The following is a 54354-nucleotide window of genomic DNA, read 5'->3' as shown; positions in this document are numbered from 1 at the left end:
CAACGCCATCGTCGGCCGCGTGCGGCCTGGCGATCTCGGCGTCGATGCCATGCACATAAACCTGCACAAGACCTTCTCCACCCCGCACGGCGGCGGGGGGCCGGGGTCGGGGCCGGTGGTGTTCTCCGAAGCGCTCGCTCCCTATGCGCCTCTGCCCTTCGTCGAGGAGCATGACGGACGCTTCGTCCTCGTCGAGGAGGAGACGATCGTCGAGGAGGGGCATAGCGACGCGTTCGGCCGCATGGTCGCCTTCCACGGCCAGATGGGGATGTTCGTGCGCGCGGCCGCCTACATGCTCAGCCACGGGGCCGACGGCCTCAGGCAGGTGGCGGAGGACGCGGTGTTGTCGGCCAACTATGTGCTGCGCGGCCTGGAGGACGTTCTCGACGCGCCGTTCGCGGCTTCGGGCCCATGCATGCACGAGGCGATCTTCTCCGACGAGGGCTTCGCGGGCGGCCTCTCGACGCTCGACCTGGCGAAGGGGCTGATCGACGAGGGTTTCCACCCGATGACGATGTACTTCCCGCTGGTCGTCCACGGCGCGATGCTGATCGAGCCGACCGAGACGGAGAGCAAGGCCGCGCTCGACCAGTTCGTCGGCGCGCTGCGTTCGGTCGCGGAGCGGGCGAAGGCCGGCGACCAGGCGCTCCGGCAGGCCCCCATCCACGCTCCCCGACGACGGCTGGACGAGACCGCGGCGGCACGGCGGCCGGTGCTCGTCTGGCGAGATCCGGACGTGGCGGCGCAGGCCGCCGAGTGACCGACGGCCGGCCGCGGCATCCCGCGACCGGCCGCATCGGGTCAGCGGCGCGTGAGGCGCCGACGCTTACTTGTGCCGGTGATGGCGCGCCGCGTGGTGACGCACCGCATGGTGATGACCGCCGGACCTGCCGCTGCCCGCGCCCTGCTTGCAGTTGTCGGTGACGGTCCTGGAGCAGGTCGGCAGGTCGGTCGCGCCCTGCGTCGGCGACATGGAGACGGGACCGCTCGGCCCGGTCGCGCTGCCCGGGGCCGCGGTCGCGCCGCCGCTCATGCCGCCCTGCATGCCGCCGCTCATGTCACCGCCGGCGGGCGGGGGCGCCTGCATGCCGCCGCTGGCATCGGGCGTCCCGCCGGGAGCGGACGGCTGCGCGCCCATGTCCGGTGTGCCGCCGGCGGGAGGCTGCGTGCCCATGTCGGGAGTGCCGGCCGGCTGCGAGGCGGCATCGGGATTGGTGGTGCCGGTGGCGGGCGCCGTCGAGGCGTCCTGCGCGTAGGCGACGCCGCCGAACGTCAGCGCGGCGGACGCCAAAAGGATCAGCTTCTTCATTATCGTTCCTCCAACCGGGTTCGGCGAGCGAACAGGTCTCGCGCAAGCCCCAACCCGGTGCTCCGCGAGGGGTTCCATGCCGGGGGACTCGGCCCGTAGTCAGCGAATATGTTGCGACGGCGCAACGTGCTTTGGACTGCCGACGTAACAAATTCCGCGGGCACGCTCAGGTCGCTGGGTTATACCGGGCGGTCGCTGATCGGGGTTAGCTCGCGTATTTGCCAGGACGGCTCGACCTGGGCGGGGTTCGCGTGGCCTACGTCGGGCGGCCTTCGGAGCCGATCGCGCCCAGCACCAGGCGGCGCATCATCGCGCGCGCGTCCACGCCGGCGCACCATCCGATCGTGGCGGCGGCGAGCGACGGTCGCGCATGGTGGCTGCGCGCGTCGCCGGGGCGGGGCGGCACCGCGTCGATCGCGACATGATCCCGCCAGTCACGCCCGATGGCGGCGAAGGCTTCCTCGACGAGATCGGCGAGCCGCACGCTGGTGCCGGTCGCGACGATCAGGTCGCGGGGCTCGTCGGCGGTGAGCATGGCGTGCATCGCCGCGACATGCTCGGGCGCCCAGCCCCAATCGCGCACCACGCTCACGTCGCCGAGCCCCAGCGTCTCGGTCGAGCCGGCGGCGATCCGGCGCGCGGCGGCGGCGATCTTCGCCACGACGAAGCGTTCGGGGCGGAGCGGCGACTCGTGCGTGAAAAGGTAGGCCGAACAGGCGAACTGGCCGTGCGCCTCGCGTGCCTGCCTGATCGCCAGCGCACCGGCGCACTTGCCCACCGCGTAGGGGCTGAGCGGCGCGAAGGCCGTGTCCTCGCGCGCGGGCCGCTCTTGCGTCGTCTCGCCGAAGCACTCCCCGGACGCCGCGAACAGGAAGCGCGCGGCGGGTGCGTGAGCGCGCGCCGCGGCGAGCGCGGAGGCAAGATCGGCCGCCGCCGCGAGCCCCGCCGCCGGTTCGTCGAACGAGGCGGCGACCGACGTCTGTGCGGCGAGCCAATAGATCTCGTCGGGCACCGTTTCGGCGATCAAGGCGGCGACGGACGCTCGATCGCCGGGATCGACCGTCCGCAGCATGACTATGCCCGCGATCCCGAGCATGTCGAGATTGCCCGGCACCGCTGACTGGCGGCTCGTGCCCGTCACATGATAGCCGGACGCGAGCAGCCGCTGCGCGAGATAGGCGCCGTCCTGCCCGCCGACGCCGACGATCAGGGAGCGCGTCACGCGCGCCGGGCGAGCGCGAGGTCGGCCTCGACCATCTCCGTGACCAGCGCGTCGAGCGGAGTACGCGACGTCCAGCCCAGTGCGTCCCGCGCCTTCGTCGGGTCGCCGAGCAGCAGCTCGACCTCGGCGGGCCGGAAGTAGCGCGGATCGATCTCGACGAGCGTGCGGCCGCTCTCCGCATCGCGGCCGACCTCCGCCTCGCCCGCGCCTTCCCAGGCGATCTCCAGCCCGGCGACCGCGAACGCCTTCTCGATGAAGCTCCGCACGCTGTGCGTCTCGCCGGTGGCGAGCACGTAGTCGTCGCCTTGGGGCTGCTGCACCATCAGCCACATGCCCTCGACATAGTCGCGCGCATGTCCCCAATCTCGCCTGGCATCGAGATTGCCCATGAACAGCGTCTCCTGCGCCCCGCAGGCGATCCTCGCCACCGCCATGCTGATCTTGCGCGTGACGAAGGTCTCGCCGCGCCTGGGCGACTCGTGATTGAACAGGATGCCGTTGGAGGCGTGGAAGCCGTATGCCTCGCGATAGTTCACGGTCGCCCAGTAGGCGTACAGCTTCGCGACGCCGTACGGGCTGCGCGGGTGGAAGGGGGTGGTCTCCCTCTGCGGCGTCTCCCGCACCTGCCCGTAGAGTTCGGACGTCGACGCCTGGTAGAAGCGCGTGCCCTCGCCAAGGCCGAGCAGCCGCATCGATTCGAGCAGCCGCATGGTGCCCACCGCGTCGGCGTTGGCGGTGTATTCGGGCGTCTCGAAGCTGACCGCGACGTGGCTTTGCGCGGCGAGGTTGTAGACCTCGGTCGGCCGCACCTCGGCGAGCACGCGGGCGATCGCGGCGGTGTCGGTCATGTCGCCATAGTGCAGCGTCAGCCTCGCGCCCTCGGCGTGGGGATCGTGGTAGAGATGGTCGATGCGGCTCGTATTGAACGACGAGGCCCGCCTCCGGAAACCGTGCACGTCGTAACCCTTGGCGAGCAGCAGTTCCGTCAGATACGATCCGTCCTGCCCCGTGATGCCGGTGATGAGCGCGATCTTGTCTGGCATAAGCAGGCTCCGGTTAGCGTCAGGATCCGCGTAGGCGGTTGATGTTGCGATCAGGTTTGCAGACGGTGCACCGCTCGAAACAGGCCGCACCGCCGCCGCCGATCGGGCACGCCACGGCGCAACGGAGCGACTGGTGGGTCCGGTGGGGTTCGAACCCACGACCTCTCGATTAAAAGTCGACTGCTCTACCGACTGAGCTACGGACCCGGACGCCGTTCGCGCCCTAGGGCACGCGCCGCCGGGCGGTCAACGGGTCGGGGCCGAAGCCGGCGCACCTCCAGCGCTGCAAGCATCACCGATCCGATCCGCCATCGCGGCGCGATCGCGGCGGCGGGGCCGAGCGCGAAGCCGCGATGCGGCAGGCCGGGATGGGGGAGGAGGAGGGCGCGCGTGCGCCACCGGCCTCCTTCCCAGGCGAGGATGTCGAGGTCGAGCACGCGTGCACCCCAGCGTCGTCCGCGCCGCCGCCCGAACTCGCGCTCGATGCGTTTGAGCAGTCGCAGCAGCGCTGGCGGAGCGCAGTCCGTCGAGACGAGCGCCGCCGTATTGGCATAGTCGCGCCCTCCGGGTCCGAGCGGACGCGATCGGATGGTGGCGCTCACCCGGTCGATCGCGAGCCCCTCCACCGCCAGCGCATCGAGCGCCGCGCGCAGCACCGCCGCAGGCTGTCCGTAGCGGCCGTGCGCGCGGTTCGATCCGAGCCCGATCAGGTAGCTTGTCGCCGCCACGCGCGAGCGCCTATCGCAGGCCCATGGCGCCGCCAATCCCCGTAGCTTTCGTCGAGCCCGGCCGCGACTGCCCGCTCTGCCCGCGCCTCGCCGCGTTCCGCGACGTGCAGCGGACGGCTCATCCCGCTTGGTTCAACGCGCCGGTGCCCGTGTGGGGTGACCCAGCAGCCCGCATCGCCATCGTTGGGCTGGCGCCGGGTCTTCAGGGCGCCAACCGCACGGGCCGACCGTTCACAGGGGATTTCGCGGGCGAACTCCTCTACGCGACGCTGCTCGCCAACGGCTTGGCGACCGGAACCTATGCCGCGCGGCCCGACGACGGGCTCGTGCTCACCGGCGCGGTGATCGTCAATGCGGTGCGCTGCGTGCCTCCGCAGAACAAGCCGTTGCCGGCGGAGATCGCGACCTGTCGTCAGTTCCTCGCACCTGTGCTGGCCGCGCTGCCTACGCTCCGCGTGGTGGTGGCCCTCGGGCAGATCGCCCATCAGTCCGCGGTGAAGGCGCTGGGAGGCACGCTCTCGCGTTTGAAGTTCGGTCACGGCGCCGAGCACGAGACGCCGGCGGGACCGCTGCTGATCGATAGCTACCATTGCTCGCGCTACAACCAGAACACGCGCGTCCTCACGCCCGCCATGTTCGAGGCGGTGTTCGCGCGGGCGGCGGCGTTGGCCGCCTAGCGCGCGATGGTCCACCTCACGCTCGCGATCGCGGACTTCATGGCCATCCTGATCGCGGCCGCGCTATGGGCGGGCGCGTCGATCGCCGGCACGGTGATGCTCGCCGCCGGCGGCGTCGTCATGACGCTATGGCTGGGCCGCACGCTCGTGCGGCGGATGCTGGCCCGGCGGGGCTGAACCTGGCGCCTGGGGGCTCAGACGTCCTCCACCAGGCGGCCGTAGAGTTCGGGGCGGCGATCGCGGAAGAAGCCGAACGCGGCGCGGTGGCGCTTCACGCGCGCGAGGTCCAGCGTCGTGACGATCACGCCCTCCTCCTCGCGATCGAGTTCGGCCAGCATGTCGCCGCGCTCGTCGCAGATGAAGCTGGTGCCGTAGAAGCTCTGGCCATGTTCGGTCCCCACCCGGTTTGCGGCGACGATCGGCACGACGTTCGAGACGGCGTGTCCCACCATCGCGCGCCGCCATAGCCGCGCGGTGTCGAGGGAGGTGTCGTGCGGCTCGCTGCCTATCGCGGTCGGGTAGAACAGCACTTCCGCGCCCATCAGCATCATCGCGCGCGCCGCCTCGGGATACCACTGATCCCAGCAGACGCCGACGCCGATCGTCGCGGGCGCGGCCTCCGGCCACACCTTGAACCCGGTGTTGCCGGGCCGGAAGTAGAACTTCTCCTCGTAGCCGGGGCCGTCGGGGATGTGGCTCTTGCGATAGACGCCGCGGACGTCGCCGTCGGGTCCGATCATCGCCAGGCTGTTATAGTGGTGCGGCCCGTCCGCCTCGAAGAAGCTGGTCGGGATCGCGACGCGCAGGTCTGCGGCCAGCGCGCGCATCGCGGCGACGGCGGGATGCGCATCGAGCGGGCGGGCTTTGGCGAACAGCTCCTCGTCCTCGACGCGGCAGAAGTACGGACCCTCGAACAGTTCGGGCGGCAGGATCACCTGCGCGCCCCTGGCCGCCGCTTCGCGGACGCGATCGGAGACGCGCGCGATGTTCTCGGCCATGTCCTCGCCGAACGCGAGCTGGAGGGCGGCGACGCTGATCTCGGTCATGGGCGTGCAGATAGGCGCGTGCGGTGACGGATCAAAGGCGCGGGATCTGCTGCGAGATGCAGTGCAGGCTGCCGCCGCCGGTGAGCAGGCGGTCGGCACGGATGCCGATCGCCTTGCGGCCGGGGAAGAGCGCGCCGATCGCCGTTACCGCCGGGTCATCGTTGACGGCGCCGTAGACCGGCACCACGACAGCGGCGTTGCCGATGTAGAAGTTCATGTAGGAGGCGGGAACCACCTCGCCGTCGCGTGTCACGCGGCCGGGCGAGGGGAGGAGAGCCACCTCCACGCCCGCCGCCTCGGCGCGAATGCGGGCATCGGCGTAGACGGCGGCATTGGGATCGTCGTCGCCCGCCGGTTCGGGAATTGCCAGCCGGTTCTCGCCGACGAAGCGCGCGAGATTGTCGACGTGGCCGTCGGTATGGTCGTGCGCGAGCCCGTCGCCCAGCCACAGCAGCCTGCGAATGCCGAGATCCTGCGCCAGCCGCGCCTCGATCTCCGCGCGCGACAGCGAGGGATTCCGGTTCGGGTTGAGCAGGCACTGTTCGGTGGTCACGCCGAGACCGGTGCCGTCGACGTCGATCGCGCCGCCTTCCAGCACCCAATCGCATCGCATCGCCGGCATCCCGCGATGCTCGGCCAGCAACGCCGCCAGTTCCTCGTCACCCGGCAGGTCGTACTTGCCGCCCCACCAGTTGAACAGGAAATCGCGCGCGGTGCCATCGCCCAGCAGGATCGGCCCGGTGTCGCGCAGCCAGACATCGCCGAACGGGAGCAGGATCGCCTCCGCCGCGTCACCCGCCAGGCCCCGTGCCGCGTCCGCGGAAGCCTCGTCGGCGCAGACCAACAGCACCCGTTCGCCGCGCCCGCCGGCGTGGACGGCACGCGCGAAGGCGGCGACCTCGGCGCGGGCAGGGGCGAGATCGTCCTCCCAGAGGTCCGGGTGACTTGGGAAGCCGATCCACACGGCGTCGTGAGGTGCCCATTCGGGGGGCTGGCGGGGAGTCATGCGCGCCGCATGACACTGCCCGAGGCCCGAGGCAAACCGGCTCGCGCGCCTAACCGATCGGCTGCGCACGACGCTTTGCGTCTGCTCGCTGCACATGCGGGGGTCTTAATGCGAGAAGGGGCGGCACCGTCGCCGGCACCGCCCCTTCTGAACTGCTCCGACTTGGCTGTATCAGCGCGAGTAGAACTCGACGACCAAGTTCGGCTCCATCTTCACCGGATAGGGCACCTCGTCGAGCTTCGGCACGCGCACGAAGCTGACCTTGGCGTTGCCGTCCTGCGCCAGATAATCCGGCACCTCGCGCTCGGACAGGCTCTGCGCCTCAATCACCAGCGCCATTTCCTGGGCCTTCGCGCCGAGTTCGATCACGTCCCCGACCTTCACCGGCCGCGACGCGATATTGCACTTCACGCCGTTGACGCGGATGTGGCCGTGGCTGACGAGCTGGCGAGCCGACCAGATCGTCGGCGTGAACTTCGCGCGATACACCACCGCGTCGAGGCGACGCTCGAGCAGACCGATCAGGTTCTGCGAGGTGTCGCCCTTCAGTCGATCCGCCTCGGCATATGCCTTGCGGAACTGCTTCTCGGTGACGTCGCCGTAATAGCCCTTCAGCTTCTGCTTGGCGCGGAGCTGGATGCCGTAGTCGGTCGCCTTGCCCTTGCGGCGCTGGCCGTGCTGGCCGGGACCATATTCGCGCTTGTTGACCGGCGACTTGGGGCGACCCCAGATATTCTCGCCCATGCGGCGATCGAGCTTGTACTTGGCGCTGCTGCGCTTCGACATCGTGACGTCCTCAACTGCGTGGACGGGCGGAATGCCCGTCATGTGCCGGAACCGCGCTGTCCGCGTGCAGAACGCGCGGCAGGGCACCCGCTTCACCGGACGTGCGGGGCCAATTGCGAAGTGCGCCGTCTGGCGCCCGGGATCGTGGAAGTCAAGCTCGCGGACGCGATGCGACCTGTCTGGATCAGTGCGGCGGCAAGCCCTGCGAGAAGGCCCGGCGCTGCGTGTCGCCGACCGTGTCACCATCGTTGTTGGCGCGTTCGCGCCACTGATCGCCGGTCATGCAGACGCGGTGTCCGCCCAGCCGGGAGCCGATCGGCACCTCCTCGCGGCACAGCAACCTGGCGCTGCGCGACTGCGCGACCGCGCTCTTCGAGAGACCGCCCGACGCCTGAGCGGGTGCGGGCGGCTGCGGAGGAGATGCGTCCTGGCCAGTGGCCATGAGCAGCGAGGCCAATCCCAATGCGACGATCATGACACCCCTCCCTGTCGTGCGCTCCAATCACGCATCTCGCGACGATGATCGGCAAGCGCTTCCCCCGACACGTGATCTCGGGCTACCGGGGCCGCCATGGACGAAATGATTGCACCCGACGCGTGCGGCACGATGGCGGAGGTGCGCGCCGGCGTCGACGCGGTCGACCGAGCGATCGGTACGCTGCTCGCGACCCGCTTCGGGTACATGCGCGCCGCCGCCCGGATCAAGCCGGAGCGCGGCATGGTGCGCGACGAGGAGCGCAAGCGGCAGGTGATCGACGCGGCGGCGGCCGACGCCCGCGCCGCCGGCTGGCCCGAGAACGCGGCGCGCGCGCTCTGGGAGGTGCTGGTCGAGGCGTCGATCGCCTACGAGATGGAGCTCTTCGATAAAGCGCGAGGCTAGCGCGGCCGCGGCTGGGCGAGGGCGGAGAGCACGCCCCGGAAGGTGCGTACCTCCTGCGCGGTCCAGCCGGGCTTGGTCAGCATAGTGCGCAGCGTCCGCCGCGTCGATGGCGCGCGGTCGGGCGGGTGGAAGTAGCCGGCCGCCTCCAGCATCCCGTCGAGCTGCGTGATCATGCCGTCCAGCTCGGCCTGCGGCGCGGGGGGATCGAGAGCGACCGCGGGCGGCTGCGCCAGCCCGCGCCCGCGCGACCATTCGTAGGCGACGAGGATCACCGCCTGCGCGAGATTGAGCGAGCCGAACTCCGGATTGATCGGCACCGTCAGGATAGCGCGCGACAGCGCGACGTCGTCGGCCTCCAGCCCCGATCGCTCCGGTCCGAACAAGATGGCCGCCTGCCCCGTGGCGGCGTGGATGTCGGCGGCGACCTGTGCCGGCGTCAGCACCGGCTTGCTGACGCCGCGTTTGCGCACCGTGGTGGCGTAGACCGTCGCGCAATCGGCGACGGCCTCGGCGACGTTCTCATAAACACGCGCGCCGCCCAGCACGGCGTCGGCACCGGAGGCGGCCGGGCCGGCCTCCGGGTTGGGCCAGCCATCGCGGGGCGCCACCAGCCGCATATCGGTCAGCCCGAAATTGAGCATGGCGCGGGCCGCCTTGCCGATATTCTGTCCGAGCTGCGGACGGACGAGGACGATGGCGGGGACAGCCGTCATGCAGCGGGCCCCGTCCCGCGCGACAACGGCTGCGCGCGGCTGCTGCTCGGAGTGGTCGTCTCGCAGGCCTTCACTTATCGGCTACGTCCGCGACCGAGCCGGCGAACTCCTCGAAGTCGCGCGCCTCCGCGAAATCCTTGTAGACGCTGGCGAAGCGGATGTACGCGACGGGATCGAGCCCGCGCAGCCCCTCCATCACCAGGCCGCCGATCGCGCCGCTCCCGATCTCGGCCTCACCGCCGGTCTCGACCTGGCGCTGGATGCCCGAGACCAGGCGCTCGATCCGCTCCGACTCCAACGGCCGTTTGCGGCAGGCGATCGCGATCGAGCGTTCCAACTTGGCGCGATCGAACGGCTCGCGACGGCCGCCGGACTTCACCACCATCACCTCGCGCAGCTGCACGCGCTCGAAGGTGGTGAAGCGTCCGCCGCAGCCCTCGCACTGGCGGCGCCTGCGGATCGCGGCATTGTCCTCGCTCGGCCGGCTGTCCTTCACCTGGCTCGCATCGTGGGCGCAGAAGGGGCAGCGCAATCAGCCCTCCGGGTAGATCGGGAAACGCTCGCACAGCTGCCGCACGCGGGCGCGCACGTCCGCCTCAACCGCGGCGTCCCCCTCCTCGCCCTTGGCGGCGAGGCCGTCGAGCACGTCCGCGACCATGTCGCCGATGTCGCGGAACTCGGCGATGCCGAAGCCGCGGGTAGTGCCTGCCGGTGAGCCCACCCGGATGCCGCTGGTCTTCACCGGCGGCAGCGGATCGAAGGGCACGCCGTTCTTGTTGCAGGTGATGCCGGCACGTTCCAGCGCTTCGTCGGCATCCCTGCCGGTGATGCCGAGCGGTCGCAAGTCGACCAGCGCCAGATGCGTATCGGTGCCGCCCGCGACGAGATCGGCACCGCGCTCCTTGAGCTTGGCGGCGAGCGCCTTGGCGTTCTCGACGACCGCGCGGCTGTAAACGCGGAACTCCGGCGTCAGCGCCTCGCCGAACGCCACGGCCTTGGCGGCGATGACGTGCATCAGCGGCCCACCCTGCAGGCCCGGAAACACCGCCGAGTTGATCTTCTTGGCGATGGCATCGTCGTCGGTCAGGATCATGCCGCCGCGCGGCCCCCGCAGCGTCTTGTGGGTGGTCGTCGTGACGACGTGCGCGTGGCCGAAGGGCGAGGGGTGAACGCCCGCCGCGACGAGTCCCGCGAAGTGCGCCATGTCGACCATGAAGCGGGCGCCGACCTCGTCCGCGATGGCGCGGAAGCGCGCGAAGTCGATGTGGCGAGGGTAGGCCGATCCTCCGGCGATGAGGAGCGTCGGTCGATGCTCCTTCGCCAGCCGTTCGACTTCGTCATAGTCGATCAGGTGATCGTCCGGCCGGACGCCGTACTGGACGGCGTTGTACCACTTGCCGCTCATCGCCGCCTTGGCGCCGTGCGTCAGGTGTCCGCCCGCGTCGAGACTGAGCCCCATGATCGTATCGCCCGGCTTCGTCAGCGCCAGCATCACCGCGCCATTGGCCTGCGCGCCTGAGTGCGGCTGGACGTTGGCGAAGCCGCAGCCGAACAGCTGCTTGGCGCGATCGATCGCGAGACTCTCCACCTCGTCCGACGGCTTGCAGCCCTGGTAGTAGCGCTTGCCCGGATAGCCCTCGGCATATTTGTTGGTGAAGATCGAGCCCTGTGCCTCCAGCACCGCGCGCGAGACGATGTTCTCGGATGCGATCAGCTCGATCTGGTAGCGCTCGCGGTCGAGCTCGTGCGCGACGCCCGCGAATATGGCGGGATCGGCCTCCGCGAGACCGCGCGAGAAGAAGCCCTCGGCGCGGATCTCAGGCCTGTCGGCGGGCTGGGCGCTCATGCGGGCTCCTTGACGGAAAAGGGGAGGGAAAGCTTGGCCACGCGTGCGGCGTGGCGGCCGCCCTCGAAGTCGGTTGCAAGAAATGCGTCGAGGCAGGCCTTGGCCATATCCTCGCCGATCAGTCGCGCGCCCATCGCGATCGCGTTCGCGTCGTTGTGCGCACGCGCCAGCGCGGCCGAGACCGGATCGGAGACGAGCGCGCAGCGGAGCGCGGGGTGGCGGTTGACCGCGATCGAGATGCCGATCCCCGATCCGCACAGCGCGACCCCGAAATCCGCCTGGCCGTTCGCCACTGCATCGGCGAGCAACCGACCGTAATCGGGATAGTCGACCGGGCCGACCCGATGCGGGCCAAGATCGATCACCACGTGCTCGCTCGCCCGCGCATGCGCGATCAGCGCAGAGCGGAGCGCCGTGGCGGCATGGTCGGAGGCGAGGGCGATGCGGGCGCTCATGAGCGGGGGCGGTCTCCGTTCGGCGGGCACCGTAGCGCAAGCCGATTCGATGTGCCGCCATCTAGGCGCTCGCACCGTCGTGCGCCACCTCGGTGGCGGCACCCCGCCGCGAACGGCTTGGCAAGCCGCATGAACGCCGGTAAGGCGCCGCCCGCACGACCATGACGACGCCTGCACGGCGCCGCCAGCCATCTCGCGGAGAGGTGCCAGAGTGGTCGATTGGGACGGTCTCGAAAACCGTTGTGGGTGCAAGCTCACCGTGGGTTCGAATCCCACCCTCTCCGCCACCTACAGTGTCCCACGAAGTCCAAAAATGTCCCTTAAGTGCCTGTAACAACAGGTCTTTCGGCCACTTGATGGATTTCACGTGTTCCTGCTATGTTCCGGGTCATCCCCACACAAGTGTGGGGCAAAACTCGGACCCAGATCGAGGCAGAATCATGGGGAAGCTGACGGTCGCGCAGATCCGCGACGTGCTGGCACCGATCTGGCTCAGCAAGCCGGAGACGGCGCGGCGCGTGCGGCAGCGCATCGGCGTCGTGCTCGACTGGTCCTATGCCAAGGGGTTCCGGACCACCGAGGCGCCGCTTCGCTCGATCTCACGCGGCCTTCCTCGCCAGCCCAAGCGGGACCGGCACCTGGCGGCGCTGCCGTTCGAGGACGTGCCTGCTTTCCTGGTCCGGGTGCGCGACAAAAGCACGATTGCGAGGCTAGCGCTGGAGTTCCTGATCCTGGCCGCGGCGCGATCGGGCGAGGTTCGCGGCATGCGCTGGCCGGAGATTGATCTGGCGAAGCGGGTCTGGACCGTGCCTGCCGATCGCATGAAGGCCGGCAAGGTCCACCTCGGCCATGGTGCGGACTCGCCGTTCGTGCAGCTGACGCTCTGCACGGCTGCGGCGCTCCTTGATCCGACCTATCTCCCGGACGGCTTCCCCAGGGAAACCGTTCTACTTTCTGCAATGAAGGTCGCGCAGGAACTCGGCGCGATCACCGACACGATCGCCGAACTCCGGCGGCACGAAGCCAACACGAGACATAAGCTCGGACGGGGCGAGATCGACCGCGGGCACCTCCCGAATACGCCAAACCTGCGAGGCCGCGTCGAGCAGGCGGTAAACCAGCTGCGCAAGGTGCAGGTGGAGACGGTGGCGATCGCCCACCTGCGGGCCAAGGTCGGGGACATCGTCTTCTACAACAACCGCAAGCACTGGAAGGCGGCGGCTGTCGCGATCGAGGCTTATTGCGAGATCGCTCAGGGGCGCCTCGACGACTCGATCCGTCCTCGCGCGTCCAGACCCGCCGACTCAATCATGGATGTCGTCGAGCCCCTGGCCCGAGCGACGGCGCTGACAAGGTTGACCAAAAAGCGCGGCGAGATCCCCGATGTGGTGCGACAGTCTCTGCTCGCTTGCTACGACGCGGCCCTCGCCGGAAACCACTATGTCGTCTTCGTGAAGACGGCCGAGCTGGGCATCTGGTATGGCATCCTCGAAGTTGGCCGGGTGGCGAAGGACGCAGAGGCGCTCGCCCGAAGCGCGCCAGCGGGGACCTACCCGGAAGCTGTGAGGCGCGTGTGGATCATTGCCGCTGGTTGTCACGACAGACTGAACGATAAGGACCACGCGAATCGCTGCCGCATGGAGGCGGCCGAACAGACGCTGAAGATGCGGGACGAGTCGGACCAGTCCGCGGTGAAGGCTCACTGGACCAAGGCGGCTCTGGGCGAGATGCGCCACCTGTCTGGCTCACGTGATCGCGTTCAGCAATTGCGAGACGAACTCCGCGTGCTGCAGCTCTCAGCTCAGGATGATTTCGGCACCTTCACGACACCCATGAACCTGGCTGAGACGCGGGACGAGATCGAAGCGCTATTCGACGGCATCTCGTTCGCGGACGCCTGCCAACACTTCTACCACATGCGGGCGAGTTCTCCCCCGCACTCGGCGTGCCGCTCCGCAAGTTCAACGGCTATCTGTTCAAGGATCGCACCGCCATCCCGCTCGTTACCGAGGAGTTGGAGGTGCTGATCCAGGCCGCTGAGCACACCTGGACCGAGGTCGAGCCCGCCATCTTCGGCACGCTGCTGGAGCGCGCGCTCAACCCCAAGGAGCGCGCCAAGCTGGGTGCCCACTACACCCCGCGCGCCTATGTCGAGCTGCTCGTCGGGCCGACCATCATAGAGCCGCTGCGCTCCGACTGGGCGGGCGTGCGCGTCGCCGCGACCGAGCTGATCGAGCAGGGCAAGGTCGACGAAGCGCGCCGCACGGTGGAGACCTTCCACACCCGGCTCGCGCAGACCCGCGTGCTCGATCCAGCCTGCGGCACCGGCAACTTCCTCTACGTGGCGATGGCGCGGTTGAAGGAGCTGGAGGGCGAGGTGCTCGACCTGCTCGTCGACCTCGGCGACGACCAGTATCTCGCCGAGCTGACCGGTCATACGATCACGCCGGAGAACTTCCTCGGGGTCGAGATCAACCCGCGCGCCGCCGCCATCGCCCAGCTGGTGCTGTGGATCGGCTACCTCCAGTGGCACTTCCGCGTGAACGGCGCCGACCGCCCGCCGCCCGAGCCGATCCTGCGCGACATCCGCACCATCGAGAACCGCGACGCGCTGATCGAATGGGACGAGCGCGTGCTTGAGCGCGACGCGTCCGGCGCACCCGTCACCCGCTGGGATGGCGAGACGATGAAGCCGCATCCGGTCACCGGCAAAGCGGTGCCGGACGAGGCGGCGCGGGTGGAAGTGTACCGCTACGTCAACCCGCGCGCGGCCAAGTGGCCGAAGGCGAACTTCATTTTGGGTAATCCTCCCTTCCACGGTGCGCGTACGGTGCGCTCAAACAACGACGGCGCCTACATTGAGGCGGTCCGTCTCAGTTATCCCAGCATTCCCGACCACGCAGACTTTGTCATGTTCTGGTGGCATAAAGCTGCCGTGCTCCTTGAGCGCGATAGCGTTCGCAGATTTGGTTTCATTACCACCAAGAGCATTACGCAGACCTTTTCCCGTACAGTTATGTCTTACCACATGGATGGTCCAACGCCCATTTCTCTGGTCTACGCGATCCCTAATCATCCGTGGATTGATGAATCAAATGGGGCATCGGTGCGGGTCGCGTTCACGATTGCGGGCGAGGGGAAAAGCGTAGGCAGACTTGTGACTGTGGGCCATGAAAAGCCTGCTCAAAATGGGGAATTTGAGGTTCAATATGCTGAGGAGATTGGCGTAATCAGCGCAGGGTTCCGGACGAAGGTCAATCTACAGAAGGCAATGAGTCTGCAGTCAAACGCCAGGCTATGCTCGGTTGGCTTTCAGCTGACCGGAAGCGGATTTGTTGTTGATGACGAGTTCGTCGATACTCTTACGCATGCTGAGAAAGAGGAATTCATACGCGGGCTAATTGGCGCACGCGAGATCGTTCAGAAGGCCCAGCATCGCAGGGTCATTGATGCTTGCCGTTTTCGCACCACGGGAGATCTGAAGAACGCCAGTAGCGCGATCTTTCAGCATCTGTTCACGCGTGTGAAACCTGAGCGCGACACGAACGCGCGTTCGTTCGTACGTGATAACTGGTGGATATACGGCGAGGCAAGAAACACCTTTCGCCCTGCGCTTAAGGGCATCAGTCAGCAGATAGTAACGCCGCTAACTGCTAAGCATAGGATCTTTGTCAGATTACCCGTGACGACCCGCCCGGACAGTACGTGCGTCATGATTGGGATGGGTGACAGCTATTATCTTGGAATTTTGTCGAGCTCGATCCATTTAGCATGGGCATTGGCTAATGGAGGGCGACTAGGGGTCGGAGACGACCCTCGCTACCTTAAAGCGGCCTGCTTCGATCCTTTCCCCTTTCCGGCAGACGTTCTGGGTTCGCAGCAGGATCGCATAAGTAGGGAGGCTGAGGCGCTGGATGCCCTCCGCAAGCGTGTAGTCGCCGAGCATGCCGACCTGACGCTCACCAAACTCTACAACGTCCTCGAAGCCCTGCGCGAAGGCCGCGCGCTCACGGCTGCCGAGCGCGACATTCACGATCGCGGGCTGGTCACACTAATCCGCCAGCATCACGATGCGATCGATGAGGGCGTGGCGGACGCCTATGGCTGGGGCGACGAGCATCGCGCCGGCACGCTGGACGAGGAGATGATCCTCACCCGCCTCGTCGCGCTCAACAAGCAGAGGGCGACAGAGGAGGCGCGCGGACTGGTGCGCTATCTGCGCCCCGAGTTTCAGGATCCCGGCTATCGCGCGCCGGTTGCGGGTACGTTCGATCTGGGCGAGACCGCAGTGGCGCCGATCAGCAACATTATCCCTTGGCCGGCGACCTTGCCCGAGCAGGTCGGCGCGGTGCAGTCGATCCTCGCCGCCGCGCCCGCGCCGCTTGGCGCAGCGGACATCGCCCGCAGCTTCAAGGGAAAGCGCGCCGCTACCGTCCGTCCGGTGCTCGATGCGCTCGCCGGACTAGGCATGGCCCGCCGCCTCAATGACGGGCGTTACGCAGCCTGATCGCTCCCGCCTTGCTGCGCGTCCCGCTCCGGCTCGGGCGCGAGGGACAGGCAGGCAGCATCGAAGTCGCGCATGGTCTGCTCCTCGATCGCGCCGCCCTGGCGAAGGCCTTCCATCATCTCGTGGACGGCCGCCATCGGCTCGCTCTTATACGTCTTAGTCGCCATAGCTCACCTCGGTCAGCCTCCCGCACGCCGCGGTCGCCTGGTAGCATATCTACGAGCGCCATGGTGGTTGAAGTTCGGCGCCGTCGCAAGTAGATATGTTTCTACATCATCGGAGGGTCGGACTGTGGGATCGACGACGCTGTCCAGTCGCGAGTTCAATCAGGATGCCAGCCGGGCGAAGAAGGCGACCGCGGGCGGTCCGGTCTTCATCACCGATCGCGGCAGACCTGCGCACGTCCTCATGAGCATCGAGGACTATCAGAAGCTGATCGGGAAGGGCGCGAGCATCGTCGACCTGCTCTCGGCGGATGAGCACGACGCGATCGACTTTGAGGTGCCGCGCCTGTCCGGCGAGCTCTTCCGACCTGCCGACTTGTACTGATGTACCTACTCGATACGAACGTCGTATCAGAGCTGCGCAAGGCGAAGAGCGGCAAAGCGGACCCGAACGTCGTCGCCTGGGCGCAGCCGATCGCCGTCGGCAGCCTGTTCCTATCGGCAATCACCGTGCTGGAGGTTGAGCTAGGCGTCCTGCTGATCGAACGGCGCGACCCGGCTCAGGGCAAGGTTCTGCGCGCCTGGCTCGACCAAAGCGTCTTGCCCGCATTCGAAGGCCGCATCCTCCCGGTCGACGTAGAAGTCGCTCGGCGGTGCGCGCGGATGCACGTTCCGGACCCACGCTCGGAGCGCGATGCGCTCATCGCGGCGACGGCGTTCGTCCATGGAATGACCGTGGTGACCCGCAACGTCCCGGACTTTTCAGGCCTCGATTTGGCGCTGCTCGATCCGTGGCAAACGGGCACGGAAATGTAGCCCGAAAAGCACAAGTGTGGGGTAAATGTGGGAGAGACTTTCGGCCGATAAGCTAAAAAGCCGAACAATCTAAGTAGGTTATACTTTCCCCTTGCGGACACCCTCTCCGCCAGATGTTGCGAATTTGCAGAGAGTTAGGGTAGTTGGAACCTGTGCTGCCCACCGTAATGCCCAATAGCATTGCAGTTGCGTTTTGATCCTGTTTTGAATCAACTCGTCGCGCGACCGTTGGAGAAAGCTCTTCTCCTGCGCGCCGGGCATGCATTCCAGCAGGTCACCGAATGGCATCTCCGCCATCCGCCGACCTGACCGGCGTCAACGCGCAGGCTGGTGAGAGCCGGGATTGGCTCATGCGTCGTTGTGGCGGTCGCCGGCATGAAGCGCGGCGCTGAACGCGAGCACGTCCTGTGCGAAGATTGCGGGCTGCTCCAGAGCCGCAAAGTGACCGCCACGATCGGCCTCGAACCAATGGATCAGATGATGATCGTGCTCGATCCACGCCTTCGGCGCGCGAAACATCTCGGCGGGGTAGATCGCAACGCCGAGCGGCTGGACCGCTCCGGGCCGGGGAAACTCGCCGCGCGCGAAGCTGTCATAAGCCTCTCGGTACAGCCGCATCGAGGAGGCGATGCTGTTGGTGAACCAGTAGATTGAGACGTTGCCGAGAAGATCGTCCCAGCTGATCGCATCGCGCAGGTCGCCATTGTGATCGGACCAGGCGTGGAACTTCTCGGTGATCCAGGCGCACAGGCCGACCGGCGAGTCCGACAGCCCGTAGCCAACCGTCTGCGGGCGGGTCCCCTGGACATGCGCGTAGCCCAGCTTGTCGAACTTAGCCGCCTCCTGCCGCGCGAGCAGCGCACGCTCCTCCCGCGTGCAAAGAGCCTCAGCATCATCAAGGCCCGCGGGAGCATCGGGCGTGACCAGGTTGAGGTGCAGGCCGAGCAGCCGGTCGCCAGCCAATTCAGGCAGGAAGCGCGCGATGATCGCTCCCCAGTCGCCGCCCTGCGCGAAGAAGCGTTCGTAGCCGATGTTCCGCATCAGCTTAAGGTGGCGCTCGGCCACCTGCTTCGGTCCCATGCCACGGTGCTGCGGAGCTTGCGAGAAGCCGTAGCCGGGCAGGGACGGGCAGACCACATGGCAGGCGTCCTTCGCGCTGCCGCCAAAGCGTTCCGGCTCGGTAAGCCGGGGAATGACCTCGAGGAACTCGACGATCGAGCCCGGCCAGCCGTGCATCAGCAGCAACGGAGTGGCGTGCGCATGCGGCGACCGTGCATGGATCATGTGCGTCGCCAGTCCGTCGAAATGCGCGATGAACTGAGGGTGCGTGTTGATCCGAGCCTCGTACCGGCGCCAGTCGAACCCGTTGCGCCAGTAACCGATCAAGTCCCGCAGATAGCCGAGTTCGGTGCCATGCTCCCAGGCGACGTCTTCCAGTCGGTCGGGCCAGCGTGTCGCGTCGATCCGTCGGTGGAGATCGTCGATCGCGTCGTCGGGGATCGCGACTTGAAACGGTTCGAGATGCACGTCGACCGCCCTTCTCATCCTCTACGTGCCGCACTCCGGGCCCGTGCCGACCGTCGTTCCCCGAAGCCGTCCGATCACGCGCGCGTTCAAGCGACCGGCGCGGGCGACCAGACCGCATCGGATCAGCCGTGCGGCGGCGTCAGTGCGCCGCCTCGGCGAGCTGGCGGGCAATTTCCGGGCTGGTCGGCTGCTTGAGTTCGCTTACTTCGATGAAGCCCGTACCGAGCCGGCCGCCCAGCTCGTAGTTGGTGCAGGCATTGCACATCATGTAGCCGTCCCGTTGGGTCTGCACGCTGGATCCGTCGCACCGGCCGCGCAGGCGATAGCCGGTGCCGTCGTCAAGCCATACCGTGGCGATCGAGCCCAGCGGGCTGACGCCGTCGCTTGCCATCTCGATCGCGAAGTCGACCGACCGGACCTGGTGCCAAGTGCCGCGGTCAAAGACATGACCCATGGCCTGCGTGCCGTCGCGGCCCACGACGCGGTAGATCGAGAAGATCAGATCGTCGCCAAACGTCGCCCAGTTCCAGCGATAGGTCAGGATGCTGCCCCAGTCGCGCGTTCCCCAGCTGCGATCCTGAAAGGCGGCGGCGTCGATCGCGTAATCGGTGCCGTCGATCGTCACGGTGCCGGCGACGCGCCCGAAATTCTCCCAATGACCGCGCCCCATCGAGGAACCGCCGACATCATAGGACAGGCCCACCGTCTCGCCCCTCGCGGCGTAGCGCAGATCGGCGCGCACGCGCCCGTGCTCGACCATCAACCGCCGGTGGGTGAGCGGTTGCTCCGAGCGCAACTGGATTGGCCCGATCGTGATGTCGCTGTAATCGGCCTCGGGCAGCGGAAGCTTGTTGTTGTGGTACTTCTCCACCGCTCGGCCTTCGTGGGTGATCCAGCACCATGCATCGGCTATGCCGCGCACGCGCTGCATCCCGGTATGCTGAAAGCCGCCGATCCGCTGCACGGGATCATACCAAGCGAGGCAGAAGGATTCCTGCCAATCGACCGAAGCGCCGTCTTCGGGCTCATGATTGTGGTCGTCGATATCGGTGATGCTCGTCATGCATGCTCTCCGTTCATCAGTCGCGGGCGAAATCGTCGGCACGTTTCATGAAGGCCGGGCGTACGGATACCGCGAGCGTCGCGACGGGCAGGCTGTTCCAGGTGCCCGCATCGAAACGGCCCGAGGAGACGGTGCTGAACGCCGCGTTGCGCAGCCAGCGCGCGGCACGGTGGAAAGCGAGGCTCTCTTCGGTCGCTGGCTGCCCGCCGGCCTCGCGATAGGCGGCCAGGAACGGCTCCCACAGCGAGCGGGTCTCCAGAGGGGCGCGCAGGTAGGCGAGCTCATAAGCCGGGTCGCCGAGCTGGCAGGTCTCCCAGTCGAGTACCGCGCTTACCCGGCCCTTGTCGAAGAGGATGTTGTTGAGCCCATAATCGCCATGGATCACGCGCACCGGCCCGTCGTTCGTAGGCAGATGGCGCCGCAGCCAACCGAAGGCGCGCGCGACGAGCGGCGAAGGCACCAAGCGGTTTTTCCGCCAATACCGCTCGTGATGGTCGAGCATGGCGTGGTTGGCCTGCGCGATCGTCTCGACCGTTTCGCCGGCCTGTAGAACCGAAATCTCCGGCTCGAGATCGGTAAGCCTTAGGCGATGCAGGTGGGCGAGAACCGAGGCGAGATCGCGGAGCATCTCGTCCGACAGGTCCGGTGCGGCCGACAGCACGTCGCCATAGAGCCGGCCCGGCGCATGATCCATGATCGTCACCTCGCCACCGAAACGGCCCCCCGCCGGCTCGAAGTGCCAGGGGCGGGGCAGCCGTACACCGGCGCGGTGCAGCGCCCTGGTGATCGTGAACTCGACATCTTGAAGGAAGCAGCCGGTCGGGTCGATCGGCTCTCCCTGGTTGCGGCGCATGACCAGCGCCATCGGCCCGAGTTCGCTGTTCTCGACGGCGAAACGGAAGATCCCCTTGGAATAGCCGCCCGCCACCGTTTCGACTGATTTCACGGTCGACGAGCCGGGAAGAAAATCCGTCTCGGCGAGATAAGCCTGGAAGGCACTCGCCGTCACGGGCGGCAGAGGAGCCACCTCGGCCTTCATCTCGTCCGGCGGGGCGGTCTGCTGATCGAGGAAGGACCGCTCCCAGGCGGCTGCGGCATCCTCGAACGCGCGCGCCGATCCGCTCGCGAGCAGGCTGCTGCGTTCGATCAGCGCCTCAAGCGCGGCGGCGATCCTGCCCCGCCGATCCGAGAGGATCGCGAAGCTCTGCTCGGTCGAGCTCTCGCCGGCGTCCGCCTGGATGGGCGCCTGCTCGCCCACGACCATGCGGCCCTGGCGCACGAGCGCCTCACCCGTCTTGATCTGCTCGACGAGGAGCGCGGGCGTGCGCTCTTCCCGCACGATCAGGTCTGCGAGCACCATGTCGATGCGCTTGGCCACGTCGCGCGCGCCGTCCGATTGAAGCTCGGGGAGCAGACTCTCCGCCACGCTCTCGCGAACGATACGCAGCAGCCGGAACGAACGCGGGATCGTTCCGGGTTGGTCGGCGCGATGCTCGCCCGCACCGAACTCCGTGTCTTGCACCTGTCGTCTCTCCCCCTCGACTACGGCTTCGCCGCCCGGACGCTCGGATCGCGCCTCCACTAGATTGAAAACCCACCGTCGACGGCGAGGCTCGTACCGGTGATGAACCCCGCCGCAGACGAGGCGAGGAACACCGCCGCGTCCGCTGCCTCGCGAGCCGAGCCGAAGCGCTGCAGCGCAGCGTTGCGCTTCATAGCCTCAACGAAGCGGGCGTCGACGCGTGCCTCCAGGCGGTGGAAGAGGCCCGTATCGATGACGCCGAGCGCGATCGAATTGGCGCGGATGCCGAAGCGGCCCTCTTCGCGGGCGACCGCGCGCACCAGCGCTTCGATGCCCGCCTTCGGCGCGATCGAGAGGATGTCCTTGGGTGCATGCCGGGCGACCGCGGCCGAGGTCATCGCCACGAAAGATCCGCCGCCGCGGCGCAGATGCGGCAGCCCCGCCTGAACCACGTGGAAGAAGCCGTTCAGATCGCGGTCAATGGTGCGCTTCCACTCGGCGCCATCGACCTGGCTGACATATACCATCGAGATATCCGCGCCGCTCGCACAGACGATGGTGTGGATACGGCCAAAACGCTCGCCAGCCGCTTCCAGGAAGGCGGCGACGTTGTCGGCGTCCTCGAGCCGCAACGCCTGTGCGGTCGCTTGGCGCCCGGCTTCCTCGATGGCGCGTACCACTTCGGCGGCGGCCGCCTGATTGGCGCCGTAGCTGAGCGCCACGTCGGTGCCGTTCTGCGCGAGCCGGAGGCAGATCTCCCGCCCTATGCCGCCGCTCCCGCCGATGACAACGGCGGCGCCGTTCGGAAAGAGAGGAGCTTCGGAGTGAATCACGGGAGACATCATCTGACGGCGGACTCACTCGGCTAGTAAGCATGCAATGCCCCGCCGGATAGGCGAGGCAGACCTTGAACTCAAGCTACTCGGCAGTATGCAGCACTTCGACTTGCGTCTGCCGATCCTCCGACCTGAGGGTGGAGGATCGTGAGGATGTCAGAGAAAACAGAGTGCCGGCCGGCGTTCGTGAGGGATGCTCGCCGTCTCGGTGGAAGCCGGCTTCGGGCGATCTACGGTTCGGCTTGCACCGGAGCCCGTGATCAACGGGCGGGTGCGTCCGTCGGCGATCGTGTTGGCCTTTTCACGTGCACCCCCAGGTTCCTGGGGCGGTCGTGGGGGTGCCCCGTGCCGCTGGCGGAGGGCTGAGCCTTCAGCGTGGGGAAGAGGCGCCCGCTTGCCGCCCGAGAAGCGCGCTCAAGGCAATGCTGCGGTAATCGGATCCACCTGCTCTTGTGGAAGGTTAAACCTGCTTCAGTCCAGGAGCTTGTCGAGCGTGATCGGCGCCTCGCGGATGCGTTTCCCCGTCGCGTTGTAGATCGCGTTGGCCACCGCCGCGCTGACGCCGGTGATGCCGATCTCGCCGATGCCCCGCGCACCCATCGGCGCGTGCGGATCGGGGATGTCGGTCCAGATCACGTCGATCTCCGGCACGTCGAGGTGCACGGGGACGTGATATTCGGCAAGGCTGGGGTTCATGATCCGACCCGAACGCTCGTCGAACATCGTCTCTTCGGTGAGCGCCAGGCCAAGGCCCATGATCATGCCGCCCCGAAACTGGCTCATCGCCGTCTTCGGATTGAGGATGCGCCCGCAGTCGAACGATCCGAGCAGCCGCCGCACGCGTGGCTCGCCGGTGACGGCGTTGACGGCGACTTCGCAGAAGATGGCGCCGTGCGAGTGCATCGACCAGTGCTGCACCTCGAGCGGCGGCGGTGCTTCCCCTTCGGCGACGATCTCGTCGCGCCCGGCGCGCGTGAGGATCGAGGCGTAGCTCTCATGCCGTTCGGGCTCGTCGAGCTTGGCGAGGCCGCCGTCCAGGCCCACGACCTCGTGGGGCTTGAGGCCGGCGATGGGGGAGTCGTTGCCGGCGAGCTTGATGAGCTCGGCGACCAGCGCGCGCTCCGCCGCCATCACCGAGATCCCGATCGACGCGGTCTGCTGCGAGCCGCCGGCGAGGATGACGCCGGGCAGGAACGAATCGCCGTACGCGAACGTCACCTGGTCCGGCCGGAGCCCGAGCCGGGCGGCGCTCACCATCGTTTGGGTGGTGCTGGTGCCCATGCCCATCTCGTGCGCTGCTACCTCGACCAGTGCGCGGCCATCCTTGCCGAGCGTGATCCGCGCCGCGCCGCCGGGCATGCGATGGTAGGGGTAGGTGGCCTTCGCGCAACCCATGCCGACCAGCCACTCGCCGTCGCGCGTCGCGCGCGGAGTGGAGTTACGCTCCGCCCAGCCGAAGCGCTCGGCACCCTCGCGCCAGGCCTCGACGATGTTCCGCGACGAGAAATCGATGCCGCTCAGCGGATCCTTCTCGGGCTCGTTGAGGATGCGCAGCTCGATCGGATCCATTGCGAGCGCCGCCGCCAGCTCGTCGACCGCGCTCTCGATGGCGAAGGTGCCGACAGATTCGCCCGGCGCGCGCATGAAGGTGTTGGCGAGCATGTCGAGCTTGGTCGTCTGAATATCGAGCGTGATGCTCTCGGACGCATAGGCGCTCATCGTCGGCAGGATGAACGGTTCCGGCATGTTGTTGTGCCGCGCCATCGCGACGGTGCCGGTGTGGATGATCGCCTTGAAGTGGCCGTCCGCGTCGGCGCCGAGCGCGACGCGCTGCTCGGTCAGCGTGCGGCCGCCGACGAGCCGGTAGACCGCCTCGCGAGAGAGCGCGATCCGCACCGGGCGGCCTGCCATCTTGGCAGCGGCGGCGCCGAGCACATGATGCTGCCACATGCACTTGCCGCCGAACCCGCCGCCGACGTACGGGGAGGTGACGTGGACCTGCGTCTCCTCGACGCCGAACACCTGCGCGAGCGTCCAGGCGGTGTGCGCGACGAGCTGCGACGCGTCGTGCACGATGAGCTCGTCGCCTTGCCACGCCATGGTCGCCGCGTGCGGCTCGATCGCGTTGTGGTTGTGCCGCGGCGTCCGGTACGTCGCGTCGACGGAAACCGCGGCACCCGCGAGCGCCGCTTCCGCGTCGCCGATCTCCGCGTGCATCGGCTCGCCCATGAACAGGGCGGGCTCGGTATGCGCCGCCTTGGTCCTGCCGAAATCGACCTCGGCGGTTTCGGCCTCGTAGGTGACGCGGACAAGCGTCGCGGCGTGATCGGCCTGTTCCTGCGTCTCGGCGAGCACCAACGCGATCGGCTGGCCGTTCCAGTGGATGCGGTTGTCCTGCATCACCGGCAGGTCGTCGGACCCGCCAGCCTTCGAGGCCGTCATCAGCAGCGGCGTGGCCGCCATACGCGGCGCGTTGCGGTAGGTCATCACGAGCACCACGCCGGGCGCCGTCTCCGCAGCCGCCGTGTCGAGCGACGCGATCCGCCCCTTGGCGATCGAGCTGAAAGCGAGGCCTGTATAGACCATGCCGTCCATCGCGAACTCGGCGGCGAACCTCGCCTGACCTGCCACTTTCACCGGTCCGTCGAGCCGCGAGACGGGCGTGCCGATCAGGCCGTGCTTCTCGCGAATGAGGTGATCGGGCCTGCCGCCCGGCATCCAGCTGTCCGGCGCGATCTCGACGGCCTTCTTGGTGACCGCCTGCACGACACCCTGCACGGCGTTCTTGATCTCGGGAACCATGCTCATGCGTCTGCTCCCGCCAACGTACCCAGGACGGCCGCGATCGTGCGCTTCGCAAGCTCCACCTTGAAGGCGTTGCCGCCGAGCGGAGCCGCGTCCCTCAGCTCCGCCTCGGCGGCGTCGCGGAACAGCTCGGGCGTGACCGGCTGGCCCTTCAACACCGCTTCGGCCGCATGCGCGCGCCAAGGCTTGTGCGCGACGCCGCCGAGCGCGAGCCGCGCGTCGCGGATCGTACCACCGTCAACGTCGAGCGCGGCCGCCACCGAGACCAGCGCGAAGGCGTAGGAGGCGCGATCACGAACCTTGCGATATTCGGAGCGCGCCGCGAACGGCAGCGGTGGCAGCTCGACCGCCGTGATGAGCTCGCCCGGCGCGAGTTCGGTCTCGATGTCGGGCGTGCCGCCAGGCAGCCGGTGCAGCTCGGCGAGCGGCAGCGAGCGCGCCCCGTCCGGCCCATCCAGGTGGACGACGGCGTCGAGCGCGACCAGCGCCACGCACATGTCGGACGGGTGCGTGGCGACGCAGTCGGGCGACGCGCCGAGGATGGCGTGGATGCGGTTGAAGCCGTCGATCGCGTCGCAACCGGCCCCGCGCGCCCGCTTGTTGCAGCGCGCCGTGTCGTCGTAGAAATAGTAGCAGCGGGTGCGCTGGAGGATGTTGCCGGCGACGCTCGCCATGTTGCGGATCTGACCGGACGCGCCGGTCAGGATCGCGCGGCTGAGCATCGGGTAACGGGCACGTACCAGGGGATGCTCGGCGAGCGCGGTGTTCTTGACCGCCGCGCCGATGCGCAGCCCGCCGCCGTCCGTCTCCTCGATGCCGCCGGGCAGCGCGGCGACGTCGACCAGCGCGGTGGGCGCCTCGATCGTCTCGCGCATCAGGTCGACGAGATTGGTGCCGCCACCGAGATATTTCGCACCGGGCGAGAAGAGGCCGAGCGCGGAGGGGGCGTCATCGGCGCGGGCATAGCTGAACTCGATCATGCCGCCGACTCCACGATCAGCGTTTCCCGAATGGCGTCGACGATGCCGTTATAAGCGCCGCAGCGGCAGAGATTCCCGCTCATTCGCTCGCGCAACTCGTCATGGTCGATGCGGATGCGATCCTCGCGTAGGTCGGCCGTGACCGCACTCGGTACGCCGCGCTGCCACTCCGCCGCCGCACCGAGTGCGGAGCAGATCTGCCCGGGCGTGCAGTAACCGCATTGGAAACCGTCATGCTCGATGAACGCGGCCTGGAGGGGATGAGGCGCTTCGGGCGTCCCGACCCCCTCGATCGTGGTGATCTCCCGGCCTTCATACTGCACCGCCAGCGCGAGGCACGAGTTGATCCGCACGCCGTCGACCAGCACCGTGCACGCCCCGCAAGCACCCTGGTTGCAGCCCTTCTTGGTGCCCGTGAGGTGGAGATGTTCGCGAAGCAGGTCGAGAAGGGAGGTTCGGATATCTGCCGACGCCTCGACCGAAGCGCCATTGACGGTGAATTGCATGCCGGATCCTTAGCGCCGCGCGTCCGCTACGCAGAGTGGGAAGGCTGCTGCAGCTCGGCAAGCCCGGCGCGGTCGACTGGCGGAGCAAAGGCGACGAGCGGTGCTTGTCGAACGCCCGGTTCTGGAGAGCCGTCGGCGTGCGCTGAACGATACACGACCGATCAGGCATCCGTCTGTCGGCCTTCGACCCCGCCGCCGACATGACCGTCGAGCACCTGAGGGGCGCGAGGTTGAACGGTCTCGTTCCCCCGGGGAGCAGCAAACCAGTCTTTGATCCGACGCCCTTGCCGATCTCTGAAGCATCCGAGACCACGCTAGGCGGCCTAATCCGCCGCGCTGCAAGCGGGCCTCCCGGCACCGCGCCGTGCCTGGGATGCCTAACAAGAAAACACAACATCCACCGACGGGCTAGGCCACGTGGATAAAGATTGATGGTGCAGCTCTACGCTGGTTCAAGGCTGGCCTTTGGAGGCGCTTTGGGCGAGCTGATCGGGTTGGCACTCGCGCGGGTGTGTGCGCCCTGCCTGCCGCCGTGAGCCGAAGCTTCAGCCGTGGAGGTGCCGCTGCCCGCGCGCGATGAGCTGCTTGGCGTCGATCGGCATATCGAAGGCGATGCCGAAGCGCATCTCGTCGATCCACGCGACATGTCCTGCGACGCGCAGGCCTCCGCAGATCAGCGTCACCGCCTCGCCGTGCGACGGCGCCGCCTCGCAGTCGAGCTTGGCGCCGGTCGCCGAGATGTTGAGCAGGTGGACGTCGCGCGTCCCGTCCTCGAAATCCATCTGCGCCGTCAGCAGCAGGCGCTGCCGCCGGCTGTCGCGCTTGTCCTCCGGCATTTCGAAAGCCGACGCCATCGTTCCCCTCCAGGAGCCTAGACGACCATCCTGCCCCGCGGGATGCTAAGGGGAAGTTAAGCGAGTTCCGCAAGGCCCAGCGCGTCGAGCAGCGCGCGCCGCGCTGTCACCGCCCGGGGCCACGCGCCGAGCGTCGCGATCTCTTCAGGCGAGACGCGCTCGGGCCACCTATCCACGATCACCTCCGAGATGCGATCGAGCCGATTTCCGTCGACGAGGAAGCGAGGATCCACCGTCGCCGGGTCGCACACGACGCGCAGCCGCAGGCAGGCTGGGCCGCCACCATTGGCCATCGACTGGCGGACATTGACCGGTACCAGCCGCCGGATCGGCCCGTTACCCGCCACCAGCGCCTCCAGCCACCGCCACACGCCGTCATGCGCCCGCGCCTCGTCGGGCAGCACCAGCGCCATGCCTCCCGCGGGTAGCGTGACGAGCTGGGCGTTGAACAGGTAGCTCGCGATCGCGTCGCCCAGGGTGACGGCGGCGGCGGGCACCTCGACGATCTCCACCGCCGGAAGCCGCTCGCGAAGCTCGGCGTAGAAGCGGTTCTTGTCGGCGAAGGCCTGTTCGTGCGCGAACAGCACGCGCTCGTTGGCGACCGCAACGACGTCGTTGTGGAAGGCGCCCGCCGCGATCGCCTGCTCGGACTGGCGGACGAAAATCGCGTCGGCGAGGCCGTGGCGTCGCGCCACCGCCCGGCTCGCCTGCTCGTGCTGGCGGGCGGGGAAGGGGCCGCCCGCCTCGCCATAGACGAACACCTCAACGCCGGGCGCGCCATGACCCTCGGCGAGACGCATGTGGTTGGCGGCGCCCTCGTCCCCGAACGGCGGGGGCACCGGGCCGTGGACCGCGAACGCCGCCTCGTCGGCGAAGGCCAGGCGGAGCTGCACGAGCGTCGCCGGCCATTCGTGGCTGCGGTGCGGCATGGTGACGAGGTTGGCGACGCTCAGGTGGCAGCGGCCGTCGGCGGTGTCGGGTGCGGGCGAGACGGTGGCGGCGTTGGCGGCCCACATCGCCGACGCCGAGCATGCCGCCGGCCACAGCGCGCCGGCGGTCGCGGCATCGGTGCCGAGCGAGGCGAGCCACGCCTCATCGGGGCGCGGATGGGGGAGGAAAATGCCTTGCACCAGCCCCAGCGCGAGGTTGGCGCGCATCTTGGCGACGCCCTGCAACGCCGCCGCGCGCGGGAAGGAGGGCTGGCCGGCGTTGCGGCCGGACGCGAGATTGCCGAGGCTGAGTCCGGCATAGTTATGCGTGGGCCCGACGATGCCGTCGAAGTTGATCTCGACCAGCGACGTATCAACGTGCGGCAAACAGCACCTCCTCGCCTGGTTCGAGCCCGAGCAGCGCCGCTCCCTCCGCGTCTACCGCGATGCCGCCGTCGCGCGCCGCCACGCGCGCGCGGGCGCAGCGGAAGTTGGAGAGCGTGCCGGCGGCGATCAGCCCCGGTGCGCCGTCGGTCGCGTCCGCCGCCGTTACCGTCGCGGCGCGCGCCTCGCGCACGGTGCGGATCGCGTCGGTGGCGGCGCCCATCGTCGGCCCGCCGTCGAAGATGTCGATATAGCCCTCGTGCGCGAAGCCTTCCGCCTCCAGCATCCGCATCGCCGCGCGCCCCGTCGGGTGAGGCAGCGCCATCACCGCGCGCGCCGTCTCAGGCAACATCGCTATGTAGATGGGATGTTTGGGCATCATGTCGGCGATGAACTGGTTGCCGTGGACGGCGTTGAACTGGTCCGCCTCCTGGAAGCCCATGCCGAAGAACTTGCCGGCGAGCCCGTCCCAGAATGGCGAGCCACCCGCCTCGTCGATGACGCCGCGCAGCTCGGCGATGACGCGGGCGGCGAAGCGGGAACGGTGCTGGCGGATGAACAGGTAGCGCGAGCGTGCGAGGAGCTGGCCCAGCCCACCCGCTCTCTCGCGGGGATGGAGAAACAGTCCGCCGACCTCGGACGATCCTTCGAGATCGGTGGTAAGGCTCAGCATCTCCGCGCGAAACGTGCGTCCGAGCTCGCGGCTAGACTGGCTGAGCACGCCGAGGCGGTAGCTGTAGAAGGGCCAGCGCTGTCCGACCCGGGAGAAGACCTGCGCGGTGCCGCGCACCTGGCCCGTCTCGGCATCCTCCAGCATCAGCACGTACAGGTCGTCGCCCGGCGCGTCCTCGGCCTTGGCGAAGGCGGCGGCGGAGAGGCCGAGCCGCGCGGCCAGCGCGTCGCGATCGGGCGGCAGGTTGGTGAAGCCGCCGCCGGTCAGCTTCGCCATCTCGTAGAGCGCGTCGAGATCCTCGGGGCGGCTGGCGCGGATGCGGAAGCTCATGCGCCTTCCGCCAGCCTGAGCATGACGAGGGTGGCTAAGCGCGCGCGCTCGGGCAGGCTCTCGGGTATCAGATATTCCTCCGCGGAGTGTATGGCGCCGCCGCGTGCGCCCATGGTGTCGATCACGGGCACGCCGCACGCCGCGATGTTGTTGCCGTCGCAGACGCCGCCAGAGGGCGCCCAGTCGATCGCGAGATCGAGCTCGCGGCCACAATCCCGCACCAGGGCGAAAAGGCGATCGGCCTGTTCCTCCAGCGGCTTGGGCGGCCTTGCGAAACCTCCGTGACAGGTGATCGCAACCTCGTGCTCGGCCGCCACCATCGCCACTGCCGCGTCGATGAGCGCCCGCGCGCGGGCCTCGTCCGCGGGTGTGTGGGGGCGCAGGTTGACGCGCAGCACGGCGTGGGCGGGCACCACGTTGTTAGGCCCGCCGCCATCGATCCGCGCCGGGTTGACCGAGAGGCGTGGGCCGGCGGCGCGCGCGAGGCGAAGCGCAAGGTCGGACGCGGCGACGATGGCGTTGCGGCCATCCTCCGGGTTGCGGCCGGCGTGCGCGCTTCGCCCCTCCACCACGATCGAGAGGTTGCCGCTGCCCGGGCGAGCGCCGGCCAGCCGGCCTTCGGGCGTGGTCGCGGGCTCGAAGGTGAGCGCCGCACGCTTGCCCTGCGCGGCGCGCGCGATCAGCGCGGCCGACCCGTGCGAGCCGGTCTCCTCGTCCGAGTTGACGATCAGTTCGTAGCCGATGCGCTCGCGGAGCGGGCTTGCCTCCACGCCGTCCAGCGCGCCGAGCATGATCGCCAGCCCGCCCTTCATGTCGGCGAGCCCCGGCCCGTTGATGCGGCCATCGGGCAGCACGCGATGCGACTGGAAGGGATGATCGGCGGGGTAGACGGTATCCATGTGGCCGGTGAGCAGGATCTGCACCGGCGCCTGCGTTCGCACGGCGACGTGCAGGTGCTGCCCGCGCCGGATCGAGCCCACGCGGCCGTCGCCGTCGACGATCTCCTCGGGCGCCGCCTCCACCAGCGCCACCTCGCCGGGCAGCGCGGCGGCCGCATCGGCGAGCAGCCCCGCCATCGTCGTGAGCCCCGCGAGGTTGCCCGTGCCGCTGTTCACCGCCCCCCAGGCCAGCGTCCGCTCCAGCATGGGCGCGGCGGCGGCGCGTTCGAGCGCGTGCGTGTGGATCGTGGGGTCCATCGCGGATGCCTAGCGTTTGTTTCGCCGCCGATCAAAGCGGCACCCTCAGAAAGCGAACACGATCGAGGCGGTGGTGATCGTGTCGAAGCTGCGCGCTACGGTCGGCGTGTCCTGCTCGTAGGAGAGATTGTAGGAGAGCCGGATGCGCAGCGGCCCGAACAGCCGCGTGTCGAGCGCCGTCGTCGAGGTGATGTTGCTGTTGTTCGGCAGGAAGAAGACCGCCGCCTTCTCCGTGAACTGGACGGCGGCATTGGGCTTCCACAGGAAGTTGAGCGAGGCGCGGCCGCCGACTGCCGTGTCGTTGAAGCGTGCGGTGCCGGCGTAACGCGTCTGGCGCACGGCCGGCCCGGCCTCCAGATCGAGGTGGAGGTCGGCCCCCGGCAGCACGGTGTAGCCGGCGCCGACGCTCTCGGTGAAGCGCCGGCTGAAGCCGAGGATCTCGTCGCGATCGAACTGGCCAAGGCCATAGGCGTAGAAGCGCTCGTCGAACTTATACTGCGGCTGGTACGCGGCGGTGTCCTTGTCGGTGGACAGCGTGCCCGCGCTCTTGGCGTAGTCGGCGCGCGCCGAGACGGCGTGGCGCCAGTGCAGCCCTTCCTTGTTGAGCTTCACCGCGCCGTAGATCGAGATCGCGTCGGTGTTGCCGCGCGTGTAGGAGCCGCCGAGGTCAATCTCCCCGCGCCAATTGTCGAGGAAGCTCGCGGCTGCGAGCGCGTCGGCCTTGGCGCGCGCCTCGCTGGCGGCGCGCTCGGCGCGCTTGGCGTCGTTCTCGGCGGCCAGCGCATCGATCTGCGCGACGCCCTGCGGATAGCGCTCGCGCGCCAGCGCCGCGATCGCGGCGAAGCTCTCCGCCGATCCTCGGTCGATCGCCTCCTCGAGCAGCGCTCGCGCGGGCGGCGGCAGCGCCACGGCGCTGGCGCTGGGGGGCGGCGGCAGGATCAGCGTCGCGAGCGCCAGCCGCTGGTCCTCGGGCGGCGCCTCGGGCGCGGGCGGCGGCGCCAGGTAGAGGATCGGCACATCGGGTTCGGGCCGGGCGAGCGCGCTCGTCTCCTGCGCGTGGGCGACGCCGGCCGCCGCCAGCGTGACGAACGCGAGGAGGAGGCGGAAGAGCCTAGCCGGCATATCCCGGGATGGACGGCGCCAGCGCGGCCACCACCTGCTCGTACAGCGTGCGCTTGAACGGCACGATCATGTCGCGAAGCTCGGACGGCTCCGCCCACTTCCACGCGCGGAACTCAGGATGCTTCGTCTGGAGGTTCACGTCGGCGTCGGTGCCGGTGAAGCGCATCAGGAACCAGCTCTGCCGCTGGCCGCGATAGCGCCCCTTCCACAGCTTGCCGACGAGATCGGGCGGCAGGTCGTAGTCGAGTTCACGCGGCGCCCGCGCGACGATCTCGACGAGATGCGGCGCGATGCCGGTCTCCTCCTCCAGTTCGCGCAGCGCGGCCGCTTCCGGCGTCTCGCCTTCGTCGATCCCACCCTGCGGCATCTGCCACGCCTCCAGCGTCGAATCGAGGCGCTGGCCGACGAACACCTTGCCCTCGGTGTTGAACAGCATGACACCGGCGGCGGGGCGGTAGGGAAGGTCGCTCATGCCAGAAGCTCCGTGAGGATCGTCTTCAAAGCTGCGCAATCGGCGAGGAAATCGGACGCGGCGGACGGGATCGCACGGCGCAGGTTGAGCGATCCGTGGATCATGCCCGCCGCCTCACGAAAGGTGACGGCGACGCCGGCGTGCGCGAGCTTGGCGGCATAGGCGCGGCCTTGATCGCGGATCGGATCGAGCCCGGCGGTCGTCACCAGCGCGGGCGGCATCCCGGCAAGGTCGGCACCGAGCGGCGAGGCGCGGGGATGCGCGCGATCGGGCCGATAGGCTGCGTCGAACCAGCGCATCATGTCGGTGGTGAGGAAGTGGCCCTCGCCGAACTGTGCGAACGAGGGGTAGGGTGTGGCGAGGTCGGTCGCGGGATAGATCGCCCAGTGCGCGATCACGGGCAGCGGCGCGGGCGCGTCGCGCAGCGCGAGCGCGGTGACGATCGCCAGGTTGCCGCCCGCGCTGTCCCCCGCCAGCACGAGGCCGGTCGGCTGGAGGCCGAGCTCGGCCGGGGCATCCGCCACCCAGCGCGCCGCCGCCTCGCAATCGTCGGGCGCGGCGGGGAAGGGGTGCTCGGGCGCGAGGCGGTAATCCACTGCCATCACCGGTAGATCGAGCGCGCGCGCGAGTTCCGCGCACACAGATTCGTAGCTATGGAGATCCCCGAACACCCAGCCGCCGCCGTGCAGGAACAAGATTACCGGCCCCGCGCCCCGCTGCTCGCGCGCGTCGAACAGCCTCAGCGCGATCGGCCCGGCGGGTCCGGGCAGCGTCAGCTCGCGGTTCACCGCCAGCTCGCCCACCGGCAGATCGGCGACGTCCCGCATCGCGCGGGTGAGCGCGCGCGCCTCGGGTGCCGAGACCTCGTGGACGCGAGGACCCGGCAGCGCATTCAAGTAGCCGAGGAAGCTGGCGACGTCGGGCCGGACGAGGTGCATCTGATCGTGGGTCGCGGTCATCGGGGCTCCGGCTGCGGTTCGCGCCGCCTCTACGGGCAGGCCCCGCGCGCGTCGAGCGGCGGAACGATGACGCGCCCCGCGCGCTCGACGGCGTGCCTGTGCTGCACGTCGTCCACCATCCCGACTATGTCGCGCCGCCCGCGCCCGACGGCCGCTTCACCTTCGACAAGTACGCGCGCGTGATGGGGGCGCTGGACGAGGCGCTCGTCGCCTACGAGATTCACACGCCCGCGCGGATGCCGAGACACTGGATCGAAGCGGTGCACGATCCCGCCTACGTCGCCGAGGTTCTCGCCTGCGCGGTGCCGCGCGAGAAGGAGCGGAGGATCGGCTTCCCGGTGACGCCGCACAATGTCGGCCGCGCGCAGCTCGCGCCCGGCGGCACCTGGCTCGCCGCGCATCTCGCGCTCCGCCACGGCTATGCCGCCAATGCGGCCGGAGGTAGCCACCACGCGCTCCACGACACGGGTGCGGGCTATTGCGTGTTCAACGATCTCGCCATTGCCGCCAATCGGTTGGTGGCGGAGGGCAGCGTGCGCCGCATCCTCGTCGTCGATTGCGACGTGCATCAGGGCGACGGCACCGCCGCGCTGATGGCGGGACGCGCCGACGTCGTTACCTTCTCGATCCACGCCGAGAAGAACTTTCCTGTTCGCAAGGCCGCTTCCGATTGCGACGTGGCGCTGGCGGACGGGACGGTAGACGACGCCTATCTCTCAGCACTCGCCGCACACCTGCCGTCGCTGATCGATAGCGTGACGCCGGACCTGATCCTGTACCAGGCGGGCGTCGATCCGCACCGCGACGATCGCCTCGGCCGGCTGGCGCTGAGCGACGCCGGGCTGGAGGCGCGCGACCGCTTCGTCGTCCGCCAGAGCCTGTCGCGCGGTGTCGCGGTGGCGAGCGCGCTCGGCGGCGGCTACGGCGCGGACGGCTGGGCGGTGGCGCGCCGCCATGCCGCCTCGATCCTCGCCTGCGCCGACGAGGCGGCGCGCTGCGGGAACGGACGCGCTTTCTCCGCGTAGGTCGGCGATGTCCGATCCCGTCCTCCTCTGGTTCCGCCAGGATCTCCGCCTCGCCGATCAGCCCGCGCTCGCCGCCGCCGTGCGCGAGGGGCCGACGATCCCGGTCTACGTCCTAGACGACGAGACGCCGGGCGAGCGGCGGATGGGCGGCGCCTCGCGCTGGTGGCTGCATCACAGCCTCGCGGCGCTGGACGCGGACCTGCGCGGGATCGGCTCGCGCCTGATCCTGCGGCGCGGCCGCGCCGCCGACGTGCTGCGCGCGCTGGCGGAGGAGACCGGCGCCGCGCGCGTCCACGCTATCCGCCACTACGAGCCGTGGTGGATCGAAGCCGAGAAGGGGTTGGCGAAGAGCGTGGAGGTCGTCCTCCACGACGGCAACCAGCTTGCCCCGCTCGACGAGATCGTCACCGGATCGGGCAAGCCGTTCCGCATCTTCACGCCTTTCTGGCGCGCGCTCTCCCAGCGGATGCCGCCCGACGATCCGCTGCCGCGCCCGGAGGCGATCCCCGCGCCGGCGACGTGGCCCGGCTCGGAGCCGCTCTCGTCATGGGCGCTGTTGCCGACCAAGCCCGACTGGGCGACCGGCTTCGGCGAGTGGCAGCCGGGCGAGGCGGGCGCGGAAGTGCGGCTCGACGCTTTCCGCGATCACGCCGAGGATTATGCCGAACAGCACAACCTGCCGGCGACGGAGGGCACCTCGCGCCTCTCGCCCCACCTTCACTTCGGCGAGATCTCGGCGCGCCGCGTCTGGCACGGGGTGGCGGACGCGGGCGGCTCTGTCAGCGCCTTCCTGCGCGAGGTGGCGTGGCGCGACTTCACCCGCAACATCGTCGCGCAGTTCCCCGACTACGCGACGCGAAACGCGCGCGCCGCGTTCGATCGGATGCCGTGGCGCAGTGGAGCGGAAGCGGACGCGGACCTGCGCGCCTGGCAGCGCGGCCGCACCGGCTACCCGATCGTCGATGCCGGGATGCGCCAGCTCTGGACGTCGGGCTGGATGCACAACCGGCTGCGGCTCATCACCGCGAGCTTCCTCATCAAGCACCTGCTCATCGACTGGCGCGAGGGCGAGCGCTGGTTCTGGGACTGCCTCGTCTGCGCGGATCAGGCCAACAACTCGGTCAACTGGCAATGGTCGGCGGGCAGCGGGGTAGACAGCAACCTGTTCCCGCGCATCATGGCGCCGCTCTCGCAGTCCGAGAAGTTCGATGCCGCCGCCTACATCCGCGAATGGGTGCCCGAGCTGAGCGACCTGCCCGACGCCGCGATCCACGATCCCGACGAGGCGGGACGGCGGCCTGGGGCGTACCCGGCAAAGATCATCGGCCACAGGGAGGCGCGGGAGCGGGCGCTGGCGGCGTATGGGCGGACGAAGGAGTAGCGTGAAGGCGGGGGCGGAACGGCTCAAGGTGGTGCTCAGGCGACCAGCGGCTTTCGGGAGGACGCCGACGGTAGCTGCCGTCCCGAAGGGGATCGAGTCTGAGAACGCGCGCAGCTCACTCTTCAAGGCTGGTTGAGTGATCGGATCACGATCTCTCCGATATTGACGTCTTCAGGTTGTTCGATCGCATAGCCAATTGCCTCGGCCACGGCCTTGGGGGCCATCGCGAACTCGTCAGCTGCCTCCCGCATCTGCGCCCGCAACTTGTCATCACTAATGTGGTTGGGGAAGTTGGTCTCGGTGAAGCCGGGAGAGATAACCGTGACACGAAGCTTGCCGGCAAGCTCCTGACGCAGTCCATCGGATAGCGCCAACACGGCGGCCTTTGTCGCCGAGTAGACCGTTTGATTGGGCGTGGTTTTACGGGCGGCGGTAGAGGCGATGTTGATAAAATGCCCGCTACCCTGCTTTCTGAACACAGGCAGGGCGGCGGCAATGCCGTACAGAACTCCTTTGAAATTCACGTCGACCATCTGATCCCAGTCATCCACTGCCAAGTCATTCAGCGGCCCGATCGGCATGACACCGGCACAGCTCACGAGTACGTCGAGGCGGCCGTGGTGCTGACGCGCAGCGTCAACGGCTTTCGCCAGATCGTCGCGGCGGGACACGTCCACCGGTACGGCAACGGCGCTCCCTTCGGCAGCGGTGATCCGATCTACCAGCGCGTTCAGCTTGTCTTCGCCTCGGGCCGCCAGAACGACCTTTGCGCCCTGCGCTGCCAAGTGCAACGCGACGGCTTCGCCGATGCCGCTGCTCGCTCCCGTGATCGCCACCACCTTGGTCATCATGCTCCGTCCTTCTCCACGCGAGGGAGCCTAACGCGCGGGGTGAGGCTTTCAGTTGCGATGCCGTTTCACATCTGTCTCTGCCTCCATCAGGAAGCCTTCCCCTTTAAGAAGTCCAGCGAGACAGCCGAGGCGGACTGGATGCATCTGGCCGAGCGGCGTTCTTAGACCTGCTTCCGATTGTATCTTCCTAAGAGCGCGTGTGAGAAGGCCGTTCGGTCCTGTCCATCGGCGTAGCAGGGTCGCGGAAGCGGCGATGGTGATGAGGGTCTCGGCGACGTCGGTGAGCTGCTCATAGTCGCGGACGAGGCGCCGGTTCTTGAAGATCCAGGCCGCCCGCAGGAAGTAGAGGACGGCGTTGACCAGCTCGCGCGAAGTCGCCTTCCGTGGTCGCCCGCCGGCCCGAGCACCCGGGATCATAGGCGCGATCAGCTCCCGCTGTCCGTCGGTCAGATCAGTGTCGTACCGTCGCCTCGTTGGCGGCTTCCTCTTTGGCATCGGGCGTCGGCTCGCATCGTAGGTCCGACCCCTTATGAATCACGCCAAAGCCGCCTTGGGAATCCTTCTCAAACGCTCTCTAAGACCTCCGTTTAACATGGAGAACCGGCAAGGCTGCGAGTTGCCCGAGTGTCCGGTTGCGGCCTGCCATGCCGATTTACCGGACGACCGGGTCTGGGCAATTTCTTAGAAAACGCGATCTTGAAGTGGCCGCGGCCTGCTGATTCAATCTTTGCGGGCGAGTGGAGATTGGCCATGATTTGCGAGCGGGCCGTGGCGCAGGAGGCGCTGTTCTACGAGTCAGCCTTGAGCGGCATGGGGCGGGTCATCTGCTGCGCTCGACTGACCGGTTCGTGGACCTGTCGGATATCCGCGAGCAGCTACGGCCCTTCTACCGCGAGACGGGCGGCCTCGATCGACCCCGAGCTGATGATCCGGATGCTGGTCATCGGTTACTGCATGGGCATCCGGTCCGAGCGGCGGCTGTGGGGAGGAGGTGCATGTCATCCTTGCCTATCGCTGGTTCTGCGGGCTGGGGCCCGAAGGCGATTTGCCCGACCAATCCATCTTCTTGAAGAACCGTCACGGCCGCTTCCGGGATAGCGACTTGCTGCGCCGGCTGTTCGAGAGGACGGTCTCGCGCTGCATGGCCGAGGAGCTCGTCGACGGCGAGTGCTTTGCGGTCGACGCCAGCCTGATCCACGCGAACGCCAGTCGTCAGAGCGGCGGACCGGGAAGCGACGGCATGCCGCCTGACGCCGACAACCGCGCCGTTCGCGAGTATCTGGCCGCCCGACGATGCGGCGTTCGGCGCGGCGACGCCGGTGGTGTCGAAATATCTGGCACCCGCCGATCCCGCCTCGCGCTGGACCAGCGTGCATCGCCGCACGGCTTTCTACGCCTATTCGACCAACTAGCCGATCGATCTCGACCACGCCGTCATCAAGGACGTGGAGGCGAGCGCGGCATCCATCCGCACATCCGCGTGTTCGACAAGTCCGCCCGTCGCGACGGCCCGTTCGAGCGCGATCCCTTCACCTACGACCAGCGGAACGAAAGCTATGCCTGTCCCGACGGCAAGCGCCTGCGCGCGAGGAACCGTAACTTCGCAACAGCTCGAGGCGACGTCGGCCAGGACGGCTTCATCCGCTATTGTGCCCGTCAGCAGGACTGCACCGGCTGTGTTTTACGGCAGCGGTGCACGCCGAATATGCCGGCGCGCAAGGTCACCCGCTCCATCCATGAGGGCACCCGGTGACCTGGCCCGCGACATCGCCACCACGGATGGCTACGTCACCTCACGCCGCGAGCGAAAGAAGGTCGAGATGCTGTCCGCGCACCTCAAGCGCATCCTGAAGCTCGAATGCGGGCGCCTGCGGGGCCCCAACGGCGCCAGAGACGAGTTCCTCCCCGCCGCCACCGCCCAGAACCTGCGCAAGCTCGCCAAGCTGATCCCGATGTCGGGGCAACCCTCGCTCGCCTCAGGAGTATCAGCACCCGTCCCGCATCAAGCCGATGCCTCGCTCTCCGCCAGCCGCGACTTCTTCAACAGTATCGGGCGGAGACCCGCTCGCCTCAGCGTGCCATCCGCACCCGGTGCCTGCTTTCGAAGCCGTCGACGCACAGCGCCGCGATCGCGTCGCCCACTGTTTTGGGCAGCTTCAACGTTGCCGCATCCTCGCCTGGGAAGGCATTGGCGCGCATCCGGGTAGCGGTGGCGCCGGGATCTACGATCGCAACCTTCACCGGCGCCAGCCCCGCCACCTCGTCGGCATAGGCAAGGACGAGCGCCTCCAGCGCGGCCTTCGATGCGCCATAGGCGCCCCAGTAAGCACGCGGCTTCGCGCCGACGCTGGAGGTGAGGGCGACCACCCGCGCGCCGGGCGACGCCTTCAGCAGGCCATCGAAATTGGCGATCAGCGCCTGGTTGGCCAGCAGGTTGAGCGTTAGGATGCGGTTGAACTCCTTGCCGTCGATCATCGCCACCGGGGTCAGCGAACCCAACATCGCGGCATTGAGCACGAGGATGTCGAGCGCGCGCCAGCGATCCGTCACCGCCGCCGCCAGCCGCGCGATCGAGTCGCTCTCGGTCAGGTCCATCGGCGCGATCGTGGCGGAGCCGCCGGCGGCATGAATACGTTCCTCCACCTCCTCCAGCCCTCCGCTCGTGCGCGCGGTGAGCAGGACGTGCGCGCCGGCCGCCGCCAGCGCCTCGGCGGTGGCGGCGCCGATGCCGCGCGATGCGCCCGTGACGAGCGCGAGTTGGCCGGTGAGCGGCTTGGTCATGCGGGCGTGGTGGCCTTCACGCCGCGCGCTCGCCGAGCAGCGAGAGCTGGTCGCCGGGCGCCACGTCCTCCTGATCGGTCAGGTGCGTGGGATAGTCGCCGGTGAAGCAGGCGTCGCAATGCTGCGGGCCTTCCGCGTCGCGGCCCTCCTCGCCCAGCGCACGGTAGAGACCGTCGATGGAGAGGAACGCCAAGCTGTCGACCTTGATGTAATCCGCCATCTCGGCGACAGACATCTGCGCGGCCAGCAGCTTCGCACGCTCGGGCGTGTCGACGCCGTAGAAGCAGGAGTGCCGCGTCGGCGGAGAAGCGATGCGCATATGCACCTCGCGCGCGCCGGCGTCCTTCATCATCTCGACGATCTTGAGCGAAGTGGTGCCGCGCACGATCGAGTCGTCGATCAGCACCAGCCGCTTGCCCTCGATCAGCGAGCGGTTGGCGTTGTGCTTGAGCTTGACGCCTAGGTGGCGGATGCCGTCGCCGGGCTGGATGAAGGTGCGCCCGACATAGTGCGAGCGGATGATGCCGAGCTCGAAGGGCAGTCTGCTCTCCTGTGCGTAGCCGATTGCCGCCGGCACGCCCGAATCGGGCACCGGCACCACCATGTCGGCGTCGACCGGGTTCTCGCGCGCGAGTTCGGCACCGATCCGCTTCCTGACCGAATAGACGCTGGTGCCGTCGACGATCGAATCCGGCCGCGAGAAATAGACATGCTCGAAGATGCACGGGCGCGGGCGCACGGCTGCGAACGGGCGGTGCGATCGCACGCCGCGATCCGACACGATGACGATCTCGCCGGGCTCCACCTGCCGGATGAAGCTCGCGCCGACCATGTCGAGCGCCACCGTCTCCGACGCGAAGATGTAGGCGTCGCCGACGCGACCCATCACCAGCGGCCGGATGCCGAGGGGATCGCGGCAGGCGATCATGCCCTCGGGCGTCAGGCAGACGAGACTGTAGGCGCCCTCGATCTGCTTCAAGGCATCGATGAAGCGATCGAGCAGCGTGCGGTACGACGACAAGGCGACAAGATGGATGATGACCTCGGTGTCGCTGGTCGACTGGAAGATGGCGCCGCGTCGCACGAGCTGGCGGCGCAGGTGCATCGCGTTGGAAAGATTGCCGTTGTGGCTGACCGCGAAGCCGCCCGAGAACAGCTCGGCGTAGAGTGGCTGGACGTTCCTGAGCGCGGTGTCGCCGGTGGTGGCGTAGCGGACGTGGCCGCACGCGACCTGCCCCGGCAGCCGGCGGATGACGTCGTCGCGATCGAAGTTACCCGCGACGTGGCCCGACGCGCGGTGGGTATGGAACTGGTGCCCATCCCAGCTCGTGATGCCCGCCGCCTCCTGGCCGCGATGCTGGAGCGCGTGGAGGCCCAGCGCCACCACCGCAGCCGCCGTATCCGCGCCGTAGATGCCGACCACGCCGCACTCCTCGCGCAGGTGATCGCCGTCCTCGGAGCCACCATCCTCGTAATGGAAAGGGTGCGTCGTCAGCATCGCGACTCCGTGTATCCGGGGTGCGCGCGCATATAGGTTAGGGCCCGATGCTTGTCGCCCCCTCCCACCGCGCGTAACCGGAGCGCCATGGCACAGGATCGCGAGACCGGCACGACGCTGGACCCGAAGTGGGATGCCGCCGGCCTCGTCACCGCCGTCGTCACCGACGGCGAGCGGGGCGGAGTGCTGATGGTCGCGCACATGAACGCCGACGCGCTGGCGCGGACGGTGGCGGAGGGCGTCGCCTGGTTCTGGTCGCGCTCGCGCGGGAGATTGTGGAAGAAGGGCGAGACCTCAGGCCACGTGCTGACCGTCCGCGAGATGAGGATCGACTGCGACCAGGACGCGCTGTGGCTGATCACGGAGCCGGCGGGGCCGGCATGCCACACGGGTGCTGTGAGCTGCTTCTATCGGCACGTGGAGGAGGGAGGGCTTGTGCGGGTGGAATAGTGGTGGGTTTGCTCAGCATTCGAGGTCCGGCGTACTTGCAATAATGATCTCTGTGTCGAACGCTCTCACCGGACGCTTAGGAGGATGTTTGTTTCATTTCGAGCAATCGAAGCAACGGCGCTGTTCGTGAAGACGCTCGAGAGAAGCGGCGATCTCGTCGGTTGTGCTTCTTCCTATGTCTTCAGCACAGATCAGCCTAGCGGCTCCGCTTTGCTGGTGTGTCTTATATAGGCCGACCCTCTAGAGGCTCACTGCCGCCGCCAACGTGCAGCACCATCGCCGGATCCGCCATCCTGCCGCGCCACTGGGCATGAACAGAGGCGCTGAGCCTTTGAGACCGGCATGCGGCAATGAGGCGGCGACATCCGCGGACAGGCGCGTTCTCGTCTCGTGATCGTCAGTTCTCTTTTGCCGGGTGAGGCATGTAGATGACGAACGACAGGTCGGGTTGGCCGTCGGGCGTCAGCGCGACATAGGAAAGGTCGACAAAGCCGCGCGTCGGATGACGCAGCCGTTTCATGCCGTCCTTGACGCTCTGCACCTCGCTCATGTTCGTCGCAGCGTTGCGCGGCAGGTCCTGGTCTGATTGCGAGTAATAGAGCAGCACCTCGCCTTCCCGCTCGACCGTGGACGCGACGAACGTGATGTTAGTCGCCTACTTGCCTGACTTGTTTTGCGGCGATCAGCGCCCCCTTGCAACGAGTGACCACCCGGCTGAACTTGCGGTCGAACAACGCCAGCCAATCCGCCACGCCGCAGCCTGCGTCGCGTCATCATAGAACATGACGGGCGCGTTGCTGTCCTCGCCGACGATCGGGCCGGGACTGAGGTGCCAGCGATCTCACGCGTTGAGCCGTGTGGCGTCTGGTGCTCCCATGCTGCAGCCCGCTGAGATGGTCCGCGCTCGCCCGACGAGCGCTCTGTCGCAAACGCGAACACGGACTGTTTGAAAATCGAACAAGACGTGCTATATGACTCGAACAGGCAGACGTTCGAGGTGCGTCGATGGACGATGGCAGCTACTCGGAAAAGGCGCTCACCGCAGACCTCCGCACGTGGTGGGACGGCGAGGTTGGCGGCGAAGATGATCCGTTCGCCGATCCGAAGCTGGCAGCGAGCGGCACGATCTTCGACGTGCTCCCAGCCATCGACTCGCTGGGCTGCGTCAATGGCCTGCTGACGATCGAGAAGCACGTCGGCTTCGACGTGCCGTCGCGCATCCTGAGGCGCGGCGGCTACAGCAGTTTCGAAGACATGGCATCAGACCTCCTGCCGAAGGTACGCGCCATGGTCGAACGTCGGCAAACCCCGCGCAGAAAGGAAGCAGCATGACAGAGCCGAGGCGCATCGCGCGCGCTGCACCAGCGACAAGCGCGACGGACGATGCCGACCGCCAAGGTCTCAGCGCCCGCTTGCGGGAAGCGCGCGAGTATCTCCGGCTCTCTCAAGACGAGGTCGCGCGCGCGCTCGACCTTCCTCGTTCGGCCGTTTCGCTCATGGAGACGGGCCAGCGCAAGGTCGACGCGATCGAGCTGAAGCGCCTCGCCGACATCTACCAGCGACCGATCGCCTTCTTCACAGGCGAGGCTGGCGAACCGGGTCCGATGCCCGAGACGGTCCAGCACCTTGCTCGCGCCGCCGCGAAGCTTACTGATCGCGACCGCGAGGAGTTGCTTCGCTTCGCTCAGTTTCTTCAGGTGCGCGACCGGTAATGGCGCGGCGCGAGGCCTTCCTCGAAGGCGCCCAGAGCGCGGCTCGCCTCCACGAGCGGCTCGACGTGCGCGCTGAGGTCGAGGCGCGAGCTGGCTCGATCGACGTTTTCGGCGCGATCATCGCGCTCGGCACCCCTCTTATTTTCCGCCCTCTTGAAGGACTGCTCGGTGCCTGCATTCCCGGGCCCGGAGTCATCATCTCGACCGAGCGCCCTCTGCCAATCCAGCGCTTCACCGGCGCGCACGAGCTGGGACACATCGCGCTGGGGCACACCTTCAGCCTCGATGGAGAGGAAATCCTGACCCGCATGGGCCACAACAGCGGCCAGGCGCGGACGCCGGACATCGAGGTGGCGGCCGACAGCTTCGCGTCGGCCTTCCTGCTACCGAAGTGGCTGCTGCAGATGCACGCGCGCCGGCAGGGCTGGAACCGCGCCAGCATGAGCGACCCGCGCGCCGTCTACCAGCTCTCGCTGCGGGCCGGGGCGAGCTACCGGGCGACCTGCATTGCGCTCGAGCGCCACGACATTATCGACGCCAAGACGCGCGACGCGCTGCTCGCCACCACCCCGCGATCGATCAAGGCCGAGCTGCTCGATGGGCTCGCCGTCGAGAACTTCTTCCCCGACGTCTGGCTGCTGACCGAGCGCGACGAGGGATCTACACTCGAGGGCCAGCCCGACGACCTGTTTGTCCTCCGGCTCGCCGAGCAGGGCGGCGCCGGCTACCTCTGGACGACAGAGGGCTTGGTCGACTCCGGCTTCGCCATCCTGCGCGACCGGCGCGATATTCCGCCGCCCGAGCAGGCCATCGGCGGTCCTGTCACGCGCGCGCTGACAGCACGGCGCGGCGAGCCAGCGCGCGGCCGCTTCGCTCTCGAACTCCGCCGTCCGTGGATCAAGGCCGGCGCGCCGCTCTCGGCGCTGCGCGTCGCCTATGATCTCCACGGCAAGGAGGTCGGCCTGCCCCGTGTCAAGCGCCGGGACCTGCGGCTGGCGGCCTGATGGCGATCATGACCTTGCGCGACCTTCGCCCGCAGCTCGGACCGGCCCGCAACCAGGGCAGCCGGCCGACTTGCATCGCCTTCGCGTTCAGCGACGGCCATGCGGCCGCGCGTGGTGAGCCGGAGCCACTCTCCGCCGAGCACCTCTACTATCACGCCGTCCAGCGCACCGCCGGCCGCGACCCAAACAACGGCGTCGCAATGCCGACCTGCATCGCCGCGCTCGATGCGGATGGTCAGAGCGCCGAAACGGGCTGGCCCTACATCGATCCCTTGATCGACGTCCCGAGCTGGACCCCGCCCGCGAGCGCGACGCCGGTCTTCCGCCGCGCGTCCGAGACCGCTTCGGCGTCAATAGCGAGCCTCGTCGACGAACTCGACGCGGAGCGGCCGACGGTAATCGCGCTCCTGCTCGGCGAGCGGTTCTACGGCCCGGCCGAGGATGGCCGGATCGTGCTAGGGCCCAACGACGCGGACACCGACTATCACGCTGTTCTGGCGGTCGGGCACGGCCGGGACGGGAGTGACCCGTTCATTCTTATCCGGAACTCGTGGGGAGCCGAATGGGGCCTTGAAGGCCATGCCTGGCTGTCCGCCGCCTACCTTCAATCGCGCCTCTACGGGGTGTCGCGCTTCCCCTCTCAGGAGACCGTCTAAATGAAGCCGATCCATGCGGATACTTGCGTCGACGCCTGGCTGCAGGGCTGCGATCACCTGCTCGCGCAAGAGCAGGATGCCTGGCGTGACTATAACCTGGTGAGCGAGATCGCGAACCCGTTGGCGCTCCCGCCCGGCGACCGCGCCGTGGTCGACATTCTCAACCGCTTTTTGGTCGAGCGGAACGGCCTGCCGTTCAGCACCGTGGTCAACACGATTTTCCCCGCCCAGCTCTATCAACGGCACGGCGCGGCCGGCGTATACGAGCGCTACGTCTCCGACGTTCTGCCGCATGTCCTTAAGCATCCGGACTGTGCCTGGGGCACCTACGCGCAGCGCATCCTCTGCCGGGTCGACGCTGACGGAAAGGAGTTTAGCCCGCTCAAGGCGCTGGTCGCCAAGCTCAAGAGCCAGCTCGCGATCAGCGGCACCAACCGTGGCACCTACGAACTCGGCACGATCGATCCGCTGCTCGACATCCCGATCTACGATCCGGCGAGCAGCGACCGCAACCGGCCGAACGGCGGTCCTTGCCTCAGCCATATCAGCGTGAAGCTCACGGCCGATCACCGGGTCATGCTCACCGCTGTTTACCGCTCGCACTATTGGGTGCAGCGCACGCTCGGTAACCTTTTCGGCCTGGCCCACCTTCAGCATTTCATCGCGCAGGAGGCCGGCCTGGAGATAGGGCCGCTGGTCTGCCACTCGACCATGGCCCAGCTTGAAACTCACGCGAAGCGTTGGAACGGCAGGCAGGTCCGCGACCTAGTCGCACGCTGCCACGCCGCGCGTTCGCTCGCGGTCGCTGCATGAAAGGCGTCATTGTGAAGTCTGGGTCCTATCTCCTCAACCTCCAGTGGACGCAGCTCGCGCATGACGAGCGCTACCACAAAGACGTCGTGATTATGCCGCTGGGCGAGCGCGTGAAGCACATGGCGCTCCACATGGCAAAATATTCTGGCTATTTGGCCGAGATCGACGTCGACGACCAAGAACGTGTCGCCCGCATCCTGGCGGACGCTTTCATCATCACGCTCGCCACGGCCAACACCCTAAACCAGGATCTCGGCGTCGACCTCGGCGACGGCGCCAGCGACGTCACGGACCTAGCTCGGCTCGCCGATGTGGTCGGCTCGGACCTCGGCAGCGACAACAGCGTCGCAGGCCTGCTTCGCCCGTTCGCGCGTCACGCGGGAGCGCTCGCCAAGGCGTGCGAGTCGCTCGACCACATGGAGACCTTCCCGTTTCGGGCGGCCATGCGGGACAGCAATCTCGCCTTGTTCAAGCTTGTCGTCGCCGCGGGTGCCGCCCGCTCGATCCCGCTCGAGCAGCGCTACCGCGAGCGGCTGCGAGTGGTCGAGGAGCGCTCGATCTTCGACCGCCATCTTCAGCCCGCCGCGTCGGCAACGGCGTCGTGACGTTCTGGAGTGGCGAGAAGCTCGAAGAACGGCTTCCTAATCTCGTCGATCCGTTCAACCCGGCCCGTATCGACTGTGCCGCCTACCGGCTGAGAGTCGGGCCGGAAGTCTACGTCTCGCCGACCGACCAGGCCAAGGACGCGCAGACCAAGAGCAAGGTCGCCCTCGACGCGGGCGGAGCCTTCACCGTCCCAGCGGGGCAGTTCGCGTTCCTGCTCACCGAAGAGCGCGTGACCGTGCCGCCTGATGCGCTCGCCTTGATCTCGGTTCGCGCGACCATCAAGTTCCGCGGCCTCGTCAACGTCTCCGGCTTCCACGTCGACCCCGGCTACAAGGGCCGGCTGGTGTTTTCGGTGTTCAATGCCGGCCCCGGCCCGGTGCATCTCGCGCGCGGCGACGAGTGCTTCCTGATCTGGTACGCGGACCTTGACCGCACAACCGCGCTCGCCAAATCGGGCGGCGGTTTCGACGACATCCCCACCAAGCTGATCAACCCGATTGCCGGGGAAATCCAGTCGCTCGCGGGCCTGTCGAAGCGCATGGACGCGATCGCCGCCGAGCAAACGCTCGTCCGCGTGATCGGCCTCATACTCGTAGCGGCTCTACTCGGCTGGTTCATCCGCGAGCTGACCGCGTCCCGTGCCCCGGCACCTGCAGCTCAGCTGGAACGCCCATCCGCCGGATTGCCGACCACCGCGCCCGAGCTCGCCACACCGCGCTCGACCGTCCCAGCTCAGCCTTTAACTCCACCCCAACCTTCGTCTACTAAGGTCGAGCCGCGCGCGTCGCAGCCGATTCCGCCGGACCGGAGGTGAGCGGCTGCTCGTCGCCGGCTTCCGGGTGCGGCGAGCGAGATGGTTCCGACAAAAGTTTTCGACAGTTACTGGCGCTTCGCCGCCGAACGACAGGCGATCCTTCATCGTCGCCTTCGCGGCGAGTCCAGTCCTTGGACGAACGACCCTGTCCTCGCCGCGCATCGCTTCACCAACGCGTACCGCGTGGCCGATCGAGTGAGCCAGTATCTCATCCGTGAGGTGCAGCAGCGCGAGGACCGCAGCCACGCGCCGCACGAGCTCTTCTTCCGGACCATCATGTTCAAGCTCTTCAACCGGATTGAGACCTGGGAGGCGCTAGAGGGATGGTTCGGCCCGCTCGCCTGGGCGACCGCCGACCTTGACGCGATCTCGGCGTTCCTGAGTGCGCGGCAGGACCGGGGGGTGCGGAACTACTCCGCGGCCTACATCATGCCGCCGCCCAACCTGGGTCACGGCCGCAAGCACTCCAATCACTTGGCGCTCCTCGCGCGGATGATGACCGATCGGCTGCCCGACCGGCTACGCCAGGCGCCGTCGCTCGCCGACGTCTACGAGCGGCTGCTCAACTATCCTGGACTAGGGCCGTTCCTGGCGTTCCAGTACGCCATAGACCTAAACTATTCAGAACTCCTCGACTTCGACGAGGACGACTTCGTCGTCGCCGGCCCGGGTGCGCTCGACGGCATCGCCAAATGCTTCGCCAGCACGGGCCGGCGCACCGCCGCTGCCGTCATCAGTTGGATGGTCGAGCACCAGGACGCGGAGTTTGAACGCCTCGGCCTCTCGTTCCAACGCCTCGGCGGCCGCCGGCTTCACCTGATCGATTGTCAGAACCTATTCTGCGAGATCTCGAAGTACGCGCGAGCCGCACACCCGGAGGTCGTCGGCCTGTCCGGCCGGACGAGGATCAAGCAGGCCTACCGGGTCGACCCGCGGCCCATGACGCCCATCGTGCTGCCGAAGCGATGGCAACAAGTTGAGCCTTCTCAACTCAACACCGCCCCTGCTCGGCGGTGCTCGCTCAAGACTACAGGCACCTCTTTTCGCGCCGCCGCGGCGGATACTGGTGCGTAGTCGGCCGCATTGATTGCCGCCTTCGCAGAAAACCGATTTGTTCTAACTCAAACACATTGTAATTGAAATTGAAGACCTAGTGGATGCCCAAGCTTAAGTCGCGGACCGGGACATAAGCGCGGTTGGTTTCCGCGGCTCGACGAGCCTTCGCCTCGAGAACCTCAATCAGCGAGGCGCGCCGCGATAGCACCTCGTACAGATCGAGCCCGTCGGCACAGATTAGATTGGTTTGCCGCCCTCTAGCGAAGGCTTCGAGATCGTCGGCAGTGAAGCCCGAATTGCTGACGAACAAGCCGCGCGCCCATGACGCCTTGCCGGCGACTTTGCCTGAGAAGGTCATCAGATCGGCAAACCCAATCTGCGGACCGTGCCACTTTGCTTCGACCAGATAGGTCTGGCCATGCAGCTTGAAGCTGCCATCGATCTGCTCGCCAACGAGGCGAAAATCCCGGCGCGGTGCCAGGCCAAAGCCTTCGAACAGTTCGCCGAGAAAGCCTTCAAACCTCAGCCCGCGCTGCTGCGGATCGAGCTGGCTGATCTCGATTAGTCGAGACGCTAGGGCCTGCGCGCGCTCGGCGCTCAGCGTTGTCGTCTTCTCCGTCGCGGTCGCCGACTCCGGCTTAGATGGCGCGAAGCTGTCGAGGAAGGCGGAATCGAGCAACTCGGGAATCTTGAATTGCACGCCCGGCAAGAGGCTGTTTAGCCGATCGACCTCGGCTCGGGTGAGCGGATTACCCTTGCCGCGGCGGTAAGTCATGGCCTGGCGCACAATCGCCAGGATCAATTTGGTGAAGTGCGAGCGCCGATGGTCCAGCGTGGCTCCGAGCAGCTGCACGATCGCTGGCCGTTTGCTTCCGGGCACCCAAAATTCTTCGACGCCTGCCTGCGCTGCGGCGAGCGGAAAGGCGGTGCGGTTGTTCCCACTCCCAGGCAGGAAGGCGAGCATCACCGCGTGAGCCGCAGCCTTCGAAACCGAGTAGTTGCCGAACATCGCGCGGTGCGGGTTCGCTGGGTCCGAGTTGAGCGTCATGGAGCCGCCCGAGCTGGCGGTGAGGACGATGCGGCCCGCGGGCGCTTCGCGCAGCAGCGGCAGCATCGCCTGGGTGACGGCGATGACGCCGAACACGTTGGTCTCGAACACCGCCCGCACGTCTTCCAGCGGCGCGGTGACGAGCGAGTTCACGTCGCGCAGGTTCTCGAAGCTCCGGCCCGGCCGCCCGGCATGCGAGATGCCCGCATTGTTCATCAGCACGTCGAGCCGCCCCCAGTCGCTGCGGATGCGAGCAGCGGCCGCGTCAATCGAGGCTTGGTTGGTCACGTCGAGCTGAATAGCGTGAGCATTGGAGCCGATGCTCTTTATGGCTTCCTCGCCCTTCGCTAGCTCGCGCGAGCCGACCACTACGGTAAGGCCGCGAGTTGCCAGCTCCTTGGCGATCTGGAGGCCGATGCCCTTGTTGCCGCCCGTGACGAGGGCGACGCGCTGTTCGGTCATGACTTGCGTCCTTTGCGGGATAGAGAGCTGGTCAACACCGTCCCGCCGCCCTATCACGCAAGCGGAACAACGGTCCGCTTATACGGAACAATGTTCCGTTATGGCAAGCGCGGAACGCGAGATGACGCAGACGGGCAGCAACGCCGACAGCGGAAGCGCGCCGGGCCGGGCCGTCCGCGCCGACGCCCGCCGCAACCTGGCGATGCTGCTCGAAGCGGCGATGGCTGTCTTTGCGCGGTCAGGGGTGGACGCGCCGGTCAGGGAGATCGCGGCCGAGGCGGGCGTGGGCGTCGGCACCGTGTATCGGCACTTCCCGCAGCGGTCCGACTTGGTGGTCGCCGTGTTCCGGCACGAGGTGGATGGGTGCGCAGACGCCGCGCCCGCGCTGGCGGCTGCGCACCCGCCCGCCGAGGCGCTGTCGCGCTGGATGGGGCGTTACGTCGACTTCATCGCCGCCAAGCGCGGGCTCGCGGCGGCGCTGCGGTCGGGCGACCCGGCGTTTGCGGCGCTGCCGGGCTACTTCGAGGCCCGGCTCGTGCCCGTGCTGCGCGCGCTGCTCGACGCCGCGGCGACCGCGGGCGAGGTGCGCGGCGATGTCGAGCCCTACGATCTGCTGCGCGCGGTCGGCGACTTGGGCCTGTCGGCGCATTATGACGGCCCCGACCACGCACGGCGGATGGTGGCGCTGTTGGTCGATGGCCTGCGCTTCGGCGCGAAGCGGTGAATTATTCAGAAACGGTCCGCTTTCCGGACGAGTTGTGCTGAAGCATCCGGAGCCGGTCAGACCTGCCCGAATCCACCATCGGCTTGGTAATCCGCCCCGTTCACGAAAGCGGCCGTGTCGGACGCGAGCATGGCGATGATCCCGGCGATATCGGCGGGGCGTCCCATCCGGCCGACCGGCACCGTGGCGGCGACCATCGCCTTCGTCGCCTCGTCCATCACGGCGGACGTCCCGGGCGTGTCGACCGGTCCCGGCGAGACCACGTTGACTCGGATGTGGCGATCCTTCAGCTCGACGGCCCAGGTCCGTGCGAGCGCGCGCACGGCCGCCTTGCTCGCCGCGTACACGCTCTGGTGCGGCACCGCCTTGGTCGCGGCGATCGAACCCACCAGCACGATCGCGCCACCGTCGCGCAGCAGCGGCAGCGCCTTCTGCACCGTGAGGATCACCCCCTTCACATTCGCGGCGAGCTGACGGTCGATCGCGTCCTCGGTGATCGCGCCCAACGCTTCCGGTTCGGACAGGGCGGCGTTGGCGACGACGATATCGAGACCCACCGCTTGCGCCGCGATCTGTCGATAAAGCCGATCCAGATCGCCGGCGCTCGCCACGTCGCCTTGCACGGCCGATGCGCGACTCCCGATCTGGCCCACGGCACGGTTCAGTTCTTCCTGACGGCGGCCGATGATGAACACGGACGCGCCTTCCTCGACCAGCTTCGCCGCCGTGGCCAGACCAATCCCGCTGCTGCCGCCCGTGACCACCGCCACCTTGCCATTGAGAGACTGAGTCATCGCCAGCGCCCTTCGGTTATATATCGACCGTTACAATATCCGACGCTCGACCGCTGCTGTCAACGATAATAGATCGTTCGATATAGATTGGGAGGATCATATGGCGCGTCCCCGGCAGTTCGATGAGGCCGAGGTGCTAGACCGGGCGATGCAGGTGTTCTGCGCGCACGGTTACGACGGTGCATCGATGATGGCGCTGGCGTCCGCGATGGGCTTGGCAGGCCCGAGCGTCTATGCCGCCTTTGGAAGCAAGCGGGGGCTGTTCGAGGCCGTTCTCGACCGGCATATCGCCTGTGAAGGCGAGCAGCGCGACCGCATCCTGTCCGCGCCCACCGCGCGCGCCGTGGCCGAGCGCTGGCTGTTCGAGGCGGCCGATCGGCTGCCGGGCGTGACGCCGGCCGGGTCCGTCCTGATCCTTGGCGGGCTTTCCGCCAGCCCCGATAACGGCGACGTTCCCGCCGCGCTCGCCAGGCGACGGCAGGCCAACGAGCTGGCGCTTTGGGATCGGCTGGAGCGCGCCAAGGCCGATGGCGACCTGCCCGCCGATGCCGATCCCGCCGCGCTGGCGGCATTCGTGACGGTGGTTTGCGACGGCATGGTCGTTCGCGCGGCTGCGGGCGCGACCACGGCCGACCTGCGGAAAATAGCCGTGCAAGCGATGAGAGCTTGGCCAAGCGCGTGACCGAAGCCCCGGAGCCGAAGGCGCATTAGGGAAAGCATGTTTTCTGGACAGCTCACCGCTTTGCACCGGAGCCTAGGCCGGCTGGCGCGACTATCTGAACCGGGCTTCCGCACCGCCGATGGTGAGCGAAGTGCGTGTTTCAGTCTACGTGTTGAACCGTTCGGCTTTGGTGTCGAACCCAGCGGATTACGCGTCCAGATACTCCATGTAGAACCCCGCCAATCGTTCAACGGCCTGGTCCACGTACTCGTCCTTGTCGTACAGTTCGTAGTGCCCGGCGCCTTCGATGACGAGCATGTCCTTCTTGTTGGTCGCGCGCGCGAACAGCTGCTTGCCGTCCTCGAACTGAAAGGTGGTGCCGAGCCGGCCGGCCACGATGACCTGGATCGGCTGGGTGAGCAACTCGCCGACGAGGTGGAAGGCGTCGAACGCCATCAGCGGCCCGAGGCTCAGCACGTTGCGCCGGTTCGTGCGGGTCTTCGCGGGCCGACGTTCGCTGTAGAAGGCGACGGCGTCGAGCAGGTCCTGGTCCGTTATCCCCGCCGCCTTTGCCTCCGCCATGCTGTCTGGGATCCACGGCGTAAGTTTCGGCGCGGCGCCGCGCGACTCCGCGGTGCGCTGCTTGCCGACGGCCTTCAGCGTATCGATCACGGCATCGGCCGATAGCGACGCGTGGCGGCGCGCCCTGCCGATGTTGACCGCGACGACCGTTCCGACCGCCTTGAACCGGTGCTCGGTCAGCGCGGCTCGTATCGCATAGCCGCCGCCCGCGCAGATGCCGAGCAGACCGACCCGCTCCTCGCTACAAAGGGCAGCGTCATGAGATAGTCCACCGCGGCATGCACATCCTCGACGCGGGCGGCGGGATCTTCCAGATCGCGCGGCTCGCCGCCGCTCTCGCCTTGGAAGGACGGGTCGTAGGCGAGCGCGATGAAACCGCGCGCAGCCATCTTGCTTCCCCAGACCGCCCCGATCTGCTCCTTCACGCTGCTGCCGGGCGTTACGATGGCGAGGGCGGCGTAGGTCTGCCCCCCATCGAAGCCGTCGGGCAGGTGCAGCGCCCCGGCGATCTCGCGACCGGCGCTCTTGAACGATATTCGTTGCGGATCACTCGCCATCGCCTCTTCTCTCCAGAACATTTGAGGATGCTATAAACATTCGCGGGATCGCCAGTGCGCTCCGAATCGCCGATCTCGAGAATGCCGATCCTTTCCGGTTGGAAGGTAGACCCCGCTGGTCGCGTTGGCGAGACAGGTCTACCGAGCCGCACATCGGTTTTGAGAAAGGAGCACGCATGTTTTCGAATACTGTCTCCCGGGCCGGCTTCGCCGCGCTGGCCCTCGCCTTGTCGGCTGCGCCGACATTCGGCTAGGCCCCCGCAGCCCGACCCGTGGTAGCCGGCATGACCCATCATATGACGCAGGTGAACGGCGTTCGGCTGCATTATGCCGAGGCCGGAGAGGGCGAACCGGTACTTCTGCTGCCAGGCTGGCCCCAGGATTGGTACGCTTGGCGCAAGATGGTGCCGCTGCTGGTCGCGCAGCATCGCCGGGTTATCGTGCTCGACCCGCGCGGTTATGGAGAAAGCGACAAGCCGGCGAGCGGCTATGACCTGGACACCGCCGCAACCGACGTGCACGGCTTCCTCGCGGCCGCCGGGCTCGATCGGCCGGGCGGGATCGACGTCGTCACGCACGATCTCGGCGCCTGGATCGGCTATGCGCTAGCCTCCGCGCATCCCGGCGACGTGCGCCGGCTGGTCATCGGCGAGGTGACGATTCCCGACCCGAACGCGACGACGCCGATCCCGGACGAGGCAGCCAACATCAAGAGCTGGCATGTCGCGTTCAACCGGCTCCCAGACCTGCCCGAAGCGCTGATGCAGGGGCGCGAGGGCGTCTTCCTGAACTGGCTGTTCGATCATAAGGCGGCGCAGCCGGCGAAGATCGACCCGGCGGCGCGCGACGAATATGTCCGCGCCTTCTCGACACCGGGCACCATGGTCGCATTTCTCAGCTACTACCGCGAGGCGTTCGGCGCGGCCGGGTTGAAGCGCATGGGCGAGCGCCGCGCGACACCCCTGCCGATGCCGGTGCTGACGGTCGGCGGCAAGGAAGGTATCGGCGAAATGCTGGATAAGAGCTTTCAGGGCCTTGCCACCAACGTGCAGAGCGTCCAACTGGATGGCTGCGGGCACTACATCCCCGAAGAATGCCCGGCGGAGTTCATGGGCGCGATCGACAGCTTCTGGCGCTCGGCCCCGGCGAAGATGCGATAGTCGTCCACACCACGGCGACATCGCCTGATGCGTTCGCGAAATGCGCGATCTCGCTCCATGAACGTGCCGGAATGTGCGGAACAAGAGCTACGGGATCGTCGAGCGGGAGATCGGTTCGGCGCGCAGGGGACAAAATCGGCGAGTTTCCTACTAATGACGCTGTTTTGAATAGATCACCCAGGCCGCCTCAAGGTCATGCTGGTGAGTTCCGGCGGGTGTACAAGGCCAGTTTCAGAGCAGGATCGTCGTTCGCCTGGAAGCTGGCGTAGACGTAAGCCGCCCCACCTTGGCCGGAGAGGTGCATTGTCTTAGTACCCGCGGACGGTGACGCCACATGATGCGAGCGCCACCAATCCCGGAACT

Annotated in this window: 59 protein-coding genes, 2 tRNA genes and 1 pseudogene (2 of these 62 only partly in view); 24 read left to right on the top strand and 38 right to left on the bottom strand. The window is 67.8% G+C overall.

What is annotated here, in order from left to right; all coding sequences use genetic code 11:
* A protein-coding gene (gcvPB, locus tag ACOFKX_RS13515) for an aminomethyl-transferring glycine dehydrogenase subunit GcvPB (protein ID WP_419827600.1) crosses the window boundary here: on the top strand, positions 1–760 show its 3' end. The gene continues 812 nt to the left of window position 1, outside the view; 760 of the gene's 1572 nt are visible here — the last part of the coding sequence; the start codon falls outside the window, past its left edge; its stop codon occupies positions 758–760.
* Positions 761–826: 66 nt separating this feature from the next.
* On the opposite strand, the gene ACOFKX_RS13510 is transcribed toward gcvPB, so the two are convergent.
* From ACOFKX_RS13510 to folK, 5 genes are all read right to left on the bottom strand, one after another.
* A complete protein-coding gene (locus ACOFKX_RS13510) occupies positions 827–1309 on the bottom strand; it encodes a hypothetical protein (RefSeq protein ID WP_419827599.1) in 483 nt (160 codons plus the stop codon).
* A 256-nt stretch (positions 1310–1565) separates the two neighbouring features.
* Complete coding sequence (locus ACOFKX_RS13505; protein ID WP_419827598.1) at positions 1566–2531, bottom strand: GDP-mannose 4,6-dehydratase; 966 nt, start codon at positions 2529–2531, stop codon at positions 1566–1568.
* Entirely contained in the window at positions 2528–3574 is a 1047-nt protein-coding gene (gmd, locus tag ACOFKX_RS13500) for a GDP-mannose 4,6-dehydratase (RefSeq protein WP_419827597.1), read from the bottom strand. Before gmd ends, ACOFKX_RS13505 begins: the two co-directional genes overlap by 4 nt.
* Before the next feature lie 131 nt (positions 3575–3705).
* Positions 3706–3781, bottom strand: a tRNA-Lys gene (locus tag ACOFKX_RS13495).
* A complete protein-coding gene (folK, locus tag ACOFKX_RS13490; protein ID WP_419827596.1) occupies positions 3772–4302 on the bottom strand; it encodes a 2-amino-4-hydroxy-6-hydroxymethyldihydropteridine diphosphokinase in 531 nt (176 codons plus the stop codon). Before folK ends, ACOFKX_RS13495 begins: the two co-directional genes overlap by 10 nt.
* A 23-nt stretch (positions 4303–4325) precedes the next feature.
* Here folK and ACOFKX_RS13485 point away from each other — a divergent pair, with 23 nt between their 5' ends.
* Together ACOFKX_RS13485 and ACOFKX_RS13480 are read left to right on the top strand one after the other, a co-directional pair.
* Positions 4326–4979, top strand: coding sequence for a uracil-DNA glycosylase (locus ACOFKX_RS13485; protein ID WP_419827595.1), 654 nt, complete (start codon positions 4326–4328; stop codon positions 4977–4979).
* A 6-nt stretch (positions 4980–4985) separates the two neighbouring features.
* Positions 4986–5156, top strand: coding sequence for a hypothetical protein (locus ACOFKX_RS13480; RefSeq protein ID WP_419827594.1), 171 nt, complete (start codon positions 4986–4988; stop codon positions 5154–5156).
* 17 nt (positions 5157–5173) lie between these two features.
* Here the strand turns inward: ACOFKX_RS13480 and aguB are convergent, their stop codons facing one another.
* The 4 genes from aguB to ACOFKX_RS13460 all read right to left on the bottom strand — a co-directional run bounded on the left by aguB (position 5174) and on the right by ACOFKX_RS13460 (position 8292).
* Positions 5174–6025, bottom strand: a complete 852-nt coding sequence (gene aguB / locus ACOFKX_RS13475) for an N-carbamoylputrescine amidase (RefSeq protein ID WP_419827593.1) — start codon at positions 6023–6025, stop codon at positions 5174–5176.
* A gap of 31 nt (positions 6026–6056) precedes the next feature.
* Positions 6057–7031: an agmatine deiminase family protein gene (locus ACOFKX_RS13470; RefSeq protein WP_419827592.1), complete on the bottom strand. Its 975-nt coding sequence runs from the start codon at positions 7029–7031 to the stop codon at positions 6057–6059.
* A 171-nt stretch (positions 7032–7202) separates the two neighbouring features.
* Entirely contained in the window at positions 7203–7817 is a 615-nt protein-coding gene (gene rpsD / locus ACOFKX_RS13465; protein ID WP_419827591.1) for a 30S ribosomal protein S4, read from the bottom strand.
* Between the two features lie 184 nt (positions 7818–8001).
* Positions 8002–8292 carry a hypothetical protein gene (locus ACOFKX_RS13460; protein ID WP_419827590.1) on the bottom strand — a complete coding sequence of 97 codons (291 nt, stop codon included), beginning with the start codon at positions 8290–8292 and terminating at the stop codon, positions 8002–8004.
* A gap of 96 nt (positions 8293–8388) precedes the next feature.
* Here ACOFKX_RS13460 and ACOFKX_RS13455 point away from each other — a divergent pair, with 96 nt between their 5' ends.
* Positions 8389–8697, top strand: coding sequence for a chorismate mutase (locus ACOFKX_RS13455; RefSeq protein ID WP_419827589.1), 309 nt, complete (start codon positions 8389–8391; stop codon positions 8695–8697).
* Here ACOFKX_RS13455 and ACOFKX_RS13450 read toward each other — a convergent pair.
* From ACOFKX_RS13450 to ACOFKX_RS13435, 4 genes are all read right to left on the bottom strand, one after another.
* Complete coding sequence (locus tag ACOFKX_RS13450; RefSeq protein WP_419827588.1) at positions 8694–9410, bottom strand: RNA methyltransferase; 717 nt, start codon at positions 9408–9410, stop codon at positions 8694–8696. The two genes, ACOFKX_RS13455 and ACOFKX_RS13450, sit on opposite strands and share 4 nt — an antisense overlap.
* A 70-nt stretch (positions 9411–9480) precedes the next feature.
* On the bottom strand, positions 9481–9942 hold the full coding sequence (nrdR, locus tag ACOFKX_RS13445; protein WP_419827587.1) for a transcriptional regulator NrdR: 462 nt from the start codon (positions 9940–9942) through the stop codon (positions 9481–9483).
* Positions 9943–11256, bottom strand: coding sequence for a serine hydroxymethyltransferase (glyA, locus tag ACOFKX_RS13440; protein WP_419827586.1), 1314 nt, complete (start codon positions 11254–11256; stop codon positions 9943–9945).
* On the bottom strand, positions 11253–11711 hold the full coding sequence (locus ACOFKX_RS13435) for an RpiB/LacA/LacB family sugar-phosphate isomerase (RefSeq protein ID WP_419827585.1): 459 nt from the start codon (positions 11709–11711) through the stop codon (positions 11253–11255). Before ACOFKX_RS13435 ends, glyA begins: the two co-directional genes overlap by 4 nt.
* Before the next feature lie 197 nt (positions 11712–11908).
* On the opposite strand from ACOFKX_RS13435, the gene ACOFKX_RS13430 reads away from it, so the two are divergent.
* The 3 genes from ACOFKX_RS13430 to ACOFKX_RS13420 all read left to right on the top strand — a co-directional run bounded on the left by ACOFKX_RS13430 (position 11909) and on the right by ACOFKX_RS13420 (position 16218).
* A tRNA-Ser gene (locus tag ACOFKX_RS13430) sits at positions 11909–11998 on the top strand.
* Between the two features lie 153 nt (positions 11999–12151).
* Entirely contained in the window at positions 12152–13738 is a 1587-nt protein-coding gene (locus ACOFKX_RS13425) for a tyrosine-type recombinase/integrase (RefSeq protein ID WP_419827584.1), read from the top strand.
* Positions 13657–16218, top strand: coding sequence for a class I SAM-dependent DNA methyltransferase (locus ACOFKX_RS13420; RefSeq protein ID WP_419827583.1), 2562 nt, complete (start codon positions 13657–13659; stop codon positions 16216–16218). Before ACOFKX_RS13425 ends, ACOFKX_RS13420 begins: the two co-directional genes overlap by 82 nt.
* On the opposite strand, the gene ACOFKX_RS13415 is transcribed toward ACOFKX_RS13420, so the two are convergent.
* On the bottom strand, positions 16206–16355 hold the full coding sequence (locus ACOFKX_RS13415; protein ID WP_419827582.1) for a hypothetical protein: 150 nt from the start codon (positions 16353–16355) through the stop codon (positions 16206–16208). The genes ACOFKX_RS13420 and ACOFKX_RS13415 overlap by 13 nt on opposite strands.
* 97 nt (positions 16356–16452) lie before the next feature.
* Between ACOFKX_RS13415 and ACOFKX_RS13410 the strand changes: the two genes are divergently transcribed.
* On the top strand, positions 16453–16767 hold the full coding sequence (locus ACOFKX_RS13410; protein WP_419827581.1) for a type II toxin-antitoxin system Phd/YefM family antitoxin: 315 nt from the start codon (positions 16453–16455) through the stop codon (positions 16765–16767).
* Positions 16767–17198, top strand: coding sequence for a type II toxin-antitoxin system VapC family toxin (locus ACOFKX_RS13405; RefSeq protein ID WP_419827580.1), 432 nt, complete (start codon positions 16767–16769; stop codon positions 17196–17198). Before ACOFKX_RS13410 ends, ACOFKX_RS13405 begins: the two co-directional genes overlap by 1 nt.
* Before the next feature lie 348 nt (positions 17199–17546).
* Here ACOFKX_RS13405 and ACOFKX_RS13400 read toward each other — a convergent pair whose 3' ends face one another.
* The 14 genes from ACOFKX_RS13400 to ACOFKX_RS13335 all read right to left on the bottom strand — a co-directional run bounded on the left by ACOFKX_RS13400 (position 17547) and on the right by ACOFKX_RS13335 (position 33356).
* Positions 17547–18725 carry an epoxide hydrolase family protein gene (locus tag ACOFKX_RS13400; protein ID WP_419827579.1) on the bottom strand — a complete coding sequence of 393 codons (1179 nt, stop codon included), beginning with the start codon at positions 18723–18725 and terminating at the stop codon, positions 17547–17549.
* A 139-nt stretch (positions 18726–18864) separates the two neighbouring features.
* Positions 18865–19788, bottom strand: a complete 924-nt coding sequence (locus ACOFKX_RS13395) for a DUF7064 domain-containing protein (RefSeq protein WP_419827578.1) — start codon at positions 19786–19788, stop codon at positions 18865–18867.
* A gap of 16 nt (positions 19789–19804) precedes the next feature.
* Positions 19805–21310, bottom strand: coding sequence for a phosphotransferase family protein (locus ACOFKX_RS13390; RefSeq protein ID WP_419827577.1), 1506 nt, complete (start codon positions 21308–21310; stop codon positions 19805–19807).
* 59 nt (positions 21311–21369) lie between these two features.
* Positions 21370–22143, bottom strand: a complete 774-nt coding sequence (locus tag ACOFKX_RS13385; protein WP_419827576.1) for an SDR family NAD(P)-dependent oxidoreductase — start codon at positions 22141–22143, stop codon at positions 21370–21372.
* A gap of 474 nt (positions 22144–22617) precedes the next feature.
* The gene (locus tag ACOFKX_RS13380; RefSeq protein WP_419827575.1) at positions 22618–24954 is read right to left on the bottom strand and encodes a xanthine dehydrogenase family protein molybdopterin-binding subunit; all 2337 of its coding nucleotides are present in this window, start codon (positions 24952–24954) and stop codon (positions 22618–22620) included.
* On the bottom strand, positions 24951–25931 hold the full coding sequence (locus ACOFKX_RS13375) for an FAD binding domain-containing protein (protein ID WP_419827574.1): 981 nt from the start codon (positions 25929–25931) through the stop codon (positions 24951–24953). The genes ACOFKX_RS13380 and ACOFKX_RS13375 overlap by 4 nt, the downstream gene beginning before the upstream one ends.
* Complete coding sequence (locus ACOFKX_RS13370; RefSeq protein ID WP_419827573.1) at positions 25928–26437, bottom strand: 2Fe-2S iron-sulfur cluster-binding protein; 510 nt, start codon at positions 26435–26437, stop codon at positions 25928–25930. The genes ACOFKX_RS13375 and ACOFKX_RS13370 overlap by 4 nt, the downstream gene beginning before the upstream one ends.
* 545 nt (positions 26438–26982) lie before the next feature.
* Positions 26983–27291 carry a PilZ domain-containing protein gene (locus tag ACOFKX_RS13365; protein WP_419827572.1) on the bottom strand — a complete coding sequence of 103 codons (309 nt, stop codon included), beginning with the start codon at positions 27289–27291 and terminating at the stop codon, positions 26983–26985.
* Between the two features lie 56 nt (positions 27292–27347).
* Positions 27348–28607 carry an N-succinylarginine dihydrolase gene (locus tag ACOFKX_RS13360; protein ID WP_419827571.1) on the bottom strand — a complete coding sequence of 420 codons (1260 nt, stop codon included), beginning with the start codon at positions 28605–28607 and terminating at the stop codon, positions 27348–27350.
* The gene (locus tag ACOFKX_RS13355; protein WP_419827570.1) at positions 28594–29607 is read right to left on the bottom strand and encodes an arginine N-succinyltransferase; all 1014 of its coding nucleotides are present in this window, start codon (positions 29605–29607) and stop codon (positions 28594–28596) included. The genes ACOFKX_RS13360 and ACOFKX_RS13355 overlap by 14 nt, the downstream gene beginning before the upstream one ends.
* Positions 29604–30803, bottom strand: a complete 1200-nt coding sequence (locus tag ACOFKX_RS13350) for a hydrolase (RefSeq protein ID WP_419827569.1) — start codon at positions 30801–30803, stop codon at positions 29604–29606. The genes ACOFKX_RS13355 and ACOFKX_RS13350 overlap by 4 nt, the downstream gene beginning before the upstream one ends.
* Before the next feature lie 45 nt (positions 30804–30848).
* A complete protein-coding gene (locus ACOFKX_RS13345; protein WP_419827568.1) occupies positions 30849–31925 on the bottom strand; it encodes a DUF481 domain-containing protein in 1077 nt (358 codons plus the stop codon).
* Complete coding sequence (locus tag ACOFKX_RS13340) at positions 31915–32397, bottom strand: RNA pyrophosphohydrolase (RefSeq protein WP_419827567.1); 483 nt, start codon at positions 32395–32397, stop codon at positions 31915–31917. The genes ACOFKX_RS13345 and ACOFKX_RS13340 overlap by 11 nt, the downstream gene beginning before the upstream one ends.
* The gene (locus tag ACOFKX_RS13335; protein WP_419827566.1) at positions 32394–33356 is read right to left on the bottom strand and encodes an alpha/beta hydrolase; all 963 of its coding nucleotides are present in this window, start codon (positions 33354–33356) and stop codon (positions 32394–32396) included. The genes ACOFKX_RS13340 and ACOFKX_RS13335 overlap by 4 nt, the downstream gene beginning before the upstream one ends.
* A gap of 98 nt (positions 33357–33454) precedes the next feature.
* Here ACOFKX_RS13335 and ACOFKX_RS13330 point away from each other — a divergent pair, with 98 nt between their 5' ends.
* Together ACOFKX_RS13330 and ACOFKX_RS13325 are read left to right on the top strand one after the other, a co-directional pair.
* Positions 33455–34381: a histone deacetylase gene (locus ACOFKX_RS13330; protein WP_419827565.1), complete on the top strand. Its 927-nt coding sequence runs from the start codon at positions 33455–33457 to the stop codon at positions 34379–34381.
* Between the two features lie 7 nt (positions 34382–34388).
* A complete protein-coding gene (locus tag ACOFKX_RS13325) occupies positions 34389–35762 on the top strand; it encodes a cryptochrome/photolyase family protein (RefSeq protein ID WP_419827564.1) in 1374 nt (457 codons plus the stop codon).
* A 122-nt stretch (positions 35763–35884) separates the two neighbouring features.
* On the opposite strand, the gene ACOFKX_RS13320 is transcribed toward ACOFKX_RS13325, so the two are convergent.
* Both ACOFKX_RS13320 and ACOFKX_RS13315 read right to left on the bottom strand, forming a co-directional pair.
* Positions 35885–36610: an SDR family oxidoreductase gene (locus tag ACOFKX_RS13320; protein ID WP_419827563.1), complete on the bottom strand. Its 726-nt coding sequence runs from the start codon at positions 36608–36610 to the stop codon at positions 35885–35887.
* 51 nt (positions 36611–36661) lie between these two features.
* Positions 36662–37030: a hypothetical protein gene (locus tag ACOFKX_RS13315; protein ID WP_419827562.1), complete on the bottom strand. Its 369-nt coding sequence runs from the start codon at positions 37028–37030 to the stop codon at positions 36662–36664.
* Between the two features lie 333 nt (positions 37031–37363).
* Between ACOFKX_RS13315 and ACOFKX_RS13310 the strand changes: the two are divergent.
* Positions 37364–38565: pseudogene (locus ACOFKX_RS13310) on the top strand (transposase); the annotation flags it as partial.
* Between the two features lie 118 nt (positions 38566–38683).
* Here ACOFKX_RS13310 and ACOFKX_RS13305 read toward each other — a convergent pair.
* Positions 38684–39394 (bottom strand): SDR family NAD(P)-dependent oxidoreductase, encoded by a 711-nt coding sequence (locus tag ACOFKX_RS13305; protein ID WP_419827561.1) that lies wholly within the window; start codon positions 39392–39394, stop codon positions 38684–38686.
* A 16-nt stretch (positions 39395–39410) separates the two neighbouring features.
* Positions 39411–40892, bottom strand: coding sequence for an amidophosphoribosyltransferase (purF, locus tag ACOFKX_RS13300; RefSeq protein ID WP_419827560.1), 1482 nt, complete (start codon positions 40890–40892; stop codon positions 39411–39413).
* 87 nt (positions 40893–40979) lie between these two features.
* Between purF and hisI the strand changes: the two genes are divergently transcribed.
* Entirely contained in the window at positions 40980–41342 is a 363-nt protein-coding gene (gene hisI, locus ACOFKX_RS13295; RefSeq protein ID WP_419827559.1) for a phosphoribosyl-AMP cyclohydrolase, read from the top strand.
* 397 nt (positions 41343–41739) lie between these two features.
* Here hisI and ACOFKX_RS13290 read toward each other — a convergent pair whose 3' ends face one another.
* Entirely contained in the window at positions 41740–41949 is a 210-nt protein-coding gene (locus ACOFKX_RS13290; RefSeq protein ID WP_419827558.1) for a hypothetical protein, read from the bottom strand.
* A gap of 398 nt (positions 41950–42347) precedes the next feature.
* Here ACOFKX_RS13290 and ACOFKX_RS13285 point away from each other — a divergent pair, with 398 nt between their 5' ends.
* From ACOFKX_RS13285 to ACOFKX_RS13250, 8 genes are all read left to right on the top strand, one after another.
* On the top strand, positions 42348–42674 hold the full coding sequence (locus ACOFKX_RS13285) for a hypothetical protein (RefSeq protein WP_419827557.1): 327 nt from the start codon (positions 42348–42350) through the stop codon (positions 42672–42674).
* Positions 42671–43054: a helix-turn-helix domain-containing protein gene (locus ACOFKX_RS13280; protein WP_419827556.1), complete on the top strand. Its 384-nt coding sequence runs from the start codon at positions 42671–42673 to the stop codon at positions 43052–43054. Before ACOFKX_RS13285 ends, ACOFKX_RS13280 begins: the two co-directional genes overlap by 4 nt.
* Positions 43054–44058: an ImmA/IrrE family metallo-endopeptidase gene (locus ACOFKX_RS13275; RefSeq protein WP_419827555.1), complete on the top strand. Its 1005-nt coding sequence runs from the start codon at positions 43054–43056 to the stop codon at positions 44056–44058. The genes ACOFKX_RS13280 and ACOFKX_RS13275 overlap by 1 nt, the downstream gene beginning before the upstream one ends.
* Positions 44058–44714 (top strand): C1 family peptidase, encoded by a 657-nt coding sequence (locus tag ACOFKX_RS13270; protein WP_419827554.1) that lies wholly within the window; start codon positions 44058–44060, stop codon positions 44712–44714. Before ACOFKX_RS13275 ends, ACOFKX_RS13270 begins: the two co-directional genes overlap by 1 nt.
* Positions 44715–45527 carry a hypothetical protein gene (locus ACOFKX_RS13265; protein WP_419827553.1) on the top strand — a complete coding sequence of 271 codons (813 nt, stop codon included), beginning with the start codon at positions 44715–44717 and terminating at the stop codon, positions 45525–45527.
* Between the two features lie 152 nt (positions 45528–45679).
* A complete protein-coding gene (locus ACOFKX_RS13260) occupies positions 45680–46132 on the top strand; it encodes a hypothetical protein (RefSeq protein WP_419827552.1) in 453 nt (150 codons plus the stop codon).
* Positions 46129–46947, top strand: a complete 819-nt coding sequence (locus ACOFKX_RS13255) for a dCTP deaminase domain-containing protein (protein ID WP_419827551.1) — start codon at positions 46129–46131, stop codon at positions 46945–46947. The genes ACOFKX_RS13260 and ACOFKX_RS13255 overlap by 4 nt, the downstream gene beginning before the upstream one ends.
* Before the next feature lie 39 nt (positions 46948–46986).
* Positions 46987–48021, top strand: a complete 1035-nt coding sequence (locus tag ACOFKX_RS13250) for a nucleotide kinase domain-containing protein (protein WP_419827550.1) — start codon at positions 46987–46989, stop codon at positions 48019–48021.
* 76 nt (positions 48022–48097) lie between these two features.
* On the opposite strand, the gene ACOFKX_RS13245 is transcribed toward ACOFKX_RS13250, so the two are convergent.
* On the bottom strand, positions 48098–49513 hold the full coding sequence (locus tag ACOFKX_RS13245) for an SDR family NAD(P)-dependent oxidoreductase (protein WP_419827549.1): 1416 nt from the start codon (positions 49511–49513) through the stop codon (positions 48098–48100).
* 100 nt (positions 49514–49613) lie between these two features.
* On the opposite strand from ACOFKX_RS13245, the gene ACOFKX_RS13240 reads away from it, so the two are divergent.
* A complete protein-coding gene (locus ACOFKX_RS13240; RefSeq protein WP_419827548.1) occupies positions 49614–50237 on the top strand; it encodes a TetR/AcrR family transcriptional regulator in 624 nt (207 codons plus the stop codon).
* Positions 50238–50293: 56 nt separating this feature from the next.
* Here the strand turns inward: ACOFKX_RS13240 and ACOFKX_RS13235 are convergent, their stop codons facing one another.
* Complete coding sequence (locus tag ACOFKX_RS13235; RefSeq protein WP_419827547.1) at positions 50294–51007, bottom strand: SDR family NAD(P)-dependent oxidoreductase; 714 nt, start codon at positions 51005–51007, stop codon at positions 50294–50296.
* A gap of 124 nt (positions 51008–51131) precedes the next feature.
* Here ACOFKX_RS13235 and ACOFKX_RS13230 point away from each other — a divergent pair, with 124 nt between their 5' ends.
* Positions 51132–51713, top strand: coding sequence for a TetR/AcrR family transcriptional regulator (locus ACOFKX_RS13230; RefSeq protein ID WP_419827546.1), 582 nt, complete (start codon positions 51132–51134; stop codon positions 51711–51713).
* A 186-nt stretch (positions 51714–51899) separates the two neighbouring features.
* On the opposite strand, the gene ACOFKX_RS13225 is transcribed toward ACOFKX_RS13230, so the two are convergent.
* Together ACOFKX_RS13225 and ACOFKX_RS13220 are read right to left on the bottom strand one after the other, a co-directional pair.
* Positions 51900–52364, bottom strand: a complete 465-nt coding sequence (locus ACOFKX_RS13225) for a hypothetical protein (RefSeq protein WP_419827545.1) — start codon at positions 52362–52364, stop codon at positions 51900–51902.
* 86 nt (positions 52365–52450) lie between these two features.
* The gene (locus ACOFKX_RS13220) at positions 52451–52831 is read right to left on the bottom strand and encodes an alpha/beta hydrolase (protein ID WP_419827544.1); all 381 of its coding nucleotides are present in this window, start codon (positions 52829–52831) and stop codon (positions 52451–52453) included.
* 284 nt (positions 52832–53115) lie between these two features.
* Here ACOFKX_RS13220 and ACOFKX_RS13215 point away from each other — a divergent pair, with 284 nt between their 5' ends.
* Positions 53116–53991, top strand: coding sequence for an alpha/beta fold hydrolase (locus tag ACOFKX_RS13215; RefSeq protein ID WP_419827543.1), 876 nt, complete (start codon positions 53116–53118; stop codon positions 53989–53991).
* A 193-nt stretch (positions 53992–54184) separates the two neighbouring features.
* On the opposite strand, the gene ACOFKX_RS13210 is transcribed toward ACOFKX_RS13215, so the two are convergent.
* A protein-coding gene (locus ACOFKX_RS13210; RefSeq protein ID WP_419827542.1) for a helix-turn-helix transcriptional regulator crosses the window boundary here: on the bottom strand, positions 54185–54354 show its final stretch. The gene runs 610 nt beyond the window's last position; 170 of the gene's 780 nt are visible here — the last part of the coding sequence; its start codon lies off the right edge, out of view; it ends in the stop codon at positions 54185–54187.

The sequence above is a fragment of the Sphingomonas sp. genome (genome assembly GCF_965200105.1).
GTDB lineage: Bacteria > Pseudomonadota > Alphaproteobacteria > Sphingomonadales > Sphingomonadaceae > Solisphingomonas.
Note: the sequence above shows the minus strand (reverse complement) of the source record. Positions and strands in the feature narration are given on the sequence as shown.

Coding starts and splice junctions, on each gene's coding strand:
- ACOFKX_RS13510 (WP_419827599.1), bottom strand. CDS start 1,309: ATGAAGAAGCTGATCCTTTTGGCGTCCGCCGCGCTGACGTTCGGCGGC.
- gmd (WP_419827597.1), bottom strand. CDS start 3,574: ATGCCAGACAAGATCGCGCTCATCACCGGCATCACGGGGCAGGACGGA.
- ACOFKX_RS13485 (WP_419827595.1), top strand. CDS start 4,326: ATGGCGCCGCCAATCCCCGTAGCTTTCGTCGAGCCCGGCCGCGACTGC.
- ACOFKX_RS13480 (WP_419827594.1), top strand. CDS start 4,986: ATGGTCCACCTCACGCTCGCGATCGCGGACTTCATGGCCATCCTGATC.
- aguB (WP_419827593.1), bottom strand. CDS start 6,025: ATGACCGAGATCAGCGTCGCCGCCCTCCAGCTCGCGTTCGGCGAGGAC.
- ACOFKX_RS13470 (WP_419827592.1), bottom strand. CDS start 7,031: ATGACTCCCCGCCAGCCCCCCGAATGGGCACCTCACGACGCCGTGTGG.
- rpsD (WP_419827591.1), bottom strand. CDS start 7,817: ATGTCGAAGCGCAGCAGCGCCAAGTACAAGCTCGATCGCCGCATGGGC.
- ACOFKX_RS13460 (WP_419827590.1), bottom strand. CDS start 8,292: ATGATCGTCGCATTGGGATTGGCCTCGCTGCTCATGGCCACTGGCCAG.
- ACOFKX_RS13455 (WP_419827589.1), top strand. CDS start 8,389: ATGGACGAAATGATTGCACCCGACGCGTGCGGCACGATGGCGGAGGTG.
- ACOFKX_RS13450 (WP_419827588.1), bottom strand. CDS start 9,410: ATGACGGCTGTCCCCGCCATCGTCCTCGTCCGTCCGCAGCTCGGACAG.
- glyA (WP_419827586.1), bottom strand. CDS start 11,256: ATGAGCGCCCAGCCCGCCGACAGGCCTGAGATCCGCGCCGAGGGCTTC.
- ACOFKX_RS13435 (WP_419827585.1), bottom strand. CDS start 11,711: ATGAGCGCCCGCATCGCCCTCGCCTCCGACCATGCCGCCACGGCGCTC.
- ACOFKX_RS13425 (WP_419827584.1), top strand. CDS start 12,152: ATGGGGAAGCTGACGGTCGCGCAGATCCGCGACGTGCTGGCACCGATC.
- ACOFKX_RS13415 (WP_419827582.1), bottom strand. CDS start 16,355: ATGGCGGCCGTCCACGAGATGATGGAAGGCCTTCGCCAGGGCGGCGCG.
- ACOFKX_RS13405 (WP_419827580.1), top strand. CDS start 16,767: ATGTACCTACTCGATACGAACGTCGTATCAGAGCTGCGCAAGGCGAAG.
- ACOFKX_RS13395 (WP_419827578.1), bottom strand. CDS start 19,788: ATGACGAGCATCACCGATATCGACGACCACAATCATGAGCCCGAAGAC.
- ACOFKX_RS13380 (WP_419827575.1), bottom strand. CDS start 24,954: ATGAGCATGGTTCCCGAGATCAAGAACGCCGTGCAGGGTGTCGTGCAG.
- ACOFKX_RS13375 (WP_419827574.1), bottom strand. CDS start 25,931: ATGATCGAGTTCAGCTATGCCCGCGCCGATGACGCCCCCTCCGCGCTC.
- ACOFKX_RS13370 (WP_419827573.1), bottom strand. CDS start 26,437: ATGCAATTCACCGTCAATGGCGCTTCGGTCGAGGCGTCGGCAGATATC.
- ACOFKX_RS13365 (WP_419827572.1), bottom strand. CDS start 27,291: ATGGCGTCGGCTTTCGAAATGCCGGAGGACAAGCGCGACAGCCGGCGG.
- ACOFKX_RS13355 (WP_419827570.1), bottom strand. CDS start 29,607: ATGAGCTTCCGCATCCGCGCCAGCCGCCCCGAGGATCTCGACGCGCTC.
- ACOFKX_RS13350 (WP_419827569.1), bottom strand. CDS start 30,803: ATGGACCCCACGATCCACACGCACGCGCTCGAACGCGCCGCCGCCGCG.
- ACOFKX_RS13345 (WP_419827568.1), bottom strand. CDS start 31,925: ATGCCGGCTAGGCTCTTCCGCCTCCTCCTCGCGTTCGTCACGCTGGCG.
- ACOFKX_RS13340 (WP_419827567.1), bottom strand. CDS start 32,397: ATGAGCGACCTTCCCTACCGCCCCGCCGCCGGTGTCATGCTGTTCAAC.
- ACOFKX_RS13335 (WP_419827566.1), bottom strand. CDS start 33,356: ATGACCGCGACCCACGATCAGATGCACCTCGTCCGGCCCGACGTCGCC.
- ACOFKX_RS13325 (WP_419827564.1), top strand. CDS start 34,389: ATGTCCGATCCCGTCCTCCTCTGGTTCCGCCAGGATCTCCGCCTCGCC.
- ACOFKX_RS13320 (WP_419827563.1), bottom strand. CDS start 36,610: ATGACCAAGGTGGTGGCGATCACGGGAGCGAGCAGCGGCATCGGCGAA.
- ACOFKX_RS13315 (WP_419827562.1), bottom strand. CDS start 37,030: ATGATCCCGGGTGCTCGGGCCGGCGGGCGACCACGGAAGGCGACTTCG.
- ACOFKX_RS13305 (WP_419827561.1), bottom strand. CDS start 39,394: ATGACCAAGCCGCTCACCGGCCAACTCGCGCTCGTCACGGGCGCATCG.
- purF (WP_419827560.1), bottom strand. CDS start 40,892: ATGCTGACGACGCACCCTTTCCATTACGAGGATGGTGGCTCCGAGGAC.
- hisI (WP_419827559.1), top strand. CDS start 40,980: ATGGCACAGGATCGCGAGACCGGCACGACGCTGGACCCGAAGTGGGAT.
- ACOFKX_RS13285 (WP_419827557.1), top strand. CDS start 42,348: ATGGACGATGGCAGCTACTCGGAAAAGGCGCTCACCGCAGACCTCCGC.
- ACOFKX_RS13280 (WP_419827556.1), top strand. CDS start 42,671: ATGACAGAGCCGAGGCGCATCGCGCGCGCTGCACCAGCGACAAGCGCG.
- ACOFKX_RS13275 (WP_419827555.1), top strand. CDS start 43,054: ATGGCGCGGCGCGAGGCCTTCCTCGAAGGCGCCCAGAGCGCGGCTCGC.
- ACOFKX_RS13270 (WP_419827554.1), top strand. CDS start 44,058: ATGGCGATCATGACCTTGCGCGACCTTCGCCCGCAGCTCGGACCGGCC.
- ACOFKX_RS13265 (WP_419827553.1), top strand. CDS start 44,715: ATGAAGCCGATCCATGCGGATACTTGCGTCGACGCCTGGCTGCAGGGC.
- ACOFKX_RS13250 (WP_419827550.1), top strand. CDS start 46,987: ATGGTTCCGACAAAAGTTTTCGACAGTTACTGGCGCTTCGCCGCCGAA.
- ACOFKX_RS13245 (WP_419827549.1), bottom strand. CDS start 49,513: ATGACCGAACAGCGCGTCGCCCTCGTCACGGGCGGCAACAAGGGCATC.
- ACOFKX_RS13240 (WP_419827548.1), top strand. CDS start 49,614: ATGGCAAGCGCGGAACGCGAGATGACGCAGACGGGCAGCAACGCCGAC.
- ACOFKX_RS13230 (WP_419827546.1), top strand. CDS start 51,132: ATGGCGCGTCCCCGGCAGTTCGATGAGGCCGAGGTGCTAGACCGGGCG.
- ACOFKX_RS13220 (WP_419827544.1), bottom strand. CDS start 52,831: ATGGCGAGTGATCCGCAACGAATATCGTTCAAGAGCGCCGGTCGCGAG.
- ACOFKX_RS13215 (WP_419827543.1), top strand. CDS start 53,116: ATGACCCATCATATGACGCAGGTGAACGGCGTTCGGCTGCATTATGCC.